Origin of the sequence: Herbidospora galbida, assembly GCF_005233835.1 — a bacterium.
GTDB lineage: Bacteria > Actinomycetota > Actinomycetes > Streptosporangiales > Streptosporangiaceae > Herbidospora > Herbidospora galbida.
This window is the reverse complement of record NZ_SZQA01000040.1, coordinates 1-57,671: the sequence shown is the minus strand read 5'-3', so window position 1 is coordinate 57,671 and position 57,671 is coordinate 1. Positions and strand designations below refer to the sequence as shown.

46 protein-coding genes (1 of these 46 running past the window's edge) are annotated in these 57,671 nt (G+C 71.2%); 25 read left to right on the top strand and 21 right to left on the bottom strand.

Annotated features, from left to right (window positions below; translation table 11 throughout):
- Positions 1-54 carry the final stretch of a hypothetical protein gene (locus FDA94_RS32165; RefSeq protein WP_137250829.1) on the top strand. It extends 345 nt beyond the left edge of the window, so the window shows 54 of its 399 coding nt (coding positions 346-399); its start codon lies off the left edge, out of view; its stop codon occupies positions 52-54.
- A gap of 227 nt (positions 55-281) precedes the next feature.
- On the opposite strand, the gene glnA is transcribed toward FDA94_RS32165, so the two are convergent.
- Positions 282-1,643 carry a type I glutamate--ammonia ligase gene (gene glnA, locus FDA94_RS32160; RefSeq protein ID WP_030450535.1) on the bottom strand — a complete coding sequence of 454 codons (1,362 nt, stop codon included), beginning with the start codon at positions 1,641-1,643 and terminating at the stop codon, positions 282-284.
- Positions 1,644-1,785: 142 nt separating this feature from the next.
- Between glnA and FDA94_RS32155 the strand changes: the two genes are divergently transcribed.
- Genes FDA94_RS32155 through FDA94_RS32145 form a run of 3 tightly spaced genes read left to right on the top strand, consistent with a single transcriptional unit; the run spans position 1,786 to position 5,403 of the window.
- Positions 1,786-2,691: a terpene synthase family protein gene (locus tag FDA94_RS32155; protein WP_137250828.1), complete on the top strand. Its 906-nt coding sequence runs from the start codon at positions 1,786-1,788 to the stop codon at positions 2,689-2,691.
- Between the two features lie 43 nt (positions 2,692-2,734).
- A complete protein-coding gene (locus FDA94_RS32150; RefSeq protein ID WP_137250827.1) occupies positions 2,735-3,496 on the top strand; it encodes an expansin EXLX1 family cellulose-binding protein in 762 nt (253 codons plus the stop codon).
- Between the two features lie 32 nt (positions 3,497-3,528).
- Entirely contained in the window at positions 3,529-5,403 is a 1,875-nt protein-coding gene (locus FDA94_RS32145) for a sensor histidine kinase (RefSeq protein WP_137250826.1), read from the top strand.
- Between the two features lie 109 nt (positions 5,404-5,512).
- On the opposite strand, the gene FDA94_RS32140 is transcribed toward FDA94_RS32145, so the two are convergent.
- A complete protein-coding gene (locus FDA94_RS32140; RefSeq protein ID WP_137250825.1) occupies positions 5,513-6,478 on the bottom strand; it encodes a DUF5937 family protein in 966 nt (321 codons plus the stop codon).
- Positions 6,479-6,574: 96 nt separating this feature from the next.
- On the opposite strand from FDA94_RS32140, the gene FDA94_RS32135 reads away from it, so the two are divergent.
- Genes FDA94_RS32135 through FDA94_RS32120 form a run of 4 tightly spaced genes read left to right on the top strand, consistent with a single transcriptional unit; the run spans position 6,575 to position 13,083 of the window.
- Positions 6,575-7,795 carry an MDR family MFS transporter gene (locus FDA94_RS32135; RefSeq protein WP_137250824.1) on the top strand — a complete coding sequence of 407 codons (1,221 nt, stop codon included), beginning with the start codon at positions 6,575-6,577 and terminating at the stop codon, positions 7,793-7,795.
- A 22-nt stretch (positions 7,796-7,817) separates the two neighbouring features.
- Positions 7,818-9,815, top strand: a complete 1,998-nt coding sequence (locus tag FDA94_RS32130) for a sensor histidine kinase (RefSeq protein WP_137250823.1) — start codon at positions 7,818-7,820, stop codon at positions 9,813-9,815.
- A gap of 24 nt (positions 9,816-9,839) precedes the next feature.
- Positions 9,840-11,279, top strand: coding sequence for a BTAD domain-containing putative transcriptional regulator (locus tag FDA94_RS32125; RefSeq protein WP_137250822.1), 1,440 nt, complete (start codon positions 9,840-9,842; stop codon positions 11,277-11,279).
- A gap of 55 nt (positions 11,280-11,334) precedes the next feature.
- Positions 11,335-13,083, top strand: a complete 1,749-nt coding sequence (locus FDA94_RS32120) for an NAD+ synthase (RefSeq protein WP_137250821.1) — start codon at positions 11,335-11,337, stop codon at positions 13,081-13,083.
- Here FDA94_RS32120 and FDA94_RS32115 read toward each other — a convergent pair.
- Complete coding sequence (locus tag FDA94_RS32115) at positions 13,078-13,278, bottom strand: 2TM domain-containing protein (protein WP_212735603.1); 201 nt, start codon at positions 13,276-13,278, stop codon at positions 13,078-13,080. The genes FDA94_RS32120 and FDA94_RS32115 overlap by 6 nt on opposite strands.
- Positions 13,279-13,402: 124 nt before the next feature.
- Between FDA94_RS32115 and FDA94_RS32110 the strand changes: the two genes are divergently transcribed.
- Together FDA94_RS32110 and FDA94_RS32105 are read left to right on the top strand one after the other, a co-directional pair.
- Positions 13,403-14,194 (top strand): alpha/beta fold hydrolase, encoded by a 792-nt coding sequence (locus FDA94_RS32110; RefSeq protein ID WP_137250819.1) that lies wholly within the window; start codon positions 13,403-13,405, stop codon positions 14,192-14,194.
- A gap of 244 nt (positions 14,195-14,438) precedes the next feature.
- Positions 14,439-15,815: a glycoside hydrolase family 43 protein gene (locus FDA94_RS32105; RefSeq protein WP_137250818.1), complete on the top strand. Its 1,377-nt coding sequence runs from the start codon at positions 14,439-14,441 to the stop codon at positions 15,813-15,815.
- Here FDA94_RS32105 and FDA94_RS32100 read toward each other — a convergent pair.
- The 3 genes from FDA94_RS32100 to FDA94_RS32090 all read right to left on the bottom strand — a co-directional run bounded on the left by FDA94_RS32100 (position 15,785) and on the right by FDA94_RS32090 (position 19,198).
- The gene (locus tag FDA94_RS32100; protein WP_137250817.1) at positions 15,785-16,408 is read right to left on the bottom strand and encodes a TetR/AcrR family transcriptional regulator; all 624 of its coding nucleotides are present in this window, start codon (positions 16,406-16,408) and stop codon (positions 15,785-15,787) included. The genes FDA94_RS32105 and FDA94_RS32100 overlap by 31 nt on opposite strands.
- 9 nt (positions 16,409-16,417) lie before the next feature.
- Positions 16,418-17,974, bottom strand: coding sequence for an MFS transporter (locus FDA94_RS32095; RefSeq protein ID WP_137250816.1), 1,557 nt, complete (start codon positions 17,972-17,974; stop codon positions 16,418-16,420).
- A gap of 90 nt (positions 17,975-18,064) precedes the next feature.
- On the bottom strand, positions 18,065-19,198 hold the full coding sequence (locus tag FDA94_RS32090; protein ID WP_246060259.1) for an MFS transporter: 1,134 nt from the start codon (positions 19,196-19,198) through the stop codon (positions 18,065-18,067).
- 213 nt (positions 19,199-19,411) lie between these two features.
- Between FDA94_RS32090 and panB the strand changes: the two genes are divergently transcribed.
- Positions 19,412-20,236 carry a 3-methyl-2-oxobutanoate hydroxymethyltransferase gene (gene panB / locus FDA94_RS32085; RefSeq protein WP_137250814.1) on the top strand — a complete coding sequence of 275 codons (825 nt, stop codon included), beginning with the start codon at positions 19,412-19,414 and terminating at the stop codon, positions 20,234-20,236.
- Positions 20,237-20,430: 194 nt separating this feature from the next.
- Here the strand turns inward: panB and FDA94_RS32080 are convergent, their stop codons facing one another.
- Both FDA94_RS32080 and FDA94_RS32075 read right to left on the bottom strand, forming a co-directional pair.
- Entirely contained in the window at positions 20,431-21,330 is a 900-nt protein-coding gene (locus FDA94_RS32080; RefSeq protein ID WP_137250813.1) for a serine/threonine dehydratase, read from the bottom strand.
- Between the two features lie 7 nt (positions 21,331-21,337).
- On the bottom strand, positions 21,338-22,519 hold the full coding sequence (locus tag FDA94_RS32075; RefSeq protein ID WP_137250812.1) for a trans-sulfuration enzyme family protein: 1,182 nt from the start codon (positions 22,517-22,519) through the stop codon (positions 21,338-21,340).
- An 89-nt stretch (positions 22,520-22,608) separates the two neighbouring features.
- Between FDA94_RS32075 and FDA94_RS32070 the strand changes: the two genes are divergently transcribed.
- Together FDA94_RS32070 and FDA94_RS32065 are read left to right on the top strand one after the other, a co-directional pair.
- Positions 22,609-24,054: an aminotransferase-like domain-containing protein gene (locus FDA94_RS32070; RefSeq protein ID WP_137250811.1), complete on the top strand. Its 1,446-nt coding sequence runs from the start codon at positions 22,609-22,611 to the stop codon at positions 24,052-24,054.
- A 64-nt stretch (positions 24,055-24,118) separates the two neighbouring features.
- Positions 24,119-24,796 (top strand): alpha/beta fold hydrolase, encoded by a 678-nt coding sequence (locus tag FDA94_RS32065; RefSeq protein ID WP_137250810.1) that lies wholly within the window; start codon positions 24,119-24,121, stop codon positions 24,794-24,796.
- A gap of 6 nt (positions 24,797-24,802) precedes the next feature.
- Here FDA94_RS32065 and npdG read toward each other — a convergent pair whose 3' ends face one another.
- A complete protein-coding gene (npdG, locus tag FDA94_RS32060) occupies positions 24,803-25,477 on the bottom strand; it encodes an NADPH-dependent F420 reductase (RefSeq protein ID WP_425460188.1) in 675 nt (224 codons plus the stop codon).
- A gap of 42 nt (positions 25,478-25,519) precedes the next feature.
- Positions 25,520-26,650, bottom strand: a complete 1,131-nt coding sequence (locus FDA94_RS32055) for a lipase family protein (RefSeq protein WP_212735602.1) — start codon at positions 26,648-26,650, stop codon at positions 25,520-25,522.
- A 188-nt stretch (positions 26,651-26,838) separates the two neighbouring features.
- On the opposite strand from FDA94_RS32055, the gene FDA94_RS32050 reads away from it, so the two are divergent.
- Positions 26,839-27,417: a hypothetical protein gene (locus tag FDA94_RS32050; protein WP_170991222.1), complete on the top strand. Its 579-nt coding sequence runs from the start codon at positions 26,839-26,841 to the stop codon at positions 27,415-27,417.
- Between the two features lie 54 nt (positions 27,418-27,471).
- Here the strand turns inward: FDA94_RS32050 and FDA94_RS32045 are convergent, their stop codons facing one another.
- A complete protein-coding gene (locus FDA94_RS32045) occupies positions 27,472-28,422 on the bottom strand; it encodes a LysR family transcriptional regulator (protein ID WP_137250806.1) in 951 nt (316 codons plus the stop codon).
- A 75-nt stretch (positions 28,423-28,497) separates the two neighbouring features.
- Here FDA94_RS32045 and FDA94_RS32040 point away from each other — a divergent pair, with 75 nt between their 5' ends.
- A complete protein-coding gene (locus FDA94_RS32040; RefSeq protein ID WP_137250805.1) occupies positions 28,498-28,755 on the top strand; it encodes a CBU_0592 family membrane protein in 258 nt (85 codons plus the stop codon).
- Positions 28,752-29,381, top strand: a complete 630-nt coding sequence (locus FDA94_RS32035; RefSeq protein ID WP_137250804.1) for a cyclase family protein — start codon at positions 28,752-28,754, stop codon at positions 29,379-29,381. The genes FDA94_RS32040 and FDA94_RS32035 overlap by 4 nt, the downstream gene beginning before the upstream one ends.
- A gap of 169 nt (positions 29,382-29,550) precedes the next feature.
- Here FDA94_RS32035 and FDA94_RS32030 read toward each other — a convergent pair whose 3' ends face one another.
- Complete coding sequence (locus FDA94_RS32030; RefSeq protein WP_137250803.1) at positions 29,551-29,748, bottom strand: hypothetical protein; 198 nt, start codon at positions 29,746-29,748, stop codon at positions 29,551-29,553.
- A gap of 34 nt (positions 29,749-29,782) precedes the next feature.
- Between FDA94_RS32030 and map the strand changes: the two genes are divergently transcribed.
- Positions 29,783-30,631: a type I methionyl aminopeptidase gene (gene map, locus FDA94_RS32025; RefSeq protein WP_137250802.1), complete on the top strand. Its 849-nt coding sequence runs from the start codon at positions 29,783-29,785 to the stop codon at positions 30,629-30,631.
- Here map and FDA94_RS32020 read toward each other — a convergent pair.
- The 4 genes from FDA94_RS32020 to FDA94_RS32005 form a co-directional block, all read right to left on the bottom strand.
- Positions 30,618-31,037 (bottom strand): sensor histidine kinase, encoded by a 420-nt coding sequence (locus FDA94_RS32020; protein ID WP_137250801.1) that lies wholly within the window; start codon positions 31,035-31,037, stop codon positions 30,618-30,620. The two genes, map and FDA94_RS32020, sit on opposite strands and share 14 nt — an antisense overlap.
- A gap of 103 nt (positions 31,038-31,140) precedes the next feature.
- Positions 31,141-33,159: a bifunctional copper resistance protein CopD/cytochrome c oxidase assembly protein gene (locus tag FDA94_RS32015; protein WP_246060258.1), complete on the bottom strand. Its 2,019-nt coding sequence runs from the start codon at positions 33,157-33,159 to the stop codon at positions 31,141-31,143.
- Positions 33,160-33,167: 8 nt separating this feature from the next.
- Positions 33,168-33,722 carry a copper resistance CopC family protein gene (locus tag FDA94_RS32010; RefSeq protein ID WP_137250800.1) on the bottom strand — a complete coding sequence of 185 codons (555 nt, stop codon included), beginning with the start codon at positions 33,720-33,722 and terminating at the stop codon, positions 33,168-33,170.
- Positions 33,723-33,893: 171 nt separating this feature from the next.
- Entirely contained in the window at positions 33,894-35,168 is a 1,275-nt protein-coding gene (locus FDA94_RS32005) for a helix-turn-helix domain-containing protein (protein ID WP_246060260.1), read from the bottom strand.
- A 681-nt stretch (positions 35,169-35,849) separates the two neighbouring features.
- Between FDA94_RS32005 and FDA94_RS32000 the strand changes: the two genes are divergently transcribed.
- Complete coding sequence (locus tag FDA94_RS32000; protein WP_170991221.1) at positions 35,850-45,347, top strand: DNRLRE domain-containing protein; 9,498 nt, start codon at positions 35,850-35,852, stop codon at positions 45,345-45,347.
- Between the two features lie 155 nt (positions 45,348-45,502).
- On the top strand, positions 45,503-45,853 hold the full coding sequence (locus tag FDA94_RS31995; RefSeq protein WP_137250797.1) for a hypothetical protein: 351 nt from the start codon (positions 45,503-45,505) through the stop codon (positions 45,851-45,853).
- 61 nt (positions 45,854-45,914) lie between these two features.
- Here FDA94_RS31995 and FDA94_RS31990 read toward each other — a convergent pair whose 3' ends face one another.
- A complete protein-coding gene (locus tag FDA94_RS31990) occupies positions 45,915-47,384 on the bottom strand; it encodes a PucR family transcriptional regulator (RefSeq protein WP_137250796.1) in 1,470 nt (489 codons plus the stop codon).
- A 108-nt stretch (positions 47,385-47,492) separates the two neighbouring features.
- Between FDA94_RS31990 and FDA94_RS31985 the strand changes: the two genes are divergently transcribed.
- Positions 47,493-49,718, top strand: a complete 2,226-nt coding sequence (locus FDA94_RS31985; protein WP_137250795.1) for a molybdopterin cofactor-binding domain-containing protein — start codon at positions 47,493-47,495, stop codon at positions 49,716-49,718.
- A gap of 243 nt (positions 49,719-49,961) precedes the next feature.
- On the opposite strand, the gene FDA94_RS31980 is transcribed toward FDA94_RS31985, so the two are convergent.
- Positions 49,962-50,882, bottom strand: a complete 921-nt coding sequence (locus tag FDA94_RS31980; RefSeq protein ID WP_137250794.1) for an excalibur calcium-binding domain-containing protein — start codon at positions 50,880-50,882, stop codon at positions 49,962-49,964.
- A gap of 77 nt (positions 50,883-50,959) precedes the next feature.
- Complete coding sequence (locus FDA94_RS31975; RefSeq protein WP_137250793.1) at positions 50,960-51,691, bottom strand: thioredoxin-like domain-containing protein; 732 nt, start codon at positions 51,689-51,691, stop codon at positions 50,960-50,962.
- 97 nt (positions 51,692-51,788) lie between these two features.
- Here FDA94_RS31975 and FDA94_RS31970 point away from each other — a divergent pair, with 97 nt between their 5' ends.
- Both FDA94_RS31970 and FDA94_RS31965 read left to right on the top strand, forming a co-directional pair.
- The gene (locus tag FDA94_RS31970; protein ID WP_137250792.1) at positions 51,789-52,424 is read left to right on the top strand and encodes a DUF305 domain-containing protein; all 636 of its coding nucleotides are present in this window, start codon (positions 51,789-51,791) and stop codon (positions 52,422-52,424) included.
- 70 nt (positions 52,425-52,494) lie between these two features.
- On the top strand, positions 52,495-52,788 hold the full coding sequence (locus tag FDA94_RS31965; protein ID WP_030450588.1) for a DUF3467 domain-containing protein: 294 nt from the start codon (positions 52,495-52,497) through the stop codon (positions 52,786-52,788).
- Here the strand turns inward: FDA94_RS31965 and FDA94_RS31960 are convergent.
- Both FDA94_RS31960 and FDA94_RS31955 read right to left on the bottom strand, forming a co-directional pair.
- Entirely contained in the window at positions 52,785-53,558 is a 774-nt protein-coding gene (locus tag FDA94_RS31960) for an MBL fold metallo-hydrolase (protein ID WP_137250791.1), read from the bottom strand. The genes FDA94_RS31965 and FDA94_RS31960 overlap by 4 nt on opposite strands.
- A complete protein-coding gene (locus FDA94_RS31955) occupies positions 53,555-54,535 on the bottom strand; it encodes a cyclic nucleotide-binding domain-containing protein (protein ID WP_170991220.1) in 981 nt (326 codons plus the stop codon). The genes FDA94_RS31960 and FDA94_RS31955 overlap by 4 nt, the downstream gene beginning before the upstream one ends.
- A 126-nt stretch (positions 54,536-54,661) precedes the next feature.
- On the opposite strand from FDA94_RS31955, the gene FDA94_RS31950 reads away from it, so the two are divergent.
- The 3 genes from FDA94_RS31950 to FDA94_RS31940 all read left to right on the top strand — a co-directional run.
- Entirely contained in the window at positions 54,662-55,945 is a 1,284-nt protein-coding gene (locus tag FDA94_RS31950; protein WP_212735601.1) for an adenylate/guanylate cyclase domain-containing protein, read from the top strand.
- Positions 55,945-56,664 (top strand): ABC transporter ATP-binding protein, encoded by a 720-nt coding sequence (locus tag FDA94_RS31945; RefSeq protein WP_137250789.1) that lies wholly within the window; start codon positions 55,945-55,947, stop codon positions 56,662-56,664. The genes FDA94_RS31950 and FDA94_RS31945 overlap by 1 nt, the downstream gene beginning before the upstream one ends.
- Positions 56,661-57,671, top strand: a 1,011-nt coding sequence (locus FDA94_RS31940; protein WP_212735600.1) for a hypothetical protein, incomplete at its 3' end; no start/stop codon positions are given. The genes FDA94_RS31945 and FDA94_RS31940, both read left to right, overlap by 4 nt.

Below are 57,671 nucleotides of genomic sequence, written 5' to 3'. Positions count from 1 at the left end.
TGCCGCCCTCCCCCGGGGCGGCGGCCGCCGCGGCCGGCGTCGTCGCCGCCTTGAGCCTGCTCCTCTGGCCGGCCCTCCACTGGTGGCTCGGCCCCGGGCAGGCCAGGCGGTTTCTCACGGCCGGTCGGACGCTACGCGTCTACCTGCCGATCACCGCCGGCCTCATGCTGACCTCCATCGTCATGGCGGCCGCCCAGGTGACGAGAGAACGCCTGGCTCGTCGTCACGCTGCTCCACGTCGCCTGGGTCGCGGCGGCGATCGTGCCGGCGGTCACCCGGCATCAGAGGACCGGCAGGTAGCGCCCCAATTCGAACTCGGTCACCTGGCGCCGGTACTCGCGCCACTCCGACCGCTTGTTCCGCAGGAAGTAGTCGAACACGTGCTCCCCGAGCGTCTCGGCCGCGAGTTCCGAGTGCTCCATCGCCGTGATCGCCTCGTCGAGCGACTGCGGCAGCGGGTGGATGCCCAGCGCGCGCCGCTCGCCCGAGGTCAGCGCCCACACGTCGTCTTCGGCCCCGGCGGGGATGTCGTAGCCCTCTTCGATCCCCTTCAGCCCGGCCGCGAGGATCATCGCGTAGGCCAGGTAGGGGTTGCAGGCCGAGTCGAGCGACCGGAACTCAATGCGGGTCGAGCCGCCCTTGTGCGGCTTGTACATCGGCACGCGCACCAGGGCCGACCGGTTGTTGTGCCCCCAGCAGATGTACGACGGCGCCTCGCCGCCCGCCCCCGCGATGGCCTCGGTGTCGCCCCACAGGCGCTTGTAGGAGTTCACCCACTGGTTACAGACCGCCGTGATCTCGGCGGCGTGCTTCAGCAGTCCGCCGATGAACGAGCGGCCGACCTTGGAGAGCTGGTAGTCCGAACCGGGCTCGTAGAAGGCGTTGCGGTCGCCCTCGAACAGGGACATGTGGGTGTGCATGCCCGAGCCGGGGTATTCGGTGAACGGCTTCGGCATGAACGAGGCCCAGACGCCCTGTTCGAGCGCCACCTCCTTCATGACCAGCCGGAACGTCATGATGTTGTCGGCGGTCGACAGCGCGTCGGCGTAGCGGAGGTCGATCTCCTGCTGGCCGGGGGCGCCCTCGTGGTGGCTGAACTCCACCGAGATGCCCATGGCCTCCAGCATCATGATCGCGTTGCGGCGGAAGTCGTGGCCGGCGCTGTGCGGGGTGTGGTCGAAGTAGCCGCCGTCATCGATCGGCTCGGGCCGGACCCCCTTTTCGGGGCGGTTCCGGAGCAGGAAGAACTCGACTTCGGGGTGGGTGTAGAAGGTGAAGCCCATGTCGGCGGCCCTGGCCAGGGTGCGCTTGAGCACCCAGCGGGGGTCGGCGTGCGACGGGGAGCCGTCGGGCATCAGGATGTCGCAGAACATCCGGGCCGCGCCGGGCGTCTCGCTGCGCCACGGGAGGATCTGGAAGGTCGACGGGTCGGGCTTGGCGAGCATGTCCGACTCGTAGACCCGGGAGAACCCCTCGATGGCGGAGCCGTCGAAGCCGATGCCCTCGGCGAACGCGCCTTCGAGTTCGGCGGGCGCGATGGCTACGGACTTCAGGAAGCCGAGAACGTCCGTGAACCAGAGCCGGATGAACCGGATGTCGCGCTCTTCTAGCGTGCGGAGGACGAATTCCTGCTGGCGGTCCAAGGCGACTACCTCACGAAAGTTCCATGTCTGGGCACCTACCAGTGTGCCCCTTGTGTGTTTCACATACGTTACGCACCTGCCGTGAGGACACCCCGTCGCGCCTCAGGGACAACCGGCGAACGCTCACCTACCGTGTCATCTTATGACCCCTGAGCTGCGCATACCTTCGGCTGCGGCCGTTCTGGCCCCGCTCGCGTACGCCCTCCCGCCGGTCCTCGGAGAGCCGGTCGAGTGCGACACGCGCGCGCTGGGGGCCTGGGCCGGGCTCTACGGGCTGTCGATCCACGCCCGTCCGCAGCGACTGGCCGCCCGGGTGCTGCCGGGCAACGAGCTGCTCGCCCGGTGGGTCACCTGGCAGCTGGCCTACGACGACTGGTGCGACGAGGGCAGCGGCAGCCGGGACACCACCGTGCTCGACCAGATGCAGGGCCGGCTGCGCGACGCCGCCCGGACCGGCCGGGCGACCGACGAGCCGCTGGTGGCGGCGTTCGGCGACCTGTGGCGGGTGACCGCGCCCGACATGAGCCCGGCCTGGGAGCAGCGGTTCGCGGCGCGGATGGAGGCGCAGGCCCAGGCGTGCCGGATGCAGGCGGTGAACCGGTCGATCGGGCGGGTGCCGTCGGCCGGGGAGTACCCGTCGCTGCGGCGGGACGTCTTCGCGGGCCCCGGCGCCGAGATCGTCGAGGGGTGCCTGCGGATCGAGGTGCCCGGACGGCTGCACGCCACCCCGCCCTGGCGGACGCTCGTGGAGGCCGTGGTCGACGTGACGGCCTGGTGCAACGACGTGGCCTCGCTCGGCAAGGAGCGCGGCGACCCGCACAACTACCTGCGGGTGGCGGCCTCGAGGATCGGGGTGCCCGCCCCGGCCGAGTGGGTGGCCGACCGGATCGTGGAGCGGGCCGAGGATTTGACCGACGCGGCCAAGGCGCTGCCCGAGACGTACGCGGAGCACGGGGTTCCCGACGACGTCGAGAAGGTGGCCGCCGCGCTGTTCGGAGCGCCCCGGGCCTACCTGGAATGGCTGCTGGAGTCCCCGCGCTACCAGTGAAGATCTACGTAACGTAATCACCGCGTGTCTCTATGTATCCGGCATGAGGCATGCGAGACGCCGTAAGCGGCGCGGGGTGGTGTTCGCCGTCGCGGCGCTGGTGGCGGCGGCGGTGTTCGTCCAGCTGACCGGGCCGGTGTGCGCCTCGCCCGACCGGCGGGGGCGGGCCTACTTCTATGAGGCGCGGGCGCCGGGCAACTGCTCGCTGCCCCGGCACGGCATGCTGTTCGCCTCCGTGTCGACGGCCGAGTACGCCGGGTCGGCCGCCTGCGGCGGCTATCTCGACGTGACGGGGCCGACCGGCACGGTCCGGGTGCTGGTGGTCGACCGCTGCCCGGCCTGCGGGCCCGGCGACCTCGACCTGTCGGCCGAGGCGTTCGTCAGCATCGCCGACCGCGACGACGGCAGCGCCGCCATCGCCTACCGGGAGGTCCGCGACCCCGAACCGGCCCGGCGGCTGGCGTTCCGGCTCAAGCAGGGCTCGACCGCCCACTGGGCCGCGCTGCAGGTGCTCGACCACGGCAACCGGCTGGCGCACGTGCGGGTGCGCAGCGGCCCCCACTGGCGTGACCTGCGGCGGGGGGCCGACAACTACTGGGTGTTCCCGGGGGAGCCGGGCCCGGGGCCGTACACGATGAGGATCTCCGACGTGTACGGCGGGGAGGCCACGATCACCGGTGTGCGGCTGCGGCCGGGCGCGACCCAGCGGTTCTCCCAGCGCCTCTACGGCGCGCCCCCTCCGATCGTCCGGACCATCACCACCCCGTCTGACAAACCGTCACCCGAAATGCCGGAGATCTGCTGAACTTTCCCCCACCGGACCCCGTCTCAGAAGCCGTGGAAGAGACCCGGCCGCGCTGGATGCGGCTGCCCGACCGGGCGGCCCGGATCCTCGCTGCGGGTATCGCGGGCGCCGCCATATTCCTGGTCGTCGCCGACCTCGTGATCGGCGAGCGGCTGCCCCGGCCCGCCGACGGGCCGCTGCCGGTCGCCCCGGAAGACGTGATGGGGGTCGCCTTCTCCGTCTTCGGCGCGCTGCTGGTGCAGCGGCGGCCGAAGCTGGTGATCGGCTGGCTGCTGACGCTCGGCGGGCTCGGCGCGGCGGCCAGCGTCGCCTCGGTCAACCTGGCCGCGCTGCTGGTCCAGACGGGCGGCCACCCCCTGGCCGCGCCGCTCGGCGTCTTCTCCCACGGCGTCTGGAACCTGACCACCTACGCCCTCGGCGTGCTGCTGCCGATGCTCTACCCAACCGGGGCGCTGCTGTCGAAGACGTGGTGCTGGCCAGGCGGCTTCGCGGCCGTGGTGCTGGCCGCCGAGTGGATCGCGCCGGACGTCGGGGTCCTGCCGCCCCTCATCACCGTGGCGCTGCTGCTGGCGTTCTCGTCGCTGGTGATCAGGTTCCGGCGGGCCGAGGGCGACGAGCGGCGGCAGATCCTCTGGCCGCTGCTGGCCATCGCCTGCCTGAGCGTGCCGTGGATCATCGGCGGGTCGGTCTGGTGGATCACCGCGCTCACGATCCCGCTGATCCCCGCCGCGATCACGCTGGCCGTGCTGCGCTACCGGCTGTTCGGCATCGACACCCTGATCACGCGCGCGCTGGTCGGCGCCGGGATGGTCACCGTGTTCGCCTCGGCGTACGTCCTGGCGGGCACCGCCTCCAGCCTGTTCCTGGCCGAGGTCGACCGCTACTTCGGCCTGTTCGTGGCGCTCGGGGCGGGGGTGTTCTTCCACCCGATGAGGCGGGTGCTGCACCGGCTGGCCGACCGGGCCCTCTACGGCACCAGGGGCGACCCCGTCAGCCTCGCCGCCGACCTGCGCCGGCGGCTCCAGCAGAGCGACCCCGTCCACGGCCTGCTGGCCACCCTGGAGACGATCAGGGAGGGCCTGGCGGTGACCGGCGCGGCCCTCGACCTCGACGGCGCCCGCACCCAGTGGGGCGAGTTACCCGTGGTGGCCCGGCGGGTCGACCTCGTGTGGCACGGCGAACCCGTCGGCACGCTGCTCATCGGGCCGCCGGGCCGCCGCCGCTTCCCCGCCGCCCACGACGAGCGGGTGATCGCGGGCCTGACCCCGTACATCGCCGACGCCGCCCACACCATGCGGCTGACCACGGCCCTGCGCCGGTCGCGGGAGCGCATCCTGACCGCCCGCGAGGAGGAGCGCCGCCGGCTCCGCCGCGACCTGCACGACGGCCTCGGCCAGACCCTCAGCGCGATGGCGATGCGCATCACGATGGCCCGCATGAGCCTCAACGGCAGCCCCGAGACCGCCGACACCCTGCTCGCCGACCTCCGCTGCGGCATGGACGCCGTCTCCGGCGACATCCGCGAACTCGTCTACGGCCTGCGCCCGCCCGCCCTCGACGACCTCGGCCTGGCCGGCGCGATCAAGGACCTCGGCCCCGGCGAACTGGTCGTCGACGGCGACCTGACCGGCCTCCCGGCGGCGGTCGAGGTCGCCGCCTACCGCATCGCCCAGGAGGCCCTGACCAACGTCCGCCGCCACGCCGCCGCGACCCGCTCCACGATCACCCTCAGACGGGGATCGGACCTGATCGTGGAGGTCCGCGACGACGGCAAGGGCATGCCGGCGGACGCCCGTCCCGGCGTGGGCCTGTCGTCCATGCGCGAACGCGCCGCCGAACTCGGCGGGGTGTGCGAGGTCCACACCTCCGCCGACGGCACCACGGTCATCGCCAGGCTCCCCCTCTGAACCGCTTCCTTCCGTTACGGCTCCGCCCACCCCGGCCCCGCCCACCGCCCCCGGACCGCACCGCATCCGGCGCCGAGCCCCGCTCCCGGCCCTCGCCGCCACGGCTCGGCTACGACCCGCCCACCAGGGCGTCACCGATGGCCGTCCGGCGATAGAGGACCTCGCGGCCCAGCCGCTGCCGGGACACCAGCCCTCCGTCCGACAGCACCGTCAGATGCTGCGAGACCGCCCCCGGGGTCAGCTCCATCACCCGGGCCAGCCCCGACGTCGACGCCGGCAGCTCCAGCGCCGTCAAAATCCGGGCCCGCGTCCGCCCGATCAGGGCCGACAGCGCGCCGGGCACCTCGTCCGGGGCGCGCTGCCACAGGTTGCCCATCCCCCGGGCCGGATAGACGAGCATCGGCCGGTAGGGCTCGTGCATGACCGACACGCGGTCGAGCGGCTGGAACACGCTGGGCAGCAGCACCAGCCCGGCGCCGCCCAGCTCGCCCCAGTGGATGCAGCCCTTGTCGGCGATCAGCCGGTCGCCGTGCCAGGTCACCGACGGGTGCAGGGCGGCGAACAGGTCGCGCACCCCGCCCTCGGCCAGCCGCCGCGACCGGTAGAGCACGTCGGCCTCCAGGATGCCGCGCACCTTCGGCCAGAACTCCTCGAACACCAGCGTCCAGTACGACTCCAGCGCGTCCCCCACCCACGCGAGCGTCCCGGCGGGGTCGCGGTCGAAGCGGGCGGCCATCCCGGCGCTGCGCGGCGCGGAGCGGGCCACCTCGGCCCGCGCGACCGCGGGGTCGGTGGCCCTGACCTGGGCCAGTTCGCCGGCGAAGTCGGGCTGGTGGGTGTCGGGGGTGGGCGTGAGGAAGTCGGGCACGTATCCGGCGGCCGGCACCAGGCCGGTCAGCTCGTTCAGCCCGAGCGCGCCGAGCCGGTCGCGTACCGCCCGCAGCCACGGCACCTGCGCGGTGTGCAGCGCGGCGCCCTGGACGGCCCGGAGGCTGGCGACCACCTCCCACATGGGCGAGAAGGCGAACCGCGACCGCGCCACGTCACCGGGCGTGAACAACCACTCCACGGCCATCCGTCACCAACCCCGATTGTTTACGCATTTCAGACCATGTTTTAGCAGAGCCTAAAACGTTCGCGCCGGCCGCCGCCCGGTAACGACGCTTGCCTTATGGCCGCACCCCCCATCCACCGCTCCCCCGTCCGCCGCTTCGTCCACTCCCGTGTCGGCGGGCTGCCCAGAGAGTTCTGGGTGCTGTTCTCCGGGACCGCCGTCAACAAGCTCGGCGCGATGGCGCAGCCGTTCATGGGGATCTACCTGACCCAGTCGCGGGGCGTCTCGGTCGCGATGACCGGGTTCATCCTCATGCTGTGGGGGTGCGGGTCGCTGCTGTCGCAGCCCGTGGCGGGGTTCCTGGCCGACCGGATCGGGCGGCGGGCCACGCTCACGGGCGGCATGGTGGCCACCGCCGCGACCATGATCTTCCTCGGCTACGCCCACGACCTGACCGCGATCGCGGCCGGCATGTTCGTGCTGGGGATGGTCGTGGACACGTACCGGCCCGCCTCGCAGGCGATGCTGGCCGACCTGGTGTCGCCGGAGGACCGGCCCCGCGCCTACGGACTTCTCTTCTGGGCGATCAACCTGGGCTTCTCGGTCGCCATGGTGGCCGGGGGGCGGCTCGCGTCGGGCGGCTTCCTGCTGCTGTTCTGGATCGACGCGGCGGGCTGCCTGATCTTCGGCTTCCTGGTCTGGCGGCTGATCCCGGAGACCCGGCCGCCCGCGGCGGAACGGCTGCCCGGCGGCTACCGCGACGTGCTGCGCGACCGGACGATGGTCGCGTTCGTGCTGATGAACCTGGCCTACACGTGCACCTATCTGCAGGCGTTCCAGACGCTGGCCATCGCGATGACCCAGCGAGGACTCCCGCCGGAGGCGTTCGGCACGGCGATCGCGCTCAACGGCGCGCTGATCATCATCGTCCAGCCGATCACCACGGCCTGGCTGACCCGGTTCTCGCCGAGCCTGGTGCTGGCGTCGGGCTTCGCCGTGGTGGGCGCGGGGTTCGCGCTGCAGGCCTTCGCCACCACGACCCTCCAGTACGCCCTGGCCGTCGCCGTCTGGACGTGCGGCGAGATCCTCACCGCCGGGATGCCCCTGGCGATCACCTCGGCGCTGGCGCCGCCCCACCTGCGCGGCCGGTACAACGGCCTCTACGGCCTGTCCTGGTCGATCGGCGCGGCGGTCACCCCCGTGCTCGGCACCCGGCTGCTGGAGGTCGGGCACGAGGCGCTCTGGCTGACCACGGGCGCGCTGGGCCTGGTGGCCGCGATCGGGCAGCTGCTGCTCGCGCCCGCGATCCGTAATAGGACCAGTACACAACAGTCATAATTCGGCAATACCCTGGCCCGAAATGGGAGACAGAGGCTCGGGTCCGGCACTGGTGATCGCGGCCGTCGTCGGCGCGGCCTCCGCCGCCGCCGTCGGCGCCGCCCTGGCGATCCGGTTCGGGCTGCCGCCGCAGTCCCGGGCCGCCTTCGAGCCGACGCCCGACTACACGGCCGGAGTGATGTTCCCCGCCCTCGGGGCCTACATCGCGGCCCGCCGGCCCCGCCTGCCGATCGGCTGGCTGATGATCGCCGGCGGCCTGTTCGAGGCGGTCAGCGTGCTCTTCTCCGCGCTGATGGTGCAGGCCGACAACGCCGGCGACCTCGACGCGGCGGGCCTGCACCGGATCGTCGGCGTCGCCGCCTGGTCGCTGGGCGGCGGCTTCCTGGCGATCCTGGTGCCGCTGTTCGCCATCGGCGGGCGGCGGCCGTCGAAGGGCTGGAGCGTCTTCGGCGTCGCCGCCGCGGCGATCATCGCCGTCCAGACGGCGCTCCGGGTCGGCCGCCCCGCCCCGCCCGCCCCGACCCGGGGGATGTCGTCGGTCATCCCCAACCCGCTCGACTTCGGCATCCCGCGCGAGATCTGGGCGCCGGTCACCGACACGCTGTGGCTCGTCGAGCAGGGGTGCATCCTGCTGGCGCTGGTCTCCATGGTCGTCCGGATGCGCGGCGCCGACGCGGAGACCCGGCGGGCGATCGCCTGGCCGGCGCTGACCTTCGCGGTCTACGCGGTCCTGGTGGTGACCGGCGATCCGGCCTTCCACACCTTCCTCGTGGGCTGGGTCGCGCTCATCCCCGTGTCGATCGCCTTCTCGGTGCTGCGGCACGGGCTGTTCGGCATCGACGACGTGCTCAGCCGGACCGTGGTCGTGGCCGGGACGGTGGCCGGGGTGAGCGCCGTCTACTTCGCCACCGGCGCCGTCTTCAGCCTGATGGCCGCCGAGTACGACATCCTCGCGGGCCTGGCCGCCGCCCTCTTCGCGGGCGCCTTCTACCAGCCGCTGCGCCGCCTGATCCAGCGCGGCATGGACCGGCTCCTCTACGGCCCGGTCGGCGATCCCCGCTTACTGACCGCGCGGCTCGTCGACGAGGTGCGCAACGCCGACCCGTCCGAGGCGCTGTCGGCCGTGGTCGACGTGGTCCGCGACGGCCTGGCGGTCGGCGGGGCCGCCGTCGAGGTCGTCAACGGCCTGCACGTCGAGTCGGGCCAGGTCGGCGCCGTCCCCAGGGAGCTCCCGCTCGTCTGGCACGGCGAACCGGTCGGCCGCCTGCTTTTGGGCGCCCCCGAGGGCGGCAGGTTCGGCGCCGCCCACGACGAACGCGTGGTCGCCACCCTGCTCCCCTACGTCGCCGACGTCGCGCACGCCGTCCGGATGGCCAGTGACCTGCAACGCTCCAGGGAGCGCATCCTGGCGGCCCGCGAGGAGGAGCGCCGGCGGCTGCGCCGCGACCTGCACGACGGGCTCGGCCAGACGCTCGGCGCGATGGCGATGACGCTCAACATGGCCCGGCTCAACATCAAGGGCTCCCCCGCCACGGCCGACCACCTGTTGCGCGACCTACGCTCGGGGATGGACGCGGTGGCCGGCGACATCCGCGAACTCGTCTACGGCCTGCGCCCGCCCGCGCTCGACGACCTCGGCCTGGTGGAGGCGATCCGCACGCTGGCCGCCGACACCCTCGACACCGGCACGGTCACCCACGTGACGGCCGACGGGCCCATGGACGACCTCCCGGCGGCCGTCGAGGTGGCGGCGTACCGGATCGCGCAGGAGGCGCTCACCAACGTGCGGCGGCACGCCCACGCCAAGCGGGTGTCGATCGCGCTGGCGCTGGAGGGCGACCTGCTGACGCTCCGGGTCGCCGACGACGGGATCGGGCTGCCCGAGGTGCGCCGGGCGGGGGTCGGCACGTCGTCGATGCGGGAGCGGGCGGCCGAACTCGGCGGCTCGTGCGCGATCACCGCGCCCGACACCGGCGGCACGGTCGTGGCGGCCCGGCTGCCGTTGACCGGCACCATGTGACGTTGCTCTACGCTTACCAGAACCATGGTGATACTTCGGGCCCTGGGGCCGTTCCAGGCCATTTCCGACGGGCGGCCGCTCGACCTGGGAGGTCAGCGGCAGCAGGCCGTCCTGGCCCGCCTTCTGGTGGCGGGCGGGCGGGCCATTCCCGTCACCACCCTGATCGACGAGCTGTGGCCGGGGCGTCCGCCCGCACAGGCCCTGTCGACGATCCAGGGCTACGTGTCCCGCCTGCGGCGGGCCCTGGAGCCCGGCCGGGCGCCCCGTGAAGAGGCCGGGGTGCTGGTGTCGGCCCCGCCCGGTTACGCCCTGCGCGCCGAGGTCGAGAACGTCGACGCCTGGCACTTCGAGCACCTCGTGAAGCGCGACGACGGCGACGACCTGGCGGCCACGCTGACCCGGCTCGACACCGCGCTCGCGCTGTGGCGGGGCCCGGCGCTGGCCGAGTTCGGCGACCTGGCCTGGGCCCAGGCCGAGGCGCAGCGGCTCGACGACCTGCGGCTGATCGCGGTCGAGCGGAGGGCCGACGCGGCCGTCCGGCTGGGCCGCAGCGCCGCGCTCATCCCCGACCTGGAGGCGCACGCCTCGGCCCATCCGCTGCGCGAGGAGGCCTGGCGGCTGCTCGCCCTGGCCCTCTACCGGGCGGGCCGGCAGGCCGACGCGCTCGGCGCGCTGCGGCGGGCCCGCGACGTCCTGCGCGACGACCTCGGGCTCGACCTGGGGCCCGCGCTCCAGCGGCTGGAACAGGACATCCTCGGGCAGGCCCCCCATCTCGACGGCCCGGTCCCGCCCGCCACCGTCTCGGCGCCGAGGGCGGCCGAGGTGCTGCGGGTGGTCGTGGCCGACGACCAGGCCCTGGTGCGCGCCGGGCTGAAGATGGTCCTCGACAGCGAGCAGGGCCTGACGCTGGTGGCCGAGGCCGAGAACGGCGAGCAGGCGATCCAGCAGGTCCACCTGGTCCGCCCCGACGTCGTGCTGATGGACATCCAGATGCCTCGCCTCGACGGCCTCGCGGCGGCCCGGCGCATCCTGGCCGAGACCGACCCGCCCAAGGTGATCATGATGACCACCTTCGGCACCGACGACAACCTCTACTCGGCGCTGCGCGCCGGGGTCAGCGGCTTCGTGCTGAAGACCTCGGCCCCCGAGCAGATCATCGCCGCGATCCGGGCCGCCGTGGCGGGCGACGCGCTGATCGACCCTGCCGTGACGACCCACCTGATCGCCGCCTTCGCGGGCCGCCACAACCCGGCCGCGCCCGGCGGGCTGAGCGACACCGAGGTCGACCTGGTCCGGCTGATCGCGCGCGGCTTCACCAACCGCCAGATCGCCGTCACCCTGGCCGTCGACGAGTCCGAGGTCGCCGCCGAGGTCACCGGCCTGCTGAAGCGCCTCGACCTGATCGACCGCGCCCAGCTCGTCGTGCTCGCGTACGAGACGGGACTCGTCAGCCCGGGAACGTGACAGGGTGCTTATCGTCACATTGATGAAAACCAGGCGGTCACCGTAGGCTGGTGCCGTGGCCCAACTCCGCATCGCACTCGCGCAGACCAATCCCGTCGTCGGCGACCTCGCCGGGAACGCCGACCGGCTCGTCGAATGGACCGGCAAGGCCCACGCGGGCGGCGCCCATCTGGTGCTCTTCACCGAGATGTTCCTGACCGGCTATCCGGTGGAGGACCTGGTGCTGCGCGCCTCCTTCGTCGACGCGTCCATCGCGACCCTGGAGACCTGCGCCCGCCGCCTGGCCGACGCCGGTTACGGCGACCTTCCCGTCGTCGTCGGCTACGTCGACCGCGCCGACCGGGTGGCCCGGGTGGGCCAGCCCAAGGGAGCCCCTCTCGACGCCGCCGCCGTCCTCCACCAGGGCCGCGTGGTCGCCCGCACCGCCAAGCACCACCTGCCCAACTACGGCGTCTTCGACGAATACCGCTACTTCGTGCGCGGCGACCGCCTGCCGGTCTTCCGCCTCCACGGCGTCGACGTCGCCGTCGCGATCTGCGAGGACCTGTGGCAGGAGGGCGGCCCGGTGTCGGTGGCCGGTGCGGCCGGCGCGGGCCTTCTGGTGGTGCCGAACGCCTCGCCGTACGAGCGGGAGAAGGACGACGTGCGGCGCGACCTGTGCGCCCGCCGCGCCCGCGAGGCGGGCTGCGCCCTCGCCTACGCCAACCAGGTCGGCGGCCAGGACGAACTGGTCTTCGACGGCGACTCCCTGGTGGTCGGCGCCGACGGCGCCGTGATCGCCCGCGCGGCCCAGTTCACCGAGGAGCTCCTCTTCGCCGACCTCGACCTCCCCCTGGGCTCAGGCGACCCCGGAGAGTCCGTGTACGACGCCGGCGACGGCACCGCGATCACGGTCGAGCGGATCGTCCTGTCGGAGGAGCCGGTGGCCTTCGCCCCGCAGGAGCCGGTCGTCGCCGAACGCCTCGACGACGCCGCCGAGGTCTACGGCGCCCTCGTGCTCGGCGTGCGCGACTACGTGGAGAAGAACGGCTTCCGCTCGGTCATCCTGGGCCTGTCGGGCGGCATCGACTCGGCCCTGACCGCCACGATCGCCGCCGACGCCATCGGCGCCGACCGGGTCCACGTGGTGCTGATGCCCTCGCGCTACAGCTCCGACCACTCGATCGCCGACGCCGAGGAGCTGGTGCGCCGCCAGGGCCTCCACTCCCGGATCCTGCCGATCGCCGACACGGTGGCCGCCTTCGAGAAGGAGGTCGAGCTGACGGGCCTGGCCGCCGAGAACCTCCAGGCGCGGGTCCGCGGCATGTTCCTCATGTCGCTGTCGAACCAGCACGGCCACCTGGTGCTGACGACGGGTAACAAGAGCGAGCTGGCGGCCGGCTACTCGACCCTCTACGGCGACTCGGCGGGCGGCTTCGCGCCGATCAAGGACGTGCCGAAGACCCTGGTCTGGGAGCTGTCGCGGTGGCGCAACGCCCAGTCCGACCCGCCGCCGATCCCGGAGAACTCGATCACCAAGGAGCCCAGCGCCGAGTTGCGGCCCGACCAGCGCGACACCGACTCGCTGCCGCCCTACGAGGTGCTCGACCGGCTGCTCGACGACTACGTCGAGAAGGACATGGGCCGCGACGCGCTGATCGCGGCGGGGCACGACCCCGAGCTGGTGCTGCGGATCATCCGGCTGGTCGACTTCGCCGAGTACAAGCGGCGGCAGTACCCGCCGGGCCCCAAGATCAGCCCGAAGAACTTCGGCCGCGACCGCCGTCTGCCGATCACCAACAAGTGGCGCGAGATGCCGTCATAAGGACTTCGCTCTGGGCGGTGAGATCACCGCCCAGTAGTGGAAGCCGAGCCCGATTCCCCAGAACACGATCGACCACATGGGCCAGAAGAAGTGGTCGGAGTCGTAGAGCCGCCAGACGATGACCTGGGCGACGTTCGACAGCACGTAGAACAGCAGGTGGAGCCGCAGGCCCCATTTCCGGCCGCTTTCGCTCATGGCGCTTTTCATACCGGCACGCTAGGTCGGCGGAGTTGACGGCCAGTGAATCGCGCGTCCAGTGGTCGTCAAGTGCGTCCGCCGTTCAATGGGTGGCGAAATCCCCCGTTGAAAGGTGCATTCGATGATGACTCGCCGAGCGATATTGGCCGGATCCGCGATCGTGGCGGCCGGCGCCATGGTGGGCGCGGCCGAGGCGCAGGCCCGTCCGCGGCCCAGGCCCAGGCCCACGGTGGTGCTCGTGCACGGCGCGTTCGCCGACGCCTCGGGCTGGAACGACGTGGCGGCCAAGCTGGTCCGCGACGGCTATCCGGTCATCGCGCCGGCCAACCCGCTGCGGTCGGTGTCCTCCGACGCCGCCTACCTGGCCAGTGTGCTCGCCACGATCGGCGGCCCGATCGTGGTGGCCGCGCACTCCTACGGCGGCATCGTCGCCACCAACGCCGCCGAGGGCAACGCGAACGTGAAGGCGCTGGTGTACGTCGCCGCGTTCGCTCCCGACAAGGACGAGTCCCTGATCGACCTGCAGAGCAGGTTCCCCGGCACCCGGCTCGACGAGTCGGCGCTGGACATCCGCCCCTACGGGGAGCAGCTGCTCGACGCGTACATCAAGAAGGAGGTCTTCCACGACGTCTTCGCCGGCGACCTGCCCCGGTCGGCCACGAGCCTGATGCAGGCGAGCCAGCGCCCCGCCGACCTGCGCGCCCTCGGGGAGAAGTCGGGCGCCCCGGCGTGGCGGACCATCCCGTCCTACTACCTGGTCGCCAAGAACGACCAGGTGCTGCCCGCCGCCACGCAGCGGTTCATGGCGCAGCGGGCCGGGTCGCAGATCCGCGAGGTCGCCTCCTCGCACGTCGCGATGATCTCCCAGCCGGCCGCGACGGCCGAGCTCATCAGGCGCGCCGCCGACAAGTGAGGGGCGCTCCGCGCTGACCGACCACGGGTGACGGGCGTGCCCGTGTAATTTTCACCGGCGCGGGTCGCGGACCGCGGCCCACCTCCCGGCGAACCTCCAGGCAGCGCGGGCTCCCCGCCGCGACTGCCGAGGTGCGCCGGGAGGGCGCGTTGACGCCGGATCAGGCGGCCGGATACTCACCGGTACGCCCCCCGGGGACCCGCTCGCGAATGTTAGCGATAACATCCCCAGAAAGGACGCTCCCGTGTCCCTCAGCCGCAGGCAGTTCGGCAAGACCGCCCTCACCACGGCCGCCCTGGCCACCACCGGCGTGGCCGCCTTCCCCCGCGCCGCGTGGGCGGCCAACACCGCCTACGTCTTCGCCTACTTCACCGAGACCCCGAACCAGTCGGCCTCCAACTACGGCCTCCACCTGGCCGTCAGCCGCGACGGCCTCAACTGGTCGCCCCTCAACCAGAACAACCCCGTCGTCACCCCCACCGCCGGAGAGCAGGGGCTGCGCGACCCGCAGGTCTACCGCAAGGTCGACGGCACCTTCGTGGTCATCGCCACCGACCTCAAGGGCACCAACTTCAGCTCGGTCAGCCAGTATCTGCACGCCTGGGACTCGGTCAACCTGACGTCGTTCACGAACTACCGCCGCCTGCGCATGCACACCACCGGCGGCCACACCTGGGCCCCGACCGTCTTCCGCGACAACTCACGCGGCCAGTACGGCATCGTCTACTCGTTCAACACCGGCGGACGTGACATCCTCGCGGTCAACTACACCGGCGACTTCCAGACGGTCGGCGCGCAACAGACCTTCTTCAGCCCGAGCTTCAACGTGCTCGACGGCGACATCGTCGTCGACGGCTCGACGACGTACCTCTACTACAAGAACCTGGGCGACGGGCTGCTCTACGGCGCGCGGTCGTCGACCGGCCAGCCGAACAGCTTCACGACGTACACGAGCGGCCTGCGCCAGGGCAACTCCATCGAGGCGCCGCTGCTGCTGAAGACCAACGAGGGCGGCTGGCGGCTCTGGGGCGACTCGTTCAGCCCGGTCAACAACGACTACTACCTGTGGACGTCGTCGAACATCGGCGCCAACGCCTGGACGGTGGCCGGCCAGCGCGACTACACCCCGCCGCTGAACTCCAAGCACGGCTCGATCGCGGGCATCACCGACGCCGAGTACACCGCGCTGGTCTCCCGGTGGGGGCTGCCGAGCTGGGTCAGGCTCAAGTCGTACAACTTCCCCGACCGCTTCGCCCGGCACGCCAACCTGGTGGGCCGCATCGACCCCTACCCGTTCGACCCGCACCAGGACCAGCTGTGGCGCATGGTGCCCGGCCTGGCCGACTCGGCGGGGGTGTCGTTCGAGTCGGTGAACCGGCCCGGCAGCTACCTGCGCCACTGGGACTACGCGATGCGGCTCGACCCCAACGACGGCTCGGCCGTCTTCCGGGCCGACGCCACCTTCTATCGGGTGGCCGGGCTGGCCGACGGCACCTGGTCGTCGTTCCGGTCGTACAACTTCCCGACGCGGTACCTGCGGCACTACGACTACCTGCTGCGCGTCGACCCGATCAGCACGGCGACCGAGCGTCAGGACGCCACGTTCCGGGTGACGTCGTAGCGGAAGCCGCGCAGCGCCTCGTCGACGAGCCGCACCGCGAGGTCGTCGGGCACCGGGTAGGCCGGGCCCGACATCTTCGTGTGGAAGAGCATCGCGCCGATCAGCATCGACATCGCCACCTCGACGTCGAGGTCGGGGCGGAGCTCGCCGGTGGCCACGCCGCGCCGCAGGACCTGCCTGAAGGCCTCGCGGCGCGGCTCGATGACGAGTTCGCGGAACCGGCGGTAGAGGTCGGGGAAGCGGTCGGCCTCGTTGAGCGCGATGTTGGTGATGCACCGGTTCCGCAGCTCGCTCGACTCCGACCGCATGACCTCCAGGTATTCGATCAGGTCGGCCCGCACGTCGGTGCCGCCGGGCTCCGGCATGGGCAGCCGGAGCGTGGCCAGCGAGTCGACCACCAGGTCTTCCTTGTTCGCCCAGCGCCGGTAGATCGTCGTCTTGCCGACCCCGGCGCGGTTGGCGACCGCCTCGATCGACAGCTCCGACACCGTGACGCCCTCACCGATCATGTCGAGGGTGGCGTCGACGATCGCCTTCTCGGCGCGCTCGCTGCGGGGGCGCCCCCGCCCCGCGGATTCCTGAATGGTCGTCATGGCAGTCTTTTATCCTACGGCGCTTTCGGCCTTCACCAGGTCCGGGATGACCGTGGGCGCCGACTTCCCGGGCATCCAGCGGGCCACCACGAAGACGCCGATCAGGGTCATCAGCGCGGCCCCGCCCGACGCCCAGTGGACGCCCGTGACGAACGCGTCGTTGGCGGCGTGCAGCAGCGTGGTCCCCTGCGGGCCGAGGGCCGAGGCGACCCCGGCCGCGCCGGCGATCGACTCCTGGGCCACGTGGCCCACGTCGCCGGGGAGCGCGGCGGCCACGCCCTCCATGTCGTTGCGGTAGCTGGCCGACAGGATCGCGCCCAGGACCGCGATGCCGAGGCACGAGCCGACCTGGCGGAACACGTTGCTCATCGAGGAGCCGACACCGGCCTTCTCGCGCGGCAGCGCGTTCATGATGGCCGTGGTCGCGGGCGGCAGGATGTTGGCCATCGCGCCGCCCTGGACGAAGCCGAGCACGAGCAGGATCCAGATGGGGGTGTCGACGCCGACGAAGACGTAGGCGCCCAGCACCACCGTGATCACGCTCATCGCGACGGTGCCGACGAGCTTGGCGCCGTAGCGCTCGACCATGGCGGCGCTGCGCGGGGAGAAGAGCAGCTGTCCGGCGGCGAAGGGCAGCACGAGCGCGCCCGACTGCAGCGGGGAGTAGCCGCGGACGATCTGCCAGTAGAAGGCCATGAAGAACATCACGCCGATGGCCGAGAAGAAGGTCAGGCCGACCGTGGTGATCGCGGTGGAGAAGGCCGGGTTGCGGAAGTGGCGGACGTCGAAGGCCGGGTGGTCGGTGCGGGACTCGTACCAGACGAACCCCGCGAGGATCGCCACGCCGACCGCGACCGGCACGATGACGGTCACGTCGACGACGGTGCCGAGGTCGCTGATCCGGACGATGCCGTAGACGAGCGAGATCAGGCCGAGGATCGACAGGACCACGCCGATCGGGTCGAGCTTCGCCTTGTGCGGGTCCTTCGAGTCGGGCACCAGGATGGCGTTGAGGACCAGCCCGACCAGCACGATCGGCACGTTGACGAGGAAGACCGAACCCCACCAGAAGTGCTCGAGGAGAAGACCGCCGGTGATGGGGCCGATGGCGACGGCGATGCCGACCCCGGCCGCCCAGATACCGATGGCGCGGCCGCGCTCGTGGAAGGGGAAGACGTTGGAGATGATCGCCAGAGTGGCCGGCATGATCGCCGCGCCCCCGATGCCCATGAGGGCCCTGGCGGCGATCAGCTGGTTGGGGTCCTGCGCGTACCCGCTGGCCACCGAGGCCAGCAGGAACAGCGCCATGCCCGCCATCAGCATGCGCTTGCGGCCGAGCCGGTCGCCCAGCACGCCGAAGGTGAACAACAGACCGGCGAACGCCAGGGTGTAGGAGTTCATGGCCCATTCGAGCTCGCTCTGGGTGGCGCCCAGACCGTGAACGGGATCGGCGATCGTCTTGATCGCCACGTTCAGGATCGTCTGGTCGAGCACCACCGCGAGCAGCGAGAACACCATCACGCCGAGGATCTGCCAGCGGCGCGGGTGTCCCGAGTGTGCATCCACGGATGCCCCCGATAACTTTCGATACGATGTCGTTTCGTATCGAAAGGTACACCCGTCGAATAACGATACGCAACGGTCTCGTTTCGAAAACTAGGCGGGGACCTTGACGGGTTGCGGAGTGAGCCGCCAGAACGGCACCGCGATCAGCACCAGCGCCAGCCCGATGATGCCCGCCCCGGTGAACGCCCAGTTCGGGCCCCACCCGTCGATGAACAGACCGGCCACCGGACCGGCCGAGGAGACGCCGATGGTGAGGAACGTCCCGTGCATGCCCATCGATTCCCCGCGCGCGGCGGCCGGGACCGATTTGGTGACGTAGTCGACCGTCGTCGACAGCGACGGCGCGCAGAGGAGGCCGCCGGGGATCAGCGCCGGGATCAGCCACCACCAGCCGCCCCCGACGAATCCGACCGGGATGGTCAGCGCGCACAGCCCGCCGATCATGACCAGGGGCGAGAACCCGCGCGGCAGCACGCCGTAGACGAACCCCCCGACGAGCGAGGCGAAGCACCACAGGCCGATGACCAGCCCGATCCAGGCGGTGTCGCCGGAGCGCTGGAGGGTGGCGACGATCGCCAGGTCGGTCGCGGTCAGCACGAAGGTCAGCGCGGAGGTCACCCCGAAGATCGTCAGCACCCGCACGTTCAGCCAGGCCCGCGTCGGCACCTTCTCGCCGTCCCCCTCGGCCAGTTCCTCGGCCGACCGGCTCGCCGGGTCGAGCAGGTAGAGCCCCAGCCCGGCCAGCGCGAACCCGACCCCGATGGCCCGCATCGCCACCGCGCTCGACAGCAGGCTCACCGAGGCGGCGCCGACGGCCGGCCCGACCATGTACGACAGCTCGACGCACATCGAGTCGAGCGCGAACCCGGTCCGGTGCCGGTCCTTCGGCACCGTCGCCGCCATGCACTGCCGGATCAGCCCGAACACCGGCAGCATGAGCAGACCGCCCACGAACACCGCCGGCACCAGCGCCTCGAAGGGCAGCGCGGGCGCCACCAGCCAGAACACCACCTGGACCAGCGTCGTCACCAGCACGACCGGCCGGACGCCCCGCCGGTCGACCACCCTCCCGAGCAACGGCGAGCCCACCGCGATGCCGACGGTCGAGGCCGCGCTCACCACACCCGCCTGCAGCCCGGAGACCTTCAACGTGTCGGCCGCGTGCAGCCACAGGACCAGCCCGGTCGCGGTCGCCGGGATGCGCGTCAGCAGCCCGAGTAGCACCAGAGAGGGGACTCCCGGAAGCTCGAAGAGCCTCCGGTAAGGTTCAATCGCCGTTTTCATTACTTACAACCTCCGCATGGCATTGTGCCAAGCGGTCGGCTTCTGACAGAACCGGATTACGGGTAGTGGGCGGGGTGTTCTATCCCGAAGTCGCATGCGATGATGCGACTGTCCGGGGACGCCACAGGGGCGCCACGAGACCAGGAGGTAGCCATGTCCTCTGCACTTTACGGTGGGGCCGCCGGCCGCCGGGTGACCGTACGCGACATCCAGGCAGCCAAGTCGAGCGGCGAGAAGTGGCCGATGGTGACGGCCTACGACGCCATGACCGCCCGCGTCTTCGACGACGCCGGCATCCCGGTCATGCTCGTCGGCGACTCGGCCGCGATGGTCGTCTACGGCTACGACTCGACCCTGCCGGTCACGGTCGACGACCTCATCCCGCTGACGGCGGCGGTGGTCCGGGGCTCATCCCGCGCCCTCGTCGTCGCCGACCTCCCCTTCGGCTCCTACCAGGCCAGCCCCGCGCAGGCCCTGGAGACCGCAGCCCGCTTCATGAAGGAGGCCGGCGCCCACGCGGTCAAACTCGAGGGCGGCCACCGGGTCCTCCCTCAGGTCGAAGCCCTGGTGTCGGCCGGCATCCCGGTCATGGGCCACCTCGGCCTGACCCCGCAGTCGGTCAACGCGTTCGGCGGCTACCGCGTCCAGGGCCGGGGCCAGTCGGGCGAGGAACTGATGGCCGACGCCAAGGCCCTCGAACACGCCGGAGCCTTCTCCCTCGTGCTCGAATGCGTCCCGACCGACCTGGCCGACCGCGTGACCGCCGCCCTGTCGATCCCGACGATCGGCATCGGCGCCGGCCCCGGCACCGACGCCCAGGTGCTGGTCTGGCAGGACCTGATGGGCCTGACCGAACGCCCGGCGAAGTTCGTGAAGAAGTACTTCGACCTCCACGGCGAGATGGACCGCGCCGTCCGCGCCTTCGCCGATGAAGTGAGCTCCGGCGCCTTCCCGGCCAAGGAGCACAGCTACAGCTAACCTCACCGGTCACCCCCGTCGCGACAAGGACTCCGCCGGGGGTGACCGGGAGGTCCCTTCCTCCGTTACGGCCCCGCCGACAGCGGCCCCGCCCACCGCAGTGCCCTCCCACCGCAACCGGCGCCAACCGGCCGCGCCACCTCGCGCCGCGACGACGAGGACCCGCCCGGGGGAGATCGGCCCCGGGCTGTGGGTCAGGCCAGGGTCGCCGGGTCGGTGTTCGAGCCGCACACCACGATCGCCGTCGTGGTGCCGGGCGCGGGTTCCCATGCACCGGAGAGCAGGGCCGCGTAGGCGGCCGCGCCCGCGTGTTCGGCCGCGATGCGGTGGTCTCGCCACAGGGTCCGGCGGGCCTCGATGATCGCCTCGTCGGTCACCAGCACGCTCGTCGCCCGGTCCTGCAGCACGTCCAGCGCGATCTGGCCCGCCCGGCTGGCCCCCAGGGCGTCGGCGCCCACGCCGGACACGTTCACCTGCACGGGCTGCCTCGCGGACAGTGCCTCGTGGATCGTCGGGATGAGTTCCGGTTCGACCACCACGACCTCGCCGCCGAAGGCCGCCCGCACTCCCCCGGCCAGGCCGCCGCCGCCCGCCGCGACCACGATCGTGTCGAGGCCGGGGATCTGCTCCTCCAGTTCGAGGGCGAGGGTCCCCTGGCCGGCGACGACCTCGCGCTGGTCGTACGCGTGCAGTTCCAGCGCGCCCGTCTCGGCGGCGCGCTTGCGGGAGGCGTCGAGGGCGTCGGCGTAGATGGCGCCGGTCACCACGACCTCGGCGCCGAGTGCGCGCAGGCCGGCGATCTTGACCGCCGCGCAGACCTCCGGGACGAAGATCTCCGCCCTGATCCCCAGCGCCCGCGCCGCATACGCCACCGCCAGCCCGTGGTTGCCGCCGCTGGCGGCGATCACCCCGGCCGCCGGGAGGTCGGCGGCGAGGATCCGGTTGAAGGCGCCCCTGACCTTGAACGAGCCCGAGTGCTGGAGGCACTCCAGCTTGAGCCAGACACCGGGGGCGGCCTCGGCGACCGGCGTGCGCCTGACGCGCCCGCCGATCGCCGAAGCGGCGTCGATCACTTCGTCGCGCGTGAGCCTCATCGGCCCATCATCGCGCAGGGTCGAGAGCCTGGGCGAAGTCGGCCCACAGGTCCTCGGGGTGTTCGATGCCGACCGCGATCCTGACCGTGCCGGGGTTGATCCCGGCCGCCGCCAGCGCCGCGTCCGAGACCGAGCGGTGAGACGTGGACGCCGGGTGCAGGACCAGCGTCTCGACGCCGCCCAGCGAGGGCGCGAGCAGCGCCACCTTGAGCGACTTCATGAAGCGCACCCCGGCTTCCCGCCCGCCCGCGAGGTCGATGGAGAACACCCCGCCGAAGTCGGGCAGCAGCTTGGTCGCCAGGGCGTGGGACTTGTGGGTGGGCAGGCCGGGCCAGTGGACCGCCGCCACGGCCGGGTGCTCGGCGAAGCGGGCCGCCATGATGCGGGCGTTCTCGTTGTGGCGGGCCATCCGGAGCGGCAGGGTCTGGAGGCCGCGCAGCGACAGCCACGACGCGAAGGGGTCGGGGGCCGCGCCGAGGCCGCAGTGGAACTTCCACACCTTGCGGTGCAACTCGTGGTCGGCGAAGACGGAGATGCCGCCGACGATGTCGGCGTGGCCCGACAGGTACTTGGTCGAGGAGTGGACGACGATCGAGGCGCCGTGCTCGATGGGCCGGCACACGATCGGCGAGGCGAAGGTGTTGTCGACGATCACCGGGACGCCGGCCTCGCGGGCCGCCGCGCACATGCCGGGCAGGTCGGCGACCTGGGTCATCGGGTTGGCGATGGTCTCCAGGTAGAGGAATCTCGTCTCCGGGCGGAAGGCCGCGCGGGCCGCCTCGGGGTCGTCCTCGGCCACGTACGTGACCGAGATCCCGAATCTGGCCTCCAGTTCTTCCAGCATGTGGCCGGTGCCCCCGTACAGGGAGTGCTGCGCGACCACGTGGTCGCCGGGGCTGAGCAGGGCCAGGAAGATGGTGTTGATCGCGCCCATGCCGGTCGCGGCGGCGACGGCGGCGACGCCGCCCTCCAGACCGGCGACGGCCTCCTCGAACACCCGAGTGGTCGGGTTGGAGTAGCGGCCGTAGACGAAGGCTCCGTCGGGGCGGTCCATGCCGTCGGCGAACACGGCCGGGTCGTCGAACAGGAACCCGGAGGTCTGGTAGATCGGCGTCGAGATCGGCGCGCTACCTTCTGGCTGAACCTTGGGAAGGTGGACAACTCGTGTATCCGGTCGCAAATCAGTCACACAGCTAAGGATGACGGTTCGCGCGGACTGGTTGGAGAGCCAATCACGGTGAATTGGCTCGCATCCCGATCCAATGTCACGATGTCGGCATGACGGAGGAGGATCGTCTCGTCGGCTGGCTCGGGCGCTGGGCGTCCGGGCGGGGCCCGCTCTATCTCCTGCTGGCCGCCCGATTACGCGGCCTCATCGACGACGGGGTGCTCGCCCCCGGCTCCCCGCTGCCGCCCGATCGGGTGCTGGCCCGGCGGCTGGCGGTCGGGCGGGGGACGGTCGTCTCGGCGTACGAGCTGCTCCAGCAGGAGGGCCGCCTGGTGCGGCGGCAGGGCAGCGGCACGCGCGTGGCCGAGGCGGAGCTGCCGGTCAGCCGGTCGTCCGGTGCCGGGACCAACCCGCTGCTGCTGCACGTGCTCGATCCGCCCGACGGGGTGACCCTGCTGACCTGCGCGGCCCCGGTCGAGCCGCCGCCGGAGCTGGTCGAGGCCTACCAGGAGGCGGCGACGCGGCTGCCCCATGACATCGGCTACCACCCGGCCGGGCTGCCGGAGTTCCGGCGCGCGGTGGCCCGCCACTTCACCCGGCTCGGCGTGCCGACCGAGCCCGGGGAGATCCTCGCCACCAACGGCGGCCAGCAGGCGATCTCCCTGCTGGCGAGCCAGTTCGTCGCCCCCGGCGACACGGTCCGCGTGGAGTCGCCGACCTACACCGGGGCCTCGGAGATCCTGCTCGACGCCGGGGCCAGGATCGACGCCTGCGACCTCGACGAGCTGCACGAATGGGGCGTCCTGAAGCCCCGGGGACGGTCGGCGCCGGTGCGGCCCGCGTTGGCGTACACGATCCCGACCGCGCACAACCCCACCGGACGGGTGATGCCGCCGCCGGCCCGGCGCCGGCTGGTGGCGTGGGCCGAGGAGGCCGACGTGCCGGTGATCGACGACGCGGTCCCGGCCGAGCTGTGCTTCGACGGCGAGCGGCCGCTGCCGCTGGCCGCCTACGCCCGGGGCGAGCAGGTTTTGACGGTGGGGTCGCTCAGCAAGCTGGTGTGGGGCGGCCTGCGGGTCGGCTGGATCAGGGCGGCGGCCCCGGTGATCTCCCGCCTGGCCCGGCGGCGGGCCATCCACGACTTGGGCGGCGACGCCGTCGGCCAGCTCGCGGCGGTGATCCTGCTCGACCGGGCCGACGAGGTGCGGCGGGCCCGGCTGGCGGTGCTGAAGCGCCGCCACGACCACCTCCTGTCACTGCTGCGCGAGCACCTGCCCGAGTGGTCGGCCCGGCCGGTGGCGGGCGGGCAGACGCTGTGGGTGCGCCTGCCGAGGGGCGACGCGGGCGCGTTCGCGCAGCTCACGGCCCGGCACCGGGTCGCGGTGCCGCCCGGCACGGCCTTCGACCCGGCCGGGACCGGCTACGAGGTCATGCTGCGCCTGCCGTTCGTGCATCCCGAGGCCGAGCTGACCCGCTGCGTCGAGGGCCTCAAATCGGCGTGGCACGACTACAACGGCGCCCGCCGCCGGCCGGCGCTGCCCACCCTCGTGGTCTAGAAGATTGTTCACGGGCAGCGGACAAGCCACCCAAAATCGGCGCGACGGGTGAATGCTGGTGCCCATGGACGCCACCTTCCTCCTCGTGCACAGCCCCGCGGTCGGACCGTCCACGTGGACCCCGGTGGCGGCCGAGCTCCGCGCCCGCGGCCGCCGCGCCGTGGTCCCCTCGCTGACCGAGGTGACGGCGGGCCCGCCGCCCTACTGGCCGCGCGTGGTCGACCAGGTGTCCGTGTCGGCCCCCGACGGCCCGGTGGTCGTGGTGGCCCACAGCAACGCCGGCCTGTACGTCCCCCTCGTCGCCGAACGCCTGCGCGGCCAGGTGACGGCGGTGCTGTTCGTGGACGCCGCCCTCCCGCCCCGGCGCGGCTCGATCCCGGCGGCCGAATCGGACCATCTGACGTTCCTGGGCGCGATGGCCGACGAGAACGGCCTGCTGCCCCGCTGGACCGACTGGTGGCCCGAGGAGATGGTGTCGGCGCTGGTCCCCGACCGGCGCACCCGCGACGAGATCGTGGCCGAGCAGCCGCGCCTGCCGCTGCTCTACTACAGCCAGCACATCCCCGTCCCGCACACGTGGGACCACGTGCGCGGGGCGTACCTGTGGTTCAGCGGCCCCTACGGCCGCACGGCCAAGGAGGCCGACGAGCGGGGCTGGCCGGTGACCCGGATCCCGGGCGACCACCTGCACCAGGTGGTCGCGCCGGGAGCGGTGGCCGACTGGCTCGTCGCCCACGCCTGAGGCGGCTCAGACGTCGGTGACGCGGATGCCGGCGTGCGCCTTGTAGCGCCGGTTGATCGCCACCAGGTTGGCCGTGAACGCCTCCACCTGGTGGGCGTTGCGCAGCCGCCCGCCGTAGATCCCCCGCACGCCCGGGATGCGGGCCGCGAGCGCCTGCACCAGATCGGTGGCCTCGCGGTCGTCGCCGAGCACCAGCACGTCGAGGTCGATCGCCTCGACCGAGGGGTCGAGCAGCAGCTTGGCCGACACGTGGTGGAAGGCTCCGACGACCCGGCTGCCCGGGAGCACGGCGGCGGCCTGCTGGACCGCGCTGCCCTCCTCGACGGGCAGCGCGTAGGCGCCCTGCTTGTCGAACCCGAGCGGGTTCACGCAGTCGACCACGATCTTGCCCGCCAGCACGCCGGCCAGGTCGGTGAGCAGCGCCTTGTGACCGTCCCACGGGACCGCGACGATGACCAGGTCGGCCTCGGCGGCGACGTCGGCGTTGGCGCCGCCCTCGACGCGGCCCGCGTCGGCCAGCGCTTCGGCGGCGGCCTGGGCGCGGTCGGCGCTGCGGGAACCGATGAGCACGCGGTGCCCGGCCAGGGCGAACCGGCGAGCCAGGCCGTTGCCCTGGTCGCCGGTCCCGCCGAGGATCGCGATCGTCACATCTTCAAGTTGGTCGGCCATGTTCTCGATCATGCCAGGCACAACACCCTGTCCGGCCGACGTCATCCCCGCGTCTCAGCAGTTGCCGAACGCCGGCAGGCCGAGCACCCGCCCGGCCAGCCAGGCGATCGCCAGCGGCCCGCCCTCGACCGCCCCCAGCACGTGGCTGGGCGCCGGGACGCTCGTCCACGTCACCGTGCCCCCCTTCGCGCACCACTCGGAGCGCAGCGTGCGGCTGACGCCGATCGGGATGATCTCGTCGCCGGTGCCGTGCCAGACGAACACCGGCACCGAGGGCCTGGTCGCGCCGAGGCGGTTCTCCTGGAGGCGGGCCGACCAGTCGGGCCGGTTCATGACGTCCTGGGTGGTGAGGTCGGTCAGGGTCCGCCCGGCGAGCTTGTCGCGCAGGTCGTCGACGCAGTCGTCGCGGGCGTCGGCGAACAGGGCGGCCCCTTCGGGGGTGAGGTAGTCGGCGAGCCGCAGTTCGGGGTAGGCCGCGTCGAACCCGAGGCCCGCCGCCGCGGCCAGCCCGAAGTCGCCGCCGCCGTCGACGTTTTCGGCGACCTTCTTCAGATCGGCCGGCACGCCGCCCGCCGCCACCCCGCGCAGCCGCAGCTCGGGGGCGTAGGACGGCTGCAGCTGGGCCGCCCACCCCGCCGACGCGCCGCCCTGCGAGTACCCCATGATCACCACGGGCCCGCCGCTCGCCAGCCCCGCGTCGGGCACCCGGGTGGCCGCCCGGATCGAGTCGAGCACCGCGTGCGCCTGGGACCTGCCCGCCATGTACGTGTGGTCTCCCGGCGTCCCCAGCCCCTCGTAGTCGGTGACCGCCACGGCCCAGCCCTTGAGCAGCATGAGGCTGACGAAGGCGAGTTCGAGCTCGGTCCCGTTGGCCATGGCGGCGCTGGGCGCGCACTGGTCGCCGAGGCCGTGGGTGCCGACGGCGTACCCGACGATGGGACGTTTACCTAAATATCCGGACTTGGGGACGAGCAACGTACCGGAGACGACGTTCGACCCCCCGACCGCCGAGGTCGACCGATAACGGAGGTGCCAGGCCCTGACCGGCACCTCCAGCAGCCGCCCGGGGGCGAGGTAGACGGTGGTCGGGGTGGCCTCGACGACGTCGCCGGGCGCGGCGGCCCGGGCGGCCGAGGGGGCGAGCACCTGGAGGAGGGGGAGCAGGAGGGCCGCGATCGCGAGCACGGTTGCACGGACTCGAAGACGCATGGGACATGCCGCCCTTCACGGGATCACTTCTCGGGGGACGGCGCCGTGAGCCGATGGTTACCCGCGAGTAGACGCGAGTCAAGTACCGAGTCAGGCGAATTGTCCGGGGCCGGAAAAACAGAAGCGCCCCGTGCGCTCCCACCCCCTGAGGCACGATGGGCGCCATGGACGCCGAAGCGGTCAGCCTCCTCCGCGAGGCCCTCGACTCCACCGAATGGCCCGACCGGGCCCGCGCCCTCGGCAGGGCGATGCGCACCACCCGCTCCCCCGGAGGCCTGCTGATCGCCGGGACCCCCGACGACGAGCCGTGGCACCTGACCGCCCACCTGGCCGACGAGGCCCGCCTGTCGGGCCTGACCCAGCTGACCCCGACGCTGGTCCGCTGGTCCCCCGACCTCACGGCACCCCCGCACCTGCGGGTGGGCGTCGACCGCCTGCTGGAGGCGCGGCGGGGCGAGACGCTGGTGGTGGTGTCGGAGACCGAGGCCCCGGCGCCTCTGCTCGAACGGGTCGCCGACGCCCGCAAGACCGGCGCGACCATCCTGGCCATCGACGGCGGCGACCCGGAGCTGGAGGCCCTGGCCCACGACGCCTTCGCCGTCCCCCGGCTGACCGCCCCGCTGACCTTCGACGGAGCCCAGCACCTGGTGAGCATGGCCGCCGGAGAGGCCCCGAGGAAGGGCCTGCGAGAACGCTTGGCCCGCCTGGCGGACAGAATCAGCGGTCCACGAGTGCCGGATTGAGCGCGAGCAGGCCCGCCCCCGGCCGCAGAGCGCCTTCCTCCCGGCGCGGCGGGTTCAATGGGCCTCCAGCGAGGCGCTGAGGATCGCCACCCGCTCGGTCAGTTCCTCCGCCGCCTCCCGCAGCACCTCGATGACCACCGCCTGCACCGGGTCGGGCTCCCCCGACCGCGTCCGGCTCACGCGGGTCAGCGCCTCGATCCGCCGCGACCCCACCTCGTGGATCCCGGTCACCACCACCTCGCCACGCGGGAAGTCGAGCAGGGCGAGCGAGGGCACGATCGCCACCCCGTGCCCCGCCGCGACCAGGCTGAGCACCGGCGGGAACTCCGAGATGACGTGGGTGCGCCGCGGCTCGAAGCCGTGGAGCTGGCTGAGCCGTTCGAGGGCCGCGCCGCACGCCTGGAACGACACCCCCGCCACCCACGGCAGGTCGGCCAGTTCAGACACGTCGGCGGGGATGTGGTCGAGGCTGGGCGGGGCCACGATCCGGTATTCGTCGTCGTAGAGCCGGTGCCGGGTCATCGACGGGAGCGACGGCGCGGGGGTGCTCATGTCGCGTTCGGTCACCACCAGGTCGACCGCGCCCAGGCGGAGTTCCTGGAGGGCGTCGCTGCCGTACACCTCGTGGATCACCGGGACGATCCGGGGATGCCGCTCGGCGAGGACCCGCAGCGCCGGCACCAGCAGGTGCCTGATCACCGTCGGGAAGGCCGCGATGGTCACCGGACCGGACAGGCGTTCGGTGAAGCGGTTGAGCTCGTTGCGCGCCTCGGAGAGCTGTTCTTCGATCCGCTCGCCGTACGCCGACAGCACCCGCCCCGCCGGGGTCAGGGAGATGCGGCGCTGGGAGCGATCGAGCAGGGCAAGGCCGACTTCGCGTTCGAGCTGGGCCAGTTGCTGGGAGACGGCCGACGGAGTCAGGTGGAGCGCTTCGGCGGCCTTCATCACGCCACCGCGACGGGCGACCTCATGGAGGATCCGCAACCGTCGGGGATCGATTTCCATGTAGAGAAGCTTATTGGCCGCTTAAGAATTCTTCACTTGCCCTTCAAATGGACATACCGCGAACATGAGGGGCAAATGTCAACGTTCATCACCGCGATCGGCACACTCGGCGCGATCGCCCTCCTCATCGCCTACGGCCTCGTCTCCACGTCCAGGATGACCGGAGACAGTCTGGCCTACCAGGCCATCAACCTCGGCGGCGCGGCCGCCCTGGCGATCAACAGCGGATATCACGGCGCCTGGCCGTCGGCGATCCTCAACATCGTGTGGAGCGCCATCGGCGTTCTCACCCTCAGCCGGTTCATCGCGCGAAGGGCGGCACGGAAGTCATGAGCCTCATCGAACTGAGCCACCGCATCGTCGAGGGGATGATCACCTATCCGGGGATCCCCGCGCCGGTCATGGGCGTGCACCTGAGCCGGGAGGCCTCCCGCGACCTCTACGCCGAGGGCACCGAGTTCTTCATCGGCACGATCACGATGGCCGCCAACACCGGCACCTACCTCGACAGCCCCCACCACCGCTTCGCCGACGGCGCCGACCTGTCGGGGCTCCCCCTGGAGAAGCTGGCCGACCTCGACGGCGTGGTCGTGAAGGGCGTCGACCTGCCGGGCGACCTCGACGTCGCGGGCAAGGCCGTCCTCTTCCACACCGGCTGGGACACCCACTGGGGCACCGACGCCTACTTCTCCGGCCACCCCCACCTCACCGCCGAGACCTCGGCGGCCCTCGTGGCGGGCGGCGCGGTCCTGGTCGGCATCGACTCGTTCAACATCGACGCCACTCCCCCGAAGGGCGACCGCCCGGCCCACACGACCCTGCTCGGCGCGGGCATCCCGATCGTCGAGCACCTCACCAACCTGGGGTCGCTCCCGGCGTCGGGCTTCCGCTTCCACGCGGCCCCGCCCCTGGTCGCGGGGATGGGCACCTTCCCGGTCCGGGCCTACGCGGTGGTCTGAACACGTCAGCGGGGAGCGCCCGGCCTCCGGGCCGTCGCGGCGACGAAGCGGCGCGGCCGGGGAGTGCCGGGTGCGGCGCCGCGGATGGACGGCGGCCGGGGCCGGGGTAGGCGGAGCCGTAACGGAAGTCGGCTTGAGAACGATCCCGGCCCGGCCACGCGCCCCGGATCTAGTCGTCGTCCCAGTCCTTGTCCTGGTCTTTCCAGGCCTTGTTGCGGGCCGAGGCCGTCGTCAGCGCGTTGGCCGCCTCGGCCTCGGTGTCGTAGGGCCCCATGCGGTCTTTGTTGGGGCACCCCTGGTCGCCCTCGACGCGCATGTGCTTGAGACAGAACCACCAGTGTCCATTTTGCTCGCTCACATCGGCCATCTTGCCCCTTCCGCGCGCACATAGACTTGCGCGCATGACGACACTGCTCCGGCCCGGGCGGATCTCGCCCACCCGCAAGGTTCCCGCGCACATCGAGCGTCCGGAATACGTGGGGAAGAAGGAGCCGAAACGCGGCGCGTCAGACGTGCAGACCCCCGAGACGATCGAGAAGATGCGGATCGCCGGGCGGATCGCCGCCCAGGCTCTGGAAGAGGTCGGCAAGCACGTCGCGCCGGGTGTGACCACCGACGAGCTCGACCGCATCGGCCACGAGTTCCTGCTCGACCACGACGCCTACCCCTCGACGCTCGGCTACCGCGGCTACCCCAAGTCGCTGTGCACCTCGATCAACGAGGTCATCTGCCACGGCATCCCCGACGACACGGTCCTCAACGACGGCGACATCGTCAACATCGACATCACCGCCTTCATCGGCGGCGTCCACGGCGACACCGACGCGACCTTCCTGTGCGGCGACGTCGACGACGAGTCGCGCCTGCTCGTCGAGCGCACCCGCGAGGCCACCAACCGCGCGATCAAGGCCGTCGCCCCGGGCCGGCAGCTCAACATCGTCGGCCGGGTGATCGAGGCCTACGCGAAGCGGTTCGGCTATGGCGTGGTCCGCGACTTCACCGGCCACGGCATCGCCCACTCGTTCCACAGCGGCCTGATCGTCCCCCACTACGACGACCCGTCGCTCGCGGTGACGCTCGTGCCGGGCATGACCTTCACGATCGAGCCGATGCTGACCCTCGGCACGATCGACTACGAGATCTGGTCCGACGGCTGGACGGCCGTGACCAAGGACCGCAAGCGCACCGCCCAGTTCGAGCACACCGTGCTGGTCACCGACTCGGGCGTGGAGATCCTCACGCTCCCCTGAGCGCCCGCTTCGGCACGACGCCGCTCAGCGTCGTGCCGGAGCCCAGCACGCTGTTGATCGACAGGGTGCCGCCGATCTCGACGAAGCTCGCCTTCATGGCGGCCAGCCCCCGGCCGGTGGTGCCCTCGGAGAAGCCGACGCCCTCGTCGCTGACGGTCATGCGCAGGCCCGTGTCGCCGACCGTGACGGCGATGGCGACGTGGCGGGCGCCGCTGTGGCGTTCGACGTTCGTGAGCGCCTCGGTCACCACGGCGCAGACCCCCCGCACGACGGCGCACGGCAGCGGCGCGTCGGGCAGCGCCCACGTCTCGACCGCGATGCCGGTCCTGACCGACCAGTCGCCCAGGTATTCCTCGAGGGCGGGCTTGAGCCCGCCGCCCTCGCGCAGCCGCAGTTCTTCGGACAAAGCTCTCCAACTCCCCTGATCTTCACCGGCGACGCTAACGGGTGAGACTCAAGGAACGGTTGCCGTTTGCTTAGGGTTTGCCGAACCCAGATGGTGATGCCCGCTACCGCTTTTGGTCACGCTTGTTGAGCTTTGCCAGATAGTCGTTGTAGGCGTCGAGCTCGGTGTCGCCGCTGCCGCCCGTACGTGCCGCGACCAGGTCGGCCTTGCGGTCCTGGCGCCGGGCGACCCGCTCGTCGGCCCGCCACCACTGGATGGCCAGCGCGATGAGCACGATCAGCGTGGGGATCTCGCCGAAGCCCCAGGCGATGGCCCCGCCGGTGTTCTGGTCGGACAGCGACGACGCCCCCCACGTGCGGCCGAGCTGTTCGTACCAGTCGGCGGCCAGCACGCTGCCCATGCTCATGATCGCCATCGCGAAGAACGCGTGGAACGGCATCGTGACGAACAGCAGGAGCAGGCGGCCGAAGTAGGGCAGCTGGTTCGGCGCCGGGTCGACCCCGACGATCACCCAGAAGAACAGGGTGCCGACCAGCAGGAAGTGGAGCGACATGGCGATGTGCCCGAGGTGCTCCTCCATGGCCGACTCGAACAGCGGCGTGAAGTAGAGCGCGTACGTCGACACGACGAACAGGGCGGTCGCGATGGCCGGGTGGGCGACGAACTTGGCGACCCGGCTGTGCAGGACGACGGTGATCCACTCGCGCGGCCCCCGGTCGCCCCGTCGCGCGGCGGGCTTCAGCGCCCGCAGCGCCAGCGTGACCGGGGCGCCGAGCACCAGGAAGATCGGCACCAGCATCGAGAGGATCATGTGCTCGGTCATGTGGACGCTGAACAGCACCGGCGCGTAGCGGGCCACGCCGCTCTGGGTGGTCAGCACGAGGATCAGGATCCCCAGGCCCCACGCCAGCGACCGCCCGAGCGGCCACTTGTCGCCCCGGCGGACGAGGCGGACGACCCCGGCGGCGTACAGGCCCCCGAGGACCGCGGCGATCACAGCGAAGAAGAGGTCGAACCACCAGAGCGTGAGCAGGTTGGTGAACGAGATCGGCGGCGGCATGACGTAGCCGAGCAGGTCGAAGGCCCGGTCGGTGGGCAGCGTCTCGACGGGCGGCGGGGCGGTCTGCGCGAGCGCCACGGCGATGCCGACGGTGCCGGCCATCAGCATGATCTCGCCCAGCACCAGCTTGACGAACGCCCCGGGCCGCCCGGCGGCCAGATCGGGCAGGGTCCGCTTGCGGTGCCACCAGCCGACGCCGCCGAGCACGGCATACGCGACGATCTTGAGGAGCAGGATCACCCCGTACGCGGAGGTGAACAGCGCCGACACCGAGGCGATGCGGGCCGCGACCGACGCCAGCCCCGACAGGCCGACCCCGACGAAACACCAGAACGCCATGCGGGAGAAGCGATCGGCGGCCGTCGAGAGCCGGTCACCGCCACGCAGGGCGTGGTAGCAGAGCAGCCCGAGCCCGCCGACCCACAGGGCCAGGAACAGCAGGTGGAAGGCGACCGACGTGGTCGCCAGCCCGTGGTTGGGCGCGCTGGAGGAGTGCCCGGTCAGCGCCGGCGGAAGCAGCGTGGCCAGCGAGAACACCAGCAGCCCGCCGGCCGCGCCGACGGTGATGGCCCCCCGCGCGAACAGCGCGATCGAGACCGAGAAGAGCACGACGAGCGTGAGGGCGATGCCCTGCGGGGTCTGCCCCGCGTAGCTGGTCAGCTGATTGCCGTCGAGCACGACGCCGACCGGCTGGCCGAGCGACTGCGACAGCCCGAAGACGAGGTTGAGCGCCGCCGCCCCGCCCCACGCCAGGGCCGACCAGCTGGCCGCCTTGACGTGGCCGAGGGCGGTCTTGCCGAGCAGTCCCTTGTCGGAGGGCAGCAGCGCGGCGGCCATGAGCAGGAGCCCGACGGTGACCAGCCCGGCGACGTCCATGCCGAGCTTGGAGACCGGGACCATCCACCGGGTGAGCGTGCCCTCGTCGGGCAGCCCCGGGATGACCCGCGGCGTGGCCGCGCCCCCCGCCACCATGCCGACAACCAGCGCCCCGGCGGCGGCGCACCCGCCCGCGATCGCGAGCCGGACGGTACGGTTCATCCGGGCGGCCTTCCCATCGGACATTCCGGCCATTATGGCTTCTTACGCATACTGAAGGCCATGCCGATCCCGATGCCGGCGATCCCGAAGATCACAATCCAGATCCAGGCGGGAATCTGCTCGTCCTCCGCGGGCGCGACGGTGTTCCCGGGGGCGTTCTCGGTGGGCGCGGCGGCGGCCTGCACCGGCTGCGGAGTGGCCGGAACCGCCCCCCGCACGGAGGACACCGGCGCGTAGGTGAACGGGATCTCGCCCTCGACGGGGTGCCCGTCACGGGAGACGACGCGATAGGCGATCGTGTAGGCCCCGGAGGGCAGCGCCGAGGCGGGCCCGACGTCCTGGAGGACCTTGCGCCCGTCGACCCGGGGCTTCCCGTTCTCGTAGCGCTCGCCGTCGGGCCCGGTCAGCACGACGGCGGGGAACCGCACCGACTCGCTGAACTCGAGCGTCACCCTGGGCAACGCGGTGACCCGCGTGTTCTCGGCGGGATCACTGCTGCGCAGAGAGGTGTGCGCGGCGGCCGGCGCGGAGGGCAGCAGAAGTGCCGCGACGACGGCCAGAACGGCGACGATCGGTGAACTCTTCATGGCGCCCTAAGGCTACCGACGCGGGGCGGTGGTCTCACCGTGAGCCCGTTCCCGGACGACCGGCCCGTCGGCCTCCTCTGTGCCCCAGGCGACCCCGGCCTGGATGATCAGGCGCGAATCCCCGCCTTCACCGGCCAGGCGAAGACGGGGATCACGCGCAGGAGACACAGGTCACAGGCCGACGCAGGCCAGCGCCTTCTGGGCGGCGAGGATGCTCTGGTCATGGTCGTGGAGGCGGTCGTAGGCCTCGGCCACGGTCATCCAGCTCTGGGCCCTGCGGCGCATCGGAGCCGGGTCGAACGACTCGCTGGCGTTGCCCAGCGCCACCGCGGCCTCCTCGTCTTCGTGGAGCAGCAGGAGGGCCTGCCCCTGGACGAGGTTGGCGTCGGCCCAGTGCTCGCCGCCGGACTCGCGCAGCGCCTCGTCGGCGATGCGGGCGTACTGGACGGCCTCGCGCGGGTGGCCCAGGGCCAGCTCGGCGCGGGCCAGCTCGATGTTGCAGCGGGCCTTGTCGAGCACGGAGGCCGACGACTCGCCGAGCTCGCGGAGGGCGCGCAGGAGCAGGTCGCGGCCGGCCTCGACGTCGGTGGCGCGGGTGCGGACGATCATGGTCGCGTAGGCCACCCGGAGGCGGGCCAGGTTGCGGGGGTCGCCGCCGTTCTCCGACTGGATGGCCATGGCCCGCTCGAGCAGGCTCATGCCCTCTTCGCCGCGGCCGGTCTCCTGGGCGACGAACGCCGCGTTCCACGAGGCGGCGACGATGGCGCGGGGGGTGCCGAGGAGCTCGGCGGCCGACAGCAGCTCGGAGGCGAAGTGGCGGGCCCGCAGCAGGTCGCCGCGGGTGCGGTAGACCGAGAGCAGGGTCGAGCCCAGCTCGATCAGGGCGTCGGTCCAGGCGGGGCGGGAGTTCCCGCCGAGCAGCGCCTCACCCACCCGCACGGCCTCGCCGAGCTCGCCCTCGTCGCGGTAGCACCGGCAGAGCGCGACCGCGACGGCCACCTGCCACTCGACCGTCATCGGCCGCTCGGTGTCGGCGCGCAGCCCCTTCAGCAGGCGGATCGCCTCGGCTCGGTCGCCGCACGACTCGGTCGCCAGGGCGCAGCCGTATTCGGCCTCCTGGCGGAGCTGGGCCAGCCCGGTGAGGCTGGTGTCGGTGAGAAGTTCGGTGTAGCGGCGGCGGGCCTCCTGGGCCTCGCCGTTCTCCAGCGCCAGCCGCGCGAATCGCAGGCCGACCTCGATCTCTTCCATCTGTTCGGCGGTGACGCCGTTGACGAGATAAGTGAGAGAACAGTCGAGTTTTTGAGCCAGGAGCTCCAGAACTGCCGGAGTAGGGGTACGCTTACCGCTCTCAATTAGGGAAACATAGCTGTCGGACAGCTCAGGATGTGCGAGTTGCGCTTGAGAGAGCCCCCGCTGTCGGCGGATGGTCTTGATGCGCTGACCCACTAGATCTTGACCGGTCACCAGCACCCCCTGGAAAAATGCAAGAACCTCTAGACCCGACGGGAGCCCCACCGTGCGACGCCGCCTGATCATGCTTGCTCTTACGACCCTAGTTGCGGTTACCACCGCCGCAGGGATCAATGCTACGGCCGCCAGCGCCGCTTCGTCCCCCTTGCGCCCTTACAGCCTGGAATGCTGCTGACTCGTTACGTGAGTCAGGAAAGTCAAGGGAAGTTTCCTAGTGTGAACCCCATGTGAGCCTCCCCCAGCCGACCCCAGGCACCGGGACTCGGACCGGATCCCCGGCCACAGCATGAACATCGAATCGCGGCACTGGCCAGTGCCGCGATTCTTTTTGTTTTCGGACAGCACACGAAGCCGGTTTTGCCATCTACGAAAAACATCAATAAGCCGGACATAAAGAAAAGTCTTGCTCCTTGTTGATCTCTACCGTAACGTCCTCGACGTAGATCGCTCCAGTCGCGACGGCGCGAAGGGAGCGGCGGGAAAGTTCCCCCGTGCCCCCCGACCTCGGAGCGTGCTCTTTCCATGCCCCCATTCGCGCCAAGGCTTTCGCGCGCCCTTTTTCATGTCCGGACGACGATTCCCATAATCGCGGCAATCCTTCCCGGGCTGCTTTTCCTCCCCGTGCAATCTGCCGCGGCCTCCACCGGGTTACCTTTGTTGACCCTGTCGGACAGCACCGGCGTCGGGGTCGACCCTCCCCGGCAATTGGCCGGGAGCGCGGCCGGCCGGGCCCACCTGACCGGCCCGGCAGCCACCGACCTGACGTCTGAACCTGTCAAGCAGGACTCCACCGCACCACGTGACGCTCTACCTCGCGAGAGTCGCCATAAGAGTTCAGGCCAGCCCGCGACGGGCGGACTGCTGAAGCCACCTCCATTACCTGAGGAACTGACGGGGACCGCCGGGGACCTGACCGGTCTCGACGCCGACCGTCCGGCCGCGAGCGCCGAGGCCCGCAAGACCGGCGACCGCGTGCTGGTCGAGTCGGCGACCACCGAGTCGTCGCTCACCTACGCGAACGCGGACGGCACTTTCACCACCGAGATGAGCACCGGGATCAACCGGGTCAGGCGGGACGGCGACTGGGTCCCCGTCGACACCTCGCTGGTCGGCGGTGACGGCGGCGGTGACAAGGTGCTGCGCGCCAAGGCGGGCAAGGCCGACGTGGAGTTCTCGGCGGGCGGGGATGCGGCGCCGCTGGCCCGGATGAGCCTGGAGGGCGGCGAGTCGGTGGACTTCACCTGGCCGGAGCCGCTGCCGAAGCCGGTCGTCAAGGGGAGCAAAGCCACCTACGTCGACGCGGCGGGCGAGAACGCCGACCTGGTCCTGACCATGCTCCCGGGAGGGTTCACGCAGGATGTCGTCCTGCGTGAGCGGCCCGACGGGCCGGTGAAGGTCAGCATGGACGTCGAGGGCGAGGGGCTCGTCCTGACCGAGAACGCCGGTGGTGGTCTCGACGTGACGTCCGAGGCCGGCCGGGTCGTCGCGCGCGCGGCCAGACCGTTCATGTACGACTCGTCCGGCGATGAAGGGGAGCACGGCGACGTCGCGGAGATCGACACGACGATCGTCGAAAAGGGCGGGCGTCAGACCCTGGTTCTCGAGCCTGATCCGGAATTCCTGGCCGATCCGGACACGGAATATCCGGTCACGGTGGACCCCACGGTCACGCGGTGGTCGGGCAAGGACACCTACGTCTACAACAACCTAGCCAACACCACACACGACGGCATGACCCAGCTGCAGGTGGGCGAGTCGTCGAGCAGCTGGGCCTACCGGTCGCTGATCGAGTTCGACCTGCCCAATCTGTGGGACGCCACGGTGACGGAGGCGACGCTCGAGGTCGCCCATCTGCTCTCCCCCTGCGCCACGATGACCGCCAAGCGGCTGACGGGCAGCTTCTCCTTCAGCACGACGTGGAACAACCAGCCGACCGTCACCAGCACCGGGTCCGCCACCAGCTCGAACGCCGCCTGTCCTTATTCACGGTTCAACGTGGCCTCCATCGTTCAGGCGTGGGCCGACGGGGCGAGCAACTACGGCTTCCAGCTCAGCAAGACCTCGGCCTCCGCGGTCCAGACGCTGCGGTCGGAGGAGAGCGGCATCGAGCCGGTCCTGTCGATCACCTACGCGTTCGGCTCGGCGCCGGCGGTTCCCACGCCCAGCGTCGCTCCCCAGGTGGAGGCCGAGAACGGCGGCGTGATCACCTCGCTGACCCCGGTCATCTCGGCCCCGCTCAGCGACCCCGACGGCGGCACGCTGCAAGCCGACTTCGAGGTGCGGGTCGGGGGCACCACCGTGTGGGAGAACTCCGCCTCCGGCGTCGCCTCGGGCGGAACGGCCACGGTCGCCGTCCCCTCGGGCGAGCTGTCCGACGGCCAGACCATGGAATACCGGGTCCGCGCCACCGACGGAACCAACACCTCGTCGTGGTCGTCGTGGATACCGGCCAGGGTCACCTCGATGCCGGTCGCGTCGCTGAGTTTCGTGTCCTACAACCCCATCGACAACACCCAGGTCGGCTCGCTGACCCCCGCCCTGTCGGCCTACGCCAAGGCGCCGGGCGAGGCGGCGACGAACTACTGGTACCAGGTCTGTGAGGGCACTCCCGGAAACTGGATCTGGTGTGAGGCGTCGACCTGGGTCAAGGGCTCCTGGACCGTGCCGCCCGACAAGCTGAAGTGGGGACGCACCTACTACTGGTACTCCCAGGCGGCGACCACCGCCACGACCAGCACTTCGCCGTGGCGGACCTTCACCACCACCCCCGAGCAGGCGACGATCAACTCGCTGCTCGCCGAGGGCACCGACGGCCGTGAGTTCGACCACGTCACCGGCAACTACACGACCGCGGCGACCGATGTGTCGATCCCGACGGTCGGCCCGCCGCTGTCGGTCACCCGTACCTACAACAGCCTCGACCCCCGCACCGACGGCGTGTTCGGCGCGGGCTGGACCAGCCGGTGGGACACCCGCCTGGTGAACGAGCCGCGGCGCAACACGGTCCTGATCACCTATCCCGACGGCCGGCAGTGGCGCTTCGCGGAGAAGCCCGGCGGCGGTTACGCCGCCCCCGAGGGCATGTACGCCACCCTCGCCACCCAGTCGGGCGGCGGCTGGCGGCTCATGGACAAGGAGTCGACCTCCTACTGGTTCGACTCGGCGGGACGCCTGACCCAGGTGACCGACCACCGGGGCCGCAGCCAGACGCTCACGTACACGGCGGGGAAGCTGTCGAAGGTCACCGCGACCGGCGGCCGCTCGCTCAACTTCGGCTGGACGGGCGACCACATCACCTCCGTCTCCACCGACCCGGTCGGCGGAACCGTCACGCCCCCGGCCTCGGCCACCGACGCGTTCACCCGGACGGTGACCGGCGGACTCGGCACGGCCGACGTCGGTGGTACCTACACCGCCACGGGCAGCGCCGCCAACTACAGCGTCGACGGCGGCGGCGCGAAGCTGGCCATGCCGGCCACCGGCGCCAACCGGCGCGCCTACCTGCCGGCCCTGGCACTGACCACCTCCGACATGACCTTCAGCGTCGGCAGCGACAAGGCGGCCACCGGCAACGGCATCTACCTGTGGGGCATCGGGCGGAGCGTCGCCGGCCAGGGCGACTACCGGGTCCGGGCGCGCCTGCTCGCCAACGGCTCGGTCGTCCTCGCGCCCAGCCGCGTCGACAACTCCCAGGCTGAGACGCTGCTCGCCACCGAGACCACCGTCTCGGGCCTCACCCACACCGCCGGAACCCCGCTGAAGATGCGGGTCAAGGTCAGCGGCACCTCCCCCACCACCGTCCAGGCCAAGATCTGGCCCGCCTCCGGCAGCGAGCCGGGCAGCTGGCAGGTCACCGCGACCGACGGCACCGCCGCGCTCCAGACCGCCGGCGGCATCGGCTTCGGGTCGTACCTGTCCGGAACCTCCACCAACGCCCCTGTGGTCGTCACCGTCGACGACCTCAACGTCACCAACGGCGGCTCGGGCGGGACGGGCGGCACCACCGGCACCCCCCTCACCTGGACCTACACCTACACCGGCGACCTGCTCACCAAGGTGTGCGCTCCCGGGGCCGGGACGCAGTGCACCACCTACGAGTACGGCAACGACTCCCGCTACCGCAGCGCGGTCATGGACTCGGGCCCGCGCGGCTACTGGCGCCTGAACGAGACGGCCGGCGCCCTCGGCACCACGGTGACCAACGAGGTCGGCACGGTCTGGCGGGTGGGACACGCGAAGATCGCCGGCGCCACCGCCGACCTCGCCACCGGAATCGGGGCGCCGCTGGAGGAGACCGACGACAAGGCGATGCGGTTCGAGGGCACGGCCGGTTCGTCCTACGTGTCGCTGCCCAGCGGCGCGGTGAACGGCCAGGGCGGTGACGTCTCGCTGGAGACGTGGTTCCGCACCACCGCGTCGGGCACGATCTTCGGCTACCAGAACTCGGCGGGGTCGACCCCGACGGCCTACACCCCGGCGATCTACGTCGGCACCGACGGCAAGCTCCGCGGTCAGTTCTGGACCGGCACCGCAGCGCCGATCACCACGACCGGAACGGTGAACGACGGCCAGTGGCACCACGTGGTGCTGGCCGGCGCGCGCAACACGCAGAGCCTCTACCTCGACGGGCAGCTCGTCGGCTCACTGTCCGCGCAGATCGCCCATCTCGGCCAGTGGGACGCCCGCATCGGTTCGGGCTTCGGCTCGGCGAGCTGGCCGTTCAGCACCGGCAGCAGCGGGGTGTTCGGCTTCGACGGCGACATCGACGAGTTCGCCTTCTACGGCAAGCACCTGAGCACCGAAGAGGTCCAGACCCACTGGACCACCAAGAACGCCCGCCGCCAGATCACCAAGATCACCACGCCGTCGGGCCGCGTCTGGGCGCAGAACACCTACCGCAAGGACGGCGGCCGCCTGCTCACCCACACCGACAAGGACGGCGGCCAGTGGGAGCTGTCCAACCCGGTCGACGCCGAGGTGTCCGACACCCAGACGACCCGGACGACCACGGTCACCGACCCGCATGACGGGACGCTGGTCTACGTGGCGGACCCGTGGCGCGGCTCCCGGCTGATCTCGGCCAAGGACCAGCTCAACAAGACCGTGAGCTACGAGTACGACACCGGCGGCTACCTTTCGGAGATCACCGACCGGAACGGCAACGTGAGCCGGCAGCAGTACAACCCCCGGGGCAATCTGGTCGGGCTGCACCGCTGCCGGTCCGTGGGCAACTGCTCGTGGGAATGGGTCGAGTACGAAGAGCACGAAGACCAGTTCGACCCACGTAACGACCAGCCCAGCGTGCGCCGGGACGCCCGTTCCGCCAGCGCCACCGACGACACTTACGCGACCACCTGGACGTACAACACCCACGGCGAGATGGTGTCGGAGACCCGGCCGACGGACGACGGGCCGGGGCTGACGCTGACGTACACCGATGGCACCGAGGCGGCGGTCGGCGGCGGAACGGTGCCGGCGGGCCTGCTGAAGAAGAAGGTGGACGCAGAGGGCGGGGAGTGGACGTACCGCCAGAACGCCTCAGGAGACCTGGCCGAGGAGACCAACCCGACGGGGCTGGTGACGACGTACACCTATGACGCGATCGGCCGGCAGACCACCCAGACAGAAATCTCCGACGACTTCCCGTCCGGGAACACCACAACGATCGCCTACGACGCCCGGGGCCGCGTCGCCACCCGGACCGAGCCGGCGATCGAGAACGAGATCACCGGCGTGACCCACACCGGACGCACGACCTACACCTACGACCCCGACGGCCGGCCGCTGACCGAGACGGCCTCCGACCTGACCGGCGGTGACGCACCCCGGCAGACCACCTTCGCCTACGACGACTACGGCCGGGTCGAGACGACGACCGATCCCGAGGGCGGAGTACGCGAGTACGCCTGGAACCACCGAGGTGCTCAGGTACTGGCGACCAACGAGGTGGGGACGCGACTGGCCTACACCTACACCTCCCGTGGGCAGTTGGCCACGGAGGTGCTGAAGGACTGGACGGGCAGCCCGACGGCGCCGCAGCCGGCCGCCGACGTGGTGCTGTTGTCGTACGCGTACGACAACAACGGCCGCCTGTCGTCACAGACCGACGCCATCGGCCGCACCACCCGGTACACCTACTTCACCGACGACCTGATCGCCGAGAAGATCGCCGACGACGCCCATCTGAACGGGTCGTCCACCCCACGTGACGTGGTACTGGAGTCCCTGTTGTACGACGCCGCCGGCAACCCGACCCGGGTGACCACGGGAGGCGGCAAGACCCGCGCCGACTACGAGGTCGACGAGTCCGGCCGCGTCACGTCGATCACGCTCGACCCCACCGGCCTGGCCAGGAAGACCGTCATGGCCTACGACGGCAATGACAACGTCGTCAGCGTGACCAAGACCGGCGGGGGCGGCCCTCAAGCCGAGGTGACCACCTACGAGTACGACGCGGCCAACCGCCGGACGAAGTCGACCGTCGAGAACGGCGCCGACGACCTGGTCACGACCGTCGCCTACGGCGACCGCGGCTTCCCGACCGAGAGCACCTCCCCCGGCGGTCACACCACGGAGTTCCGGTACGACCTGGCCGGGCGTCTGGTGGAGCAGAAGCAACCGTCAGTGAACGTCGAGCGGAACGGCGCGGCTCCCGTCGCCCACCGGCCCAGCATCCGTTACGCCTTCAACACCTACGGCGACCAGACCCACGCCACCGACCCCGAAGGCCGTACGACCGTCTCGGCGTTCGACAAGGCCGGGCGGAACACGTCGATCGCCGCCCCCTCCTACACCCGGCCCGGCGGCACCGCCGTCACCCCGACCGCGACCATCACCTACGACGACGCGGGCCGCCCGGTCGATTTCACCGACGTGCTCGGGGCGACCAGGGTCAACACCTACGACGCCCTGGGCAACCTCGTCCGGGTCACCGACCCGCCCGCCACGACCGGGGCGACCGCGGGCCGCACCGACTTCACCTACACGCTGACCGGCGAACGTCTCTCCCAGACCAACCCCGTCGGTGGCCGCACGGAAGCCACCTACGACGACCTCGGCCGCCAGATCACCACGACCGTGATCGACCGCTACCCGGCCGCCGTCACCCTCGTCGGCCACGCCGAATACGACGACGCCGGCAACCTGATCTCCGAGCAGCGCCCCACCGGTGACACCTCCGAGGCCGAGGTCAACGCCTTCGGCGAGATCACCGAGCTCACCGACGCCCTCGGCAAGATCACCGCCTTCGGGTACGACCTGGCGGGCCGCCAGACCACCGTCACCGACCCGCTCGGCAACCAGACCGCCACCGCCTACGACCTGGCGGGCCGCCCGACCTCGATCGCCAACAAGGACGACTCGGGAACCGTCCTGCGCACCCGTGCCCTGAGCTTCGACCTGGACGGCCACCCCACCGGCACCGTGGACGCGGAAGGCCACACCCACACCGCCGCCTACGACGCCCTCGGCCGGCTGACCCAGATGGTCGAGCCGGTCTCGGCCGGTCAGTCGATCACCACGTCGTTCGGCTACGACGCGGCCGGCGCTCAGACCCGTTACACCGACGGGCGGGGCAACGCCACCATCACCACGTACAACACCCTCGGCCTGGTCGAATCGGTGATCGAGCCGGCCACCGCCGCCTATCCCAACGCCGGCGACCGCACCTGGACCACCGGCTACGACGCGAACGGCAACGCGGTCACCCAGTCACAGCCCGGTGGCGTCGTCATCAGCCGCACCTTCGACAACCTCGGCCGCCTCACCGGCCAGACCGGCAGCGGCGGCGGCAGCGCCACCACGGAGGCCAAGACCTTCGGTTACGACCTGGCCGGCCGGGTCACCTCCGCGGGCGACCTGACCTTCGCCTTCAACGACCGGGGCGCCCTGCTCAGGACCACCAAGGCGGGCGTCGACCAGGCCACCTTCGCCTACGACGCCAACGGGCGCCTGACCCAGCGCGCCGACGCCGCCGGTGCCGCCAGCTTCACCTGGGACGGCGACAACCGCCTCACCACCGCCACCGACCCGCTCACCGGGGTCACCGTCAGCTACGGCTACGACGACGCCGACCGCCGCACCGGCGCCACTTACGGCACCGGCGGCCCGCAGCGCACCTACTCCTACGACGACCTGAACCGCCTGACCGGCGACGTGCTCAAGACGGGCGCCGGAGCCCCGCTGGCCTCGATCTCCTACGGCTACGACGCCGAGGACCGGCTGACCTCCAAGGCCACCAGCGGAACCGCCGGTGCGGGCGCCAACTCCTACACCTACGACCACTCCGGCCGTCTCACCTCCTGGACCGCGCCCACCGGCACCACGGCCTACGAATGGGACGCCGCCGGCAACCGCACCAGAGCGGGCGCCGACACCTTCACCTACGACCAGCGCAACCGCCTGACCTCCGGCGCGGGCACCGACTACACCTACACCCCGCGCGGCACCCAGGCCACCGCCACCAAGGGCGCCCTGACCACGACCTCCACCTTCGACGCCTTCGACCGCATGATCACCGACGGCGGCGCCACCTACATCTACGACGCCCTCGACCGCATGACCACCCGTACCCAGTCAGGGACCACCGCCAAGTACGTATACGGCGGCACCTCCAACGACCTGACCGCCGTGACCGACGCCGCCGGGGCCGTCCAGGAGCTCTACAACCGCGACGCCACCGGAGCACTGCTCTCCAGCAAGACCGGCGCCGCCACCGCCCAGTTCCAGCTGACCGACCACCACCGCGACGTCGTCGCCGGCTTCACCGCGGGAGCCACCAGCCTGTCGGGCTCCACCTCCTACGACCCCTTCGGCACGGTCCTCGCCACCGGCGGCGCCCGGCCGCAGCTCGGTTACCAGGGCTCCTGGACCGACCCGGCCAGCGGCAAGTCCAACATGGCCTCCCGCTGGTACCAGCCCGGCACCGGCACCTTCGCCTCCCGCGACACCATGACCCTCGCCCCGGCGCCGTCAGGCAGGGCCAACCGGTACGCGTACGGACTCGGTTCGCCGCTCACCATGATCGACCCGTCGGGGCACGCTCCCAAGGTCCCGTCCAAGCCCGTGCCCAACGTGACCATCGACGCCGACGGCGTCTGCCGCGGCACCCTCAGCAACTGCGACGCCTACTTCAACCCGCCGATACCGGACCTGGACCTCGGCGGGGGGTTCGGGATCGACTCGAGCGGGACCTGCCACGGTGATTTCAACAAGTGCGTCAAGTATTTCGAGGGCAACTACTGGGAGAACCTCGCGGACGCCTACGTTCCGATCGACCCCCGGATGTATTTCAACGAGGACATGGCGCGGGAACTCGGCGTCATGGAGAACGGGAAGCCGCTGGTCGAAGGCGTCCCCTACTGGGGCATGAACGAAGACGCCAGAATGCGCTACCTGGCCGGTTACAACCCCTCGATGAGCGACGAGGAGCACTTTCTGGCGGCGTTGGACGCCATGGCCGAGACCAACGACTTCGCGGGCCTCGACTGGATGCTGAGCGGACTTCCCAGCGGCGGTAAAGGCGTCAAGGGGAAGGACGTCGCAAAGGCGTGGAAGGCGCAGAAGAAATTAGACACCGAACTCGAGCACTGCAGGTATGTCCTGAGTGAAGGGAAACACAAGAAGGACTCGGAGTGTCAGCGGAGAATCGAGGATGCATGGGAGGAATGGCGCTCGCTCTTCTGCGGAAACAGCATCAAGTCGGGCCCGTGCAGATTCAGCGTGGCCGCCACATGGCTTTCAGAGGCCACCGGGATGCCCAAGGCATTGTATGAATTCCTCGGCTCGACCATGCCATGGATCTCTTATGACAAGTTCGAAGAACGACTCATTGCGTGGGCGGAGAAGCAGGGCGGCTACTGCCATGACGCCCCGAGAAACATCACGATCTGCAGCAACCTCGTCAGCGGCGTACATTTCGGCAGAGGAGCGACCACCCTGGGCTCGGTGATCTTGACGGCGAAGCCTTACAGCAGAATCAGCCAGATTCTTCTCAATCACGAATACGTGCATACGAAGCAATTTCATGACATGTACGCATACACAAACTACTGGCCCACTTTCCTGGTCTTCTATCTGAACGAGCCACTCTGGGACCCGTGCGACAACCGATATGAGAAGGAGGCCGAGAGGGCGGGAAACACGTACACATGCTAAGTCGCCGTCCTTCCCGATCTGCATTTCGTCGGCTGAGGTCGCTCCTGCTGCCGGTATGCGCGCTGTTCCTGACCGGGTGCTTCCTGCCCGTTCTCGGTGATCCGATACCGCGGCCCATCGGCTTCGGCAGAGACGGCGACGGACAAATCCGGTTCATGGTCGTGCTGTGCCCCGGCGAAAAGCTCGCGGCGCTTACGGTGACCGACAAGGCGACCCTGCAAGCGATCTGGAAGGTTTCGCAGCCCTCGGACGCGAAACAGTTCGGTGGGCCGATCACGCTGAACGACCCGCAGGGATTCGCGAAGGTCGAGGTATCGATGGGCAGCGCCGTGCCCGAGGCGATCGACGCGACCGCGGAACTGGTGGACGGCCTGCAGTTCGGATCCGCATTCGGGGTCGACGATGTGCCTGAGACGCTGACGGGCACGAACGACGTCATCGACGCCGATGACAAACGAGTCACGGAAGACGAATTCCGTGAACAGGTGCACGACGAGTACTGCTGATAACCACAGATGAGGCCGCGCCTACCAGGTGTAGGTCGGCGCGGCCTCATCGCATACGGCTTCAGGAGGCGCGGAGCGCCAGATACAGATCGACGCGGTCGGCCATCGTCGTCAGATTCCGGCCGGTCAGTTCCTCCACGCGTCTGATGCGATAACGCACCGTGTTCACGTGCACATGCAACCGCTCCGCGCAGACATTCCACGACCCCGCGCAATCGAGAAACGTCGACAGGGTCCGCACCAAATCGGCCTGGTGTTTGCGGTCATATCCGAACAACGGATCGAGCAGCCGCGAAGCGAACCCCCGCCGAATATCGTCAGGCACCGTAGCCAGCAACAACGCGTGGGTGTAGATCTCGTCGCTGGTCACCAGCCCGCCGTCCCGGGCGTCGGCCATCCGGCGCGCGTACCCCGCCTCCTCGATCCCCCCGCGAATCGCCGCCGGACCGGTCAGCGCGGCGCTGACGCCGACCGAGAGCCGGACACCCGGGGCGCTCAGCGCGGCGAGCCGCGCCTTCAGCGACGTGGTCAGCTCCTCGACGGAGTCACCCAGCGGCACCAGGGCCAGCCCGGCGTCGGCGGCGGCCACCGCGACGACCGTGCGGTCGAGCATCTCCTCCAGGACCAGCCCGCCCAGGGTGGCGGCGTCGGGGCCGTCGGAGGCGGCGGCCCGCAGAGCCGTGCAGGCCACAATCGCGTAGGGAGAGGCCACGTCGAGGCCGCAGGTTCTCATCCGGGCCGACAGCTCCGGCAGGTCGGCGCTGCCGGCCAGGCCGATGAGCTGTTCCAGCAGCCGCCGTTCGACGCGGCGGCCCTCTTCCATGCGGGTGCGTTCGAGGGCCACGCACGCGGCCAGTTCGAAGCCGATCTCGGGGTTGACGTCGCCGTCCAGGACCAGCGCCCAGCCGGCCACGCGGTGGCTGCGGTCGACGGTGAAGATCGTGCGGGGGTCGGCGGTCACGTGTGGGAGCCGGACGGCGCGCAGGAACTCGTAGGCCATCCGGGAGGCGTCGGGGACCTCTCCGGCGATCACCCGGCCGGTCGCGGAGATCACGCCGCCGGTCACGCCGAGTTCGTCGTGGGCCATCCGGAAGAACTCCGGCAGCCCGGCGCCCTCGGCGACGGCGGCGAAGATGCGGCGGTGGCGGCCGAGGGCCAGGCGCTGTTCCCCGGCCATCCGGCGGTCGACGACGTCGATGACCGCGCCGAAGGACACCTCTATCGGGACCTCGACGAGGGCCAGGCCGCGTTCGCGGCAGGCGTCCACGAGGTCCTCGGGCACGTGGCCGAGGCGGGCGTCTCCGGCGGCGAGGGCGGTGACGCCGGCCCGGACGAGATGGTCGACGAAGACGGCCGAGTCGGCGGGCCGGTGCCGCCACATCATGCCGGTGAGCACCAGTTCGCCGCCGGACAGATAGCGGCCGGGCCGGGGCAGGTCGGTCACCACGACGCCGGTGATCTCGCCGACCGGCTCCCCGGTCAGCAGGATGAGCCGCAGCGTCTCATGGGCCAGCAGCTCACTTATCTGCACAAGACCCACCTTATTTGGATGAATCTACAAGCGCCGCCCTCTGCGGCCCCGGCGTTTCATGGGTCAGCCGATAGGTCCGGAAACAAAAGGTTGGTCTACTGGGCGTCTATGAGCATCGCCACCGGACGCACCCAGGAAACCGGGCAGGGAATCGGGCAGAGCCTGCTCCGCCCCGACGGCACGCTGAAGGTCACCGGGGAGTTCGCCTACTCCTCCGACCTGTGGCTCGACGGCATGCTCTGGGGCGCCACCCTGCGCAGCCCCCACCCGTCGGCCTGGATCAGGTCCATCGACGTCGGCCCGGCGCTCAAGGTGCCGGGGGTGTTCGCGGTGCTCACCCACGAGGACGTCCCGGGCGAGAAGTTCTACGGCCTGGAGCACAAGGACCAGCCCGTCCTCGCCATCGACCAGGTCCGCTACCAGGGCGAGCCGATCGCCCTCGTGGCCGCCGACCACCCCGAGACGGCCCGGCGGGCCGCCGATCTCATCGAGGTCGTGTACGAGGTCCGCGAGGCCGTCACCGACCCGCGCAAGGCCGCCTTCGACCTCACGATCCCGCCGGTCAGCGTCCACGGGAACCTGGTCAGGCACCAGCCCGTCAGGGTCGGCGGCACTTTCACCGCCGACGTGGTCGTCACGGGCGAGTACGAGGTGGGCATGCAGGACCAGGCCTTCCTCGGCCCCGAGTCGGGCCTCGCGGTCCCGGCCGAGGACGGCGGCGTGGACCTCTACATCGCCACCCAGTGGCTGCACGTCGACCAGGACCAGATCGCGCCCTGCCTGAACCTCCCGAAGGACAAGGTCCGCCTCACGCTGGCGGGCGTCGGCGGCGCGTTCGGGGCGCGCGAGGACCTGTCGATGCAGATCCACGCCTCGATGCTGGCCCTCCGCACGGGCAAGCCGGTCAAGTTCGTGTACGGCCGGGAGGAGTCGTTCTTCGGGCACGTCCACCGGCACCCGGCCTGGATGCGCTACGAGCACGGCGCCGACCGCGACGGGAAGCTCGTCTACGTCAAGGCGGAGATCGTTCTGGACGGGGGCGCGTACACCTCCAGCTCGCCCGCCGTGGTCGGGAACGCCGCCTCGCTCGGGGTCGGCCCCTACGAGGTGCCGAACGTCTTCATCGACGCCTACGGGACGTACACCAACAATCCGCCCTGCGGAGCGATGCGGGGGTTCGGGGCCGTGCAGGCCTGCTACGCCTACGAGTCGCAGATGGACCGGCTGGCCGAGGCGTGCGGGCTGTCGCCGGTCGAGATCCGAGTACGCAACGCCGTCTCGCAGGGGTCGCTGCTGGCCACCGGCCAGGTGATCGACACCCCGGCGCCGCTCGCCGACATGCTGCGCGAACTCGACGCCATGCCCCTCCCCGGGCCCTCCTCCCTCGACCTGCGCGAACTGCCGGGAGGCGTGGCGCAGACCACCCACGGCGAGGGGGTCAGGCGGGGGATCGGCTACGGCGTCGGCATCAAGAACATCTGCTTCTCCGAGGGGTTCGACGACTACTCGACGGCCCGGGTGCGGGTGGAGCTGCTCGGCGACGAGCCCCACGTGCTCGTGCACACGGCGGCGGCCGAGGTCGGGCAGGGCCTCATCATGGTCAAGACCCAGATCGCGCAGACCGAGCTCGGCATCGACCGGGTCACCATCGTGCCCGCCGACACCACCGTCGGCTCGGCGGGGTCGTCGTCCGCCTCGCGCCAGTCCTACGTGACCGGGGGCGCGGTCCGGGCCGCGAGCCTCGCGGTGAAGGAGCGCCTCGACGCGCTGACCGCCGACGGCCGGAGCCTCACCCAGGTGCTGGCCGAGGAGGGCCCGGTCGAGGAGACCCGCGAATACCGGCACCGCAGGACGTTCCCGATGGACCCGCTGACCGGCCAGGGCGACTCGCACACCCAGCTCGCGCTGTGCGTGCACCGGGCGGTCGTGGACGTCGACGTGGAACTCGGGCTGATCAAGGTGGTCGAACTGGCCGCCGTCCAGGACGTGGGGAAGATCCTCAACCCGCTCGCCCTCGAAGGCCAGATCCACGGCGGCACGGCCCAGGGCCTCGGCCTGGCGCTGATGGAGGAGATCCAGGTCCGCGACGGCAAGGTCCTGAACCCGTCGTTCACCGACTACCTGATCCCGACCATCCTCGACATGCCCCCGATGAAGCTCTCGATCCTGGAGAACCCCGACCCCCACGCGCCCTACGGGCTACGGGGAGCGGGCGAACCCCCGACCCTGTCGTCGACCCCGGCCATCGCGGCGGCGGTCCGCGCGGCGACGGGCCTGCCCTTGTCCCGGGTACCGATCAGACCGGATGACATCGCCCTGGCCGTCCTGGCATAGGCCGATGAATCCGGCGAGGCGTCAGCTCCGACAACTCGGTCGATCTAGCGAGCCCGGCATGAGCCGAAATCCGGCGAGGCCGCGTGCACCGACGTCCCGGTTGATCTAGCCGTCCCGGCTGAGGCCGATGAAACCGGCAGAGGCGCGTGCGCCGGCATCCCGGCCTATCGGCCTTGCGACACGACGCTCAGGCGAGCTTGCCTTTCGACATCCGGGTCGCGCGGGGAGTCGACGGCCTGAAGGTCAGGACACGTCGTCGCGGTCGCAGGCGACACCGTCGTTGTCGACGTCGATGTACCACTCGTATTCCGAGTGGATGCCCTTCGTGTAAGGGCCGGCCGCCGCCGCGATCGCCGCCGCGCAGGTCGGGTAGCGCTGGGAGGTCGTGCCCTGGCCGTTCGCGGAGGGCTGGTTGGTCCCGCCGGGCTGCTGGTTGGGGTCGGTGCCGCCGGGCTGCTGGTTCGGGTCGGTGCCGCCCGGTTGCTGGTTGGGGTCGGTCACCCCTGGCTGGCCGCTGGCCGCCGGGTCGCTCGTGGGCTGGCCTGCGGGGGGCTGGGCGGGTGGGGCGCCGGTGCCCTTCAGGCGGGCGAGAAAGGCGTCGGCCTCGTCCTTGGTGAAGCCGCCGACGATGCTCAGGCTGTCTTGGGTGATCTCCTGGGCCACGCGCGGGGTCGAGACGACCTTGTCGCCGACCACGATGGCGAGCAGGCGCTTCACGGTGTCGCGGGTCAGGTCTTCGATCTGGGCCCGGTTGTCGGGGGCCAGGACCACGCGGATCGAGTAGGTCCCGTCGGACTCGGTGAAGGTCTCGATCTTCTGCACCGACGTCAGGGTCACGCCCGGTTCGAGCTGGTAGCAGGTGGTGCCGACGTCGTCGAGGACGGCCTCGGTGTCGGCCGGGCAGGGGGCGGCGCCCGACGCCTCGACGGGCGCGAAGTGGATGGGCACCGCGAGCTTGGTCACGACCGGCTGGGTCAGCGGCGGGGAGTCCTGGTTGTTGGTCATCAGCACCGCGACGGTGCCCAGCACGCCGGACATGATCACCACGAAGACCAGCGCGACGCTGAGGGCGATCGTGGCGCCCTTGGTCGCCTGCGGCGGCTGCGGCGGACCCGGCTCCTCCGCAACGGGGGTGTTCTGCATCCCGGCCTCAATCCCTGACATCGCCCGCAGAGCCTATCGACATGGGACGGCCCGTGGCCAAACTGGCGCACGGGCCGTACCGGACTTCACAACGGTTGTTACTGGGCGGGCGCGTCCGTCGCGGGCGAGGCCGCGTCCGACGGCGCCGGGGCCGGCTGGGAACCGGCGGGCGGCAGCGGGGCGTCGGCGGCCGAGCGGGTCTCGCCGCCGTCGCAGCTGGCGCCGAGCTCGGGGGTGTCCTCGCCCTGGCGGAACTTCAGGATGAAGGCGTTCAGGTCGGGAGACGAGGCGCTGTCGAGCTGGATCTGGTGGTTCCACGACGAGGCGACGATCTTCGACGGGAGGCCGGGGTAGGGGCTGAGCAGCATGTAGGGCTCGCCCGCCAGCGCCTTCAGCTTGTCGACCTCGGCGGCCGGCAGGTCGGGCTGGTAGGTGATCCAGACCGCGCCGTGCTCCATCGAGTGGACCGCGTTCTCGTTGTTGATCGGCTGCTCGTAGATGCCACAGGTCTGCCAGGCCGGGTTGTGCTCGCCGCCGGCCGGCGGAGTCTCCTTGTAGGCGACCTTCGTGTTGACGTGGCCCGCGCCCTTGTACTCGTAGTTCTTGACCTTCGGCAGCATCGCCTCTTGAGCGGCGGTCGCGGCCTTCTCGGCCTCCGACTTGTCCATCTCCTGACGGATGATGTAGAAGGCGACGCTTCCGACGAGAAGCAGGATGACCAGGCCGCCGATACCCCACATGAGGACAGCGGCCCGCCGTTCCTTGGCTCGCTGCTGCGCCCTCATCTGGGCGATGCGGTCACGCCGTGCCTGCGCTTTCTCCTTGGTCATCGACCCTCCATCACGCGGTCACATATGGACAAGGAGAATAGTGGGTATAGATAGCCGTTTGGCCCATCGCGTCCTGGCGGGAAGTAATCTGAGGGCGATGAAGAACCCCCGTTCGCTTCTGCTCCCCGTCGCCGCGGCCGTCGTCGTGGTCGTCGCGATCGTCCTGCTGCTGGTCAACCTGACCCGGCCGGGCACCCCCGGCGACCTGTCGCCCGAGGCCGGCTTCGCCCGTGACATGGGGGTTCACCACGCGCAGGCGGTCGAGATGTCGTTCGCGGTGCGCGACGAGAGCACCGACGACGGGGTGCGCAGGCTGGCCTACGACATCATCACGACCCAGTCGGCGCAGCGTGGAATGTTCATCGGCTGGCTCCAGCAGTGGGACCTGTCGCAGGCCTCCAGCGTCAAGCCGATGACCTGGATGGCGGGCCACGGCCACGCGGCGCCCGCGAACGTGACCCCGGGCGTGATGCCCGGCATGGCCACCTCCGACGAGATGAAGCGGCTCGCCGACGCGAAGGGGCAGGCGGCCGAGGTGCTGTTCCTGCAGCTGATGATCCGCCACCACGAGGGCGGCGTCGAGATGGCCAAGGGCGCGGTCGAGCTGGCCGAACGCCCGGAAGTGCGGAACCTGGCCCAGCACATCGTCGACGGCCAGACCGCCGAGATCGACCTGATGAAAGAGATGCTCGCGACGCGCGGCGCGCAGCCGCTTCCGTCGATCCTCAAATAAACAGGACGTGTCGGACGCGGGAACGCTCCCCCGACAGGGCACCATGGAGGCGACCCGGAGGGATGAGGATTTGACCAACGAGCCCGAGAGCCGCCTGGAAGTGAGCATCACCCCCGAAGTGGAGGCCGGCCAGTACGCCAACTTCGCCTCCGTCTGGCATACCCAGGATGGGTTCGTGCTCGACTTCGCGGTGATCACGCGCCCGCCCGGACTGGCCGACAACGGCGACGGCCAGCAGTACATCAGCGTCCCCACGCGGATCGTGAGCCGGGTGCGCATTCCCCCGGCCCAGGTCTTCGAGCTGATGAAGGCGCTGGAGCAGCAGCTCACGGCCTACGAGAACGAGGTCGGCCACAAGATCTAGACGGTCACGACGTCGCCTTCCCGGGCGAACAGCACGTCGGGCCACTCCTTGGCGACGGCGTCGAGCTGGTCGTCGGTACGGCCCGGCGCGTGGTGGGTCAGCAGCAGCCGCCGCGCGCCGCAGCGTTCGGCGAAGGCCAGCGCGTCGGTGATGGTGGCGTGCCCGTAGTCGTCGGCCGGCGCCTGCTCCTCGGGCCGGAACTGGCCGTCGTGCACGATCAGGTCGGCGCCCCGGCACAGCTCCTCGGCCGCCGGCGAGCCGAGCTGCGGCGCGTGGTCGGGCAGGTAGACGACGGCCACGCCGTCGCACTCGACCCGGGTCCCGACGGTGGTCCCGCCTTTGTGCGTCACCTCGGCCTGTCTCAGGGTGAAGTGCTCATAGTCACGGCTCCCGCCGGAAGCGGTCACCGACACGGCTCCTCGCAGACCCGTCGGCTCGATCGGGAAGTGCGGCGGCGAGAACGCCCGGGTGAGCAGCTCCCACGGCTCCTCCCCGGGCACGATCAGCTCGACGACCGCCTCCGGGTGGTCCACCGCCCGGCTGAACGGCAGCCCCTGCACGTGGTCCCAGTGCAGGTGCGACAGCGCGATCACCCCTCGGAAGGGGACCGGCGCGAGGTTCCTGATCCCGGTCCCGGCGTCGAGGACCAGCGGCGGCGCCGCGCACCCGTCGGGGAGCACGGCCACGCACGAGGTGTGGCCGCCCCAGCGGGTGAACTCGGCGCCGGGGGCGGGCGTCGACCCGCGTACCCCCAGGAAGTGCAGTCTCACGCGAACTCCTCGCGGCGGTGGCCCTGGGCCAGGTGCTCCAGGGCGGCCCGGTCGATGGTGTCGGCGGCGGCCTCGGCCACCCTGATCGGGGTGAGCGCGGTCAGCGTGGCCGTGCGGCGGCCGTTCTCCAGCAGGGCCCGCTCCCCCAGCACCGCGCCCGGCCCGACCTGGCCGAGTTCGCGGCCGTCGACGTCGACCGTGACGACGCCGTCGAGGAGCAGGAACAGCGACTCCCCGGGCTCGCCCTGGCGGACCAGCGCCGCGCCCTGCTTCAGTTCCCGGATGGCCGGCTTGCGGGTGCCCCGCATGATCAGCCGGGACAGTTCGCGTTCGAGGGCGGTCTCGGCGGCCGTGACGACGACCGGGGAGTCCTCCGCGCCCCACGGGGTGGCGCGCTGGGCCGCCCACGCCTTGAAGTCGGTGACACCCGCCTTGAGGATCAGCTGCCCGGCGGCGTCGTAGACCCAGTGGCGCGGGAACGGGCTGGCGCCCGACAGCGTGACGTCGGAGGTCCCGTCGGCCCGCAGCGTGATCGAGATCGTGGTCCAGACGAGCGGTGAGCGCCAGCGCGGGATCCCGCCGGTGGCGCGCGGCATCGGGAACGAGGTGCGGCCGCCGGCCGACTGGGTGACGGTGACGAATCCGTCGCCGACGGTCTCGGTGCGGAGGTCGGGCAGGCTGATCGCGGCCAGGGTGAGGCCGAGAGGGCCGAGGCGGACCGTGGTGGAGCCCATCACCCCGCCTCCTTCGGCGCCGTGGGCGATCACCCGGCCGTCGTCGCCGAACTCGGCCCAGGCACGCAGCACGTTGGCGAACCGGAACCGGTCGGCGCGGCGCAGCGCCTCCAGGTCGTCGACGCGTCCGGGGGGCGGGTCGTCGTAGTGGGAGATCCCGGCGTCGAACATCGGCCGGGTGTACCCCTTGACCGCCTCCGACGGGATCCAGGACACGGACGTGGCCTGCGATTCGACGCGCATTCTGGCCTCCTCTGGTCGGTTCCGACGGTAGGGAGCGGGAGGCCGGCGGCACAGGGTGGTGTCCATCCGGGCGCAGGAGGGCTAACCCTCTGTTCGGGGCGTGCGGTCAGGAGGGACATTGGCCGCGTGGACCGCATCACCGTGCTGCTCGCCGACGACAACCTGATCGTCCGCGAGGGCGTGCGAGCACTGCTGGCGAGGGATCAGGCCCTCGACGTGGTCGGCGTGGCCGCCGACTACCACGAGCTCGTCGCGCGCGCCGAGGAACTGCGTCCCCAGGTGCTCGTGACCGACATCCGGATGCCCCCGACCTTCCAGGACGAGGGCATCGACGCCGCCCGGGAGGTACGAGGGCGCCTCCCGGGCACCGGCGTCGTGGTGCTGAGCCAGTACGACGACCCCGACTACGCGGTGAAGCTGCTGTCGGAGGGGGCCGACGGGTATGCGTACCTGCTCAAAGACCGGATCGCGGACGCGCGGTTGCTGGGGCGGGCCATTCGTGAGGTGGCGGCGGGCGGGTCGATGGTCGACCCCCAGATCGTCCAGGACCTGCTCTCCCCCGCGCGGTCGCCGGAGCTGAGTGCGGCCGAGGAGGCGCTGCTGCGGCAGGTCGCAGAAGGGCGGTCGGTGAAGGCCATCGCGGCGGCGGCCGGCGACAGCCCCGAGAAGGTGAACGCCCTGGTCGAGCAGCTGTTCCTCAAGCTGGCGCGGGGCGCGTCGGCCGGGCGGCAGGGCGCGCTGAAGCGGCTGCGGATGCTGCACACCGCGATCCTGCGCCGCGACGAGCAGGGCGAGCGCCTCTCGCGCCTGTTACCCGGCGGCCTGGCCGACAAGCTGCTGGCCGACCGGCTCGACCGGACCGAACGGCTCACGGTGACCGTGCTGATGAGCGACGTGCGCGGCTACTCGGGCATCGCCGAGCGCACCGACCCGGCCGTGCTGGCCGGGCAGCTCAACGCCCACCGCCGGGCCATGAACGCGGCCATCCTCCGCGAGGGCGGCACCGTCATGCAGTACGTCGGCGACGCCGTGATGGCCGTCTTCGGCGCCCCCGACCCGCGCCCCGGCCACGCCGCCTCGGCGGTCGCGGCGGCCCGGCAGATGCACGTGCGCCAGCACCGCCTCAACGACGAGTGGGAGACCCCGTTCCGGCTCGGCATCGGCCTGTGCACCGGCGAGGTGGCCGCCGCGCTGCTCGGCAGCGAGGAACGGGTCGAGTACACGCTGGTCGGCGACACGGTGAACCTGGCGGCCCGGATGCAGGACCTGGCCCGCCCGGCCGGGACGGTCGCCGCCGCCAGCACCCTGGCCGCGCTCCCCGAAGGACTGCCCTGGATCGCCCTCGGCCCCCGCGCCGTCAAGGGCCGGACCACCCCCGTCACGGCCTTCCACCTCCCGGAGGAACACTGATGTCCACCGACCTCTCCACCGAGAACCTCTCCCCGGGTGAGTCCGCCGAGACGCCCGCCGTCAGGGTCAGAGGCGCCCGCCGCACCTTCGAGGCCGAACTCGCACCGGTACGCGCCCTGCGGGGCGTCGACTTCGACGTCGCCAAGGGCGAGTTCGTCGCCGTCATGGGCCCCTCGGGATGCGGCAAGTCGACCCTGCTGAACGTCATCGCCGGGCTCGACGGCGTCGACGACGGCACCATCGAGGTCGCCGGGGAGCGCGTCGACGGCCGCGACGAAGACTGGCTGGCCCGGTTCCGCCGCCACCACATCGGCTTCGTGTTCCAGTTCTTCAACCTCCTCGACGGGGTGTCCGCGCTCGACAACCTCGTGCTGCCCGGCGTGCTGGGCGGCATGAAGCGGCGGGCCGCCGAGGCGCGCGCCCGGGACCTGCTCGACCTGCTGGGACTGGGTGACAGGTTGCAGCAGGTCCCGGCCGTGCTCTCCGGCGGCCAGCGGCAGCGCCTCGCCATCGCGCGGGCGCTGGTCAACCAGCCGAGCCTGCTGCTGGCCGACGAGCCGACCGGCGCGCTCGACAGCGAGGGCGGGCTGGAGGTGCTGGAGCTGTTCCGGCGGCTGCACGAAGACGGGCAGACGATCGTCATGGTGACGCACGCCGCCGAGGTGGCGGCCGGGGCGTCGCGGTCGATCCGGATGCGCGACGGCCGGATCGAGTCATGATCCCCGGCCTGACCTCGGTGTGGCTGCGCCTGGAGTGGCGCCGCCGGGGTCGTTCGGCGGTGGTGCTGGCGCTGCTGATCGCGTTCGCTCTCGGGACGGTGCTCACGGCGGTCGCGGGGGCGCGGCGCGCGGACTCGGCCTACGACCGCCTGGCGGCGCGGACGCTGCCCTCGACGATCACCGTGCTGCCCAACCAGCCCGGGTTCGACTGGGATCGGGTGCGGGCCTTCCCCGAGGTCGAGGCGGTCACCACGTTCGTGGTGGGCGGCTTCAACGTGGAGGACCCGCCCTCGTTCTCGGCCGGGGCGATGCCGCCGGGCGACGACCACGTCTTCCACGGCACGGAGGTGCCGGTCGTGCTGGCCGGGAGGCTCTACGACCCGGCGCGCGAGGACGAGGTCGTGGTCAGCCAGGCGTTCGTCGACCGGTTCGGCAGAAGCGCGGGCGACCGGGTGGTCCTGCGTCTGGGGGCGCCCGACGAGGTCGGGATCAACGCCGACAGCGGCATCCCCTACACCGGCCCGCGCATCGAGGCGACCATCGTCGGGGTGGTCAGGTCACCCTGGTACATGGACATCGTGGGCGACTCCGACGGCATGATGCTCGGCACGCCGGAGCTGATCCGGCGCTACCCGGGCAGTTTCCTGGGCGCCGACCGCGACGGCTACGTCAACGCGCTGGTCCGGCTCCACGGCGGCGCGGCCCAGATCGAGGCGTTCAAGACCCGGCTGACCCAGCTGACCGGCCGCGACGACATCGACGTCTGGAACAACGCCGACAAGGGCAACCGGCTCAAGCGCCTGATCGCGTTCGAGGCGGCCTGCCTGCTGGCCTTCGGACTGGCCGCGTTCGGCGCGGCGGTGGTGATCATCGGCCAGGCGGTGGCGCGCTACACGGCCGCCGCGTCGGTGGACCTGCGGGCGCTGCGGGCGCTGGGGATGACCCCGCGCCAGGCGATCCGGGCGGCCGTCACGCCGCCCCTGCTGTCGGCGGCCGCGGGCGCCCTG

What these genes read in the sequence shown, in the direction of transcription:
- FDA94_RS32155 (WP_137250828.1), top strand. Translation starts at nt 1,786, where the DNA reads ATGACCCCTGAGCTGCGCATACCTTCGGCTGCGGCCGTTCTGGCCCCG.
- FDA94_RS32150 (WP_137250827.1), top strand. Translation starts at nt 2,735, where the DNA reads ATGAGGCATGCGAGACGCCGTAAGCGGCGCGGGGTGGTGTTCGCCGTC.
- FDA94_RS32140 (WP_137250825.1), bottom strand. Translation starts at nt 6,478, where the DNA reads ATGGCCGTGGAGTGGTTGTTCACGCCCGGTGACGTGGCGCGGTCGCGG.
- FDA94_RS32135 (WP_137250824.1), top strand. Translation starts at nt 6,575, where the DNA reads ATGGCCGCACCCCCCATCCACCGCTCCCCCGTCCGCCGCTTCGTCCAC.
- FDA94_RS32130 (WP_137250823.1), top strand. Translation starts at nt 7,818, where the DNA reads ATGGGAGACAGAGGCTCGGGTCCGGCACTGGTGATCGCGGCCGTCGTC.
- FDA94_RS32125 (WP_137250822.1), top strand. Translation starts at nt 9,840, where the DNA reads ATGGTGATACTTCGGGCCCTGGGGCCGTTCCAGGCCATTTCCGACGGG.
- FDA94_RS32115 (WP_212735603.1), bottom strand. Translation starts at nt 13,278, where the DNA reads ATGAGCGAAAGCGGCCGGAAATGGGGCCTGCGGCTCCACCTGCTGTTC.
- FDA94_RS32110 (WP_137250819.1), top strand. Translation starts at nt 13,403, where the DNA reads ATGATGACTCGCCGAGCGATATTGGCCGGATCCGCGATCGTGGCGGCC.
- FDA94_RS32100 (WP_137250817.1), bottom strand. Translation starts at nt 16,408, where the DNA reads ATGACGACCATTCAGGAATCCGCGGGGCGGGGGCGCCCCCGCAGCGAG.
- panB (WP_137250814.1), top strand. Translation starts at nt 19,412, where the DNA reads ATGTCCTCTGCACTTTACGGTGGGGCCGCCGGCCGCCGGGTGACCGTA.
- FDA94_RS32080 (WP_137250813.1), bottom strand. Translation starts at nt 21,330, where the DNA reads ATGAGGCTCACGCGCGACGAAGTGATCGACGCCGCTTCGGCGATCGGC.
- FDA94_RS32070 (WP_137250811.1), top strand. Translation starts at nt 22,609, where the DNA reads ATGACGGAGGAGGATCGTCTCGTCGGCTGGCTCGGGCGCTGGGCGTCC.
- FDA94_RS32065 (WP_137250810.1), top strand. Translation starts at nt 24,119, where the DNA reads ATGGACGCCACCTTCCTCCTCGTGCACAGCCCCGCGGTCGGACCGTCC.
- npdG (WP_425460188.1), bottom strand. Translation starts at nt 25,477, where the DNA reads ATGATCGAGAACATGGCCGACCAACTTGAAGATGTGACGATCGCGATC.
- FDA94_RS32050 (WP_170991222.1), top strand. Translation starts at nt 26,839, where the DNA reads ATGGACGCCGAAGCGGTCAGCCTCCTCCGCGAGGCCCTCGACTCCACC.
- FDA94_RS32045 (WP_137250806.1), bottom strand. Translation starts at nt 28,422, where the DNA reads ATGGAAATCGATCCCCGACGGTTGCGGATCCTCCATGAGGTCGCCCGT.
- FDA94_RS32040 (WP_137250805.1), top strand. Translation starts at nt 28,498, where the DNA reads ATGTCAACGTTCATCACCGCGATCGGCACACTCGGCGCGATCGCCCTC.
- FDA94_RS32035 (WP_137250804.1), top strand. Translation starts at nt 28,752, where the DNA reads ATGAGCCTCATCGAACTGAGCCACCGCATCGTCGAGGGGATGATCACC.
- FDA94_RS32030 (WP_137250803.1), bottom strand. Translation starts at nt 29,748, where the DNA reads ATGGCCGATGTGAGCGAGCAAAATGGACACTGGTGGTTCTGTCTCAAG.
- map (WP_137250802.1), top strand. Translation starts at nt 29,783, where the DNA reads ATGACGACACTGCTCCGGCCCGGGCGGATCTCGCCCACCCGCAAGGTT.
- FDA94_RS32015 (WP_246060258.1), bottom strand. Translation starts at nt 33,159, where the DNA reads ATGTCCGATGGGAAGGCCGCCCGGATGAACCGTACCGTCCGGCTCGCG.
- FDA94_RS32010 (WP_137250800.1), bottom strand. Translation starts at nt 33,722, where the DNA reads ATGAAGAGTTCACCGATCGTCGCCGTTCTGGCCGTCGTCGCGGCACTT.
- FDA94_RS31995 (WP_137250797.1), top strand. Translation starts at nt 45,503, where the DNA reads ATGGTCGTGCTGTGCCCCGGCGAAAAGCTCGCGGCGCTTACGGTGACC.
- FDA94_RS31985 (WP_137250795.1), top strand. Translation starts at nt 47,493, where the DNA reads ATGAGCATCGCCACCGGACGCACCCAGGAAACCGGGCAGGGAATCGGG.
- FDA94_RS31980 (WP_137250794.1), bottom strand. Translation starts at nt 50,882, where the DNA reads ATGTCAGGGATTGAGGCCGGGATGCAGAACACCCCCGTTGCGGAGGAG.
- FDA94_RS31975 (WP_137250793.1), bottom strand. Translation starts at nt 51,691, where the DNA reads ATGACCAAGGAGAAAGCGCAGGCACGGCGTGACCGCATCGCCCAGATG.
- FDA94_RS31970 (WP_137250792.1), top strand. Translation starts at nt 51,789, where the DNA reads ATGAAGAACCCCCGTTCGCTTCTGCTCCCCGTCGCCGCGGCCGTCGTC.
- FDA94_RS31955 (WP_170991220.1), bottom strand. Translation starts at nt 54,535, where the DNA reads ATGCGCGTCGAATCGCAGGCCACGTCCGTGTCCTGGATCCCGTCGGAG.
- FDA94_RS31945 (WP_137250789.1), top strand. Translation starts at nt 55,945, where the DNA reads ATGTCCACCGACCTCTCCACCGAGAACCTCTCCCCGGGTGAGTCCGCC.